Origin of the sequence: Anaerococcus sp. NML200537, from assembly GCF_026131715.1 — a bacterium.
Taxonomy (GTDB): Bacteria; Bacillota; Clostridia; order Tissierellales; family Peptoniphilaceae; genus Anaerococcus; species Anaerococcus kampingae.
Window position 1 is genome coordinate 57,672 of record NZ_JAMXSL010000001.1, and the last position, 57,671, is coordinate 115,342.

A 57,671-nucleotide genomic window follows, 5' to 3' on the forward strand; every position below is an offset into this window, starting at 1 on the left:
ATGCTTAACATATTGGGTTTCTCTTAGCCTTATTATTATGTTTTTGGCGCCAAGCTTTTTGGCAAGGGTTGAAGCAATTAAGTTTACATCATCAGATAGGGTTATGGCTATAAAGAGGTCACAATCCTTAACGCCTGCCTCAATTAAGATATCAACATCCCTACCATCTCCTAAAAGACCCATAACATCATTTGTTGCCAAAAGGTCATCCAGGACAGCCTTGTCATTATCTATTACTACTATATCATGGCCTTCGCTTGAAAGGTCACTGGTTACAAAAGAGCCGACTTTGCCGGCTCCTAATATTACAATCTTCATCATTTCTCCTTAGAAATCGCAAAATAAATCACATTCTTGTATTATACTTATTATTTTAACATTTCTAATATATAAAATCTATTATTTATTTAGATATTCATAGGCATATCTTGCTAGAAGCTCTGCCCCATATTTCATGGCCCTTTCATCCGGATTGAAATCTTGGGCGTGGTTTTGTGGGTGGGTTTTTGGATTTTCTGGGTCCCTTCCCCCTATAAACATATAAGTTCCAGCAACTCCTGGTACATCCTTATAGCCTGATAGGTAAAAACCAAAGTCTTCGCTACCTGATAATTTTAGGTCGGTTGAAACATTGTCTTCGCCAAAGATATCTTTTGCAATCTCTACAGAAAGGTCTGTGGATTTTTCTTCATTTATGACTGCTCCTGCACCCATATTGTAGTCAAAGACTGCACTTCCATCATAAAGCTCTGCTGAAAGCCTTGCTGCCTTTTCCAATTCTTTTACCATAAAGTCTACTGCCTTGTTAGAAAATGACCTAAAAGATCCCTCGACTCTTATGTCAGCAGGAACTGCATTTGCTGCAGATCCACCTTCAACTACTCCTAGGTTTAGGACGACTGGGTCAAAGACATTATCTATCTTTCTTGCAGAGATTCCATAGGCTGCATTTATGAAATTTGCAAGCATCATCATGGCGTCATTTCCTTGGTAAGGGGTTGATGAGTGGGCAGATTTGCCCTTAAATTCGACCTTAAAGAAGGTGTTATTGGCCATAACTTCTCCATAGCCTGTTGCTGCCTTGCCCAAATCCCATCCTGTATGGATGTGGATTGCAAAGGCAGAGTCTACATCTTTTGTAAAGCCCTGGCTTACCACAGCCCTACCGCCTTCTCCAGTTTCTTCTCCTGGTTGGAAAATTATCCTTACCCTGCCCTTAAGCTCATCTTTCATCTTAACCAGTACCTTTAGAGCATTTAAAAGCATGGCTGCGTGGATATCATGACCACAGGCATGGCTTACACCTGGGTTTTGACTCTTATATTCAAAGTCATTGGTTTCTGCAATAGGAAGAGCATCTATATCAGCCCTTAAGAGGACAGTTTTACCAGTGCTTTCTGGATTTATCTCTACCATAAGGCCTGTAGGCTCGATTGCCACTGGGTCAAAGCCAAGGGCCTCAAGTTCTTTTCTTATAAACTTAGTTGTTTCTGTTTCCTTCATTGATAATTCAGGATGGGCGTGCATATATCTTCTGTCTTCTATCATCTTTTCTTCATTAGTTAAGATTTCATCTCTAATTATATTTGTCATTTCAAATCCTTTCTTATTTCTCTAACATTATACCCAAAAGCCACTTATAAATAGCAAAACTCCCGCGAGGGGAGTTTCTAATCTGCTTGTGGAGCTATTTTTAAGTCTAAATATAGGTCATTATAAAGAATGGTCATCTCCTTACCTAGATCCTTAAAAATTTCAAGCTTTTCTATATCTTCATCGCTTGGATATAGAGTTGTATTTGCCCTTAATTCAGGATCAAGTAAGTCTAGGGCTTTTTTATTTGGTGTAGCATAAGAAACATATTCAGCATTTCTTGCCGCAACATCCGGCCTTAAAAGATAGGAAATCAAGGCATAGGCACCTTCAGTATTTTTGCTTGTCTTTGGTATAACAATAGTATCAAACCATATGTTAGAGCCTTCTTTTGGGATTATATAAGATAGGTTTGGGTTTGCCTCTTGGGCAATTTCAGCCTCTCCAGAGAAAGTAATGCCTATATCAGCCTCTTCTAGGGCCAAGTACATCCTTATCTCATCAGCAAGGATAGCCTTAACATTAGCCATAAAATCTACTAGTTCATTCTTGGTTTTTCTTAAGACTGTTTCATCAGTGGTATTGGCTGAAAGTCCATCTTTCCAAAGGCCAATTCCAAGAGTCTCCCTAGCTCCATCAAAGGATAGGATTTCTCCTTCAAACTTAGGGTCAAATAGCTTGGCCCAAGAGTCGACATCCTCTGCCTTATATTTTTTATTATTATAAACTATGCCAAAAGATCCCCAAAAATATGGAATTGAATACTCATTATTTGGGTCATAGTCTAAATTTAGAAATCTCTCATCGATATTATCAAGACCCTTAATTTTGCTATGGTCAAGTTTTTTTAAAAGACCCTTGGCCTTCATCATCTCAACTGTATATTCTGATGGAAAGGCCAGGTCGTAAGAAGTCTTGCCCTGTTCAATTTTCGCCATCATAGCCTCATTTGAGTCAAAAGTTTCATAGATTATGCGATAGCCTGTTTCTTCTTCAAAATCCCTTAGGACTTGTGGATCTACATAATCACCCCAGTTGTAAAAATATATATTTTTAGAATCTGAACCGTGGCTATTGGCATTTAGCCTTTTTTGTCCGATAAATAAGGCCAGGCACATGGCAAGGACTGCCAATATAAATCTATATACCTTATTCATAAGCACCCGCCTTTCTTTCTCTACTTTGTATTACATAGTAGCCGATGACCATTAAAAGTGATATGACAAAGATAAGGGCTGATAGAGCATTAATCTCAAGCGAAATACCAGTCCTTACCCTAGAATAAATCTCTACAGAAAGAGTCGTAAAGCCAGACCCAGTCACGAAAAATGTCACTGCAAAGTCATCCAGCGAATAGGTAAGGGCCATAAAAAACCCTGCAAATACACCACTTGCTATATTTGGTAGAATTATCTTATTTAAGATAATCATATCATTTGCCCCCAAGTCTTCTGCAGCCCTCATCATGTCGGAATTTAGGTTATATAGCCTTGGCAAAACCATAAGGACTACGATTGGTATAGAAAAGGCAATGTGGGATAGAAGCACCGAATAAAAACCCATAGGGATTTTTAAAAGAAAGCTAAATAGGATTAGGAAACTTGCCCCCATCATTACATCAGGAAAAACCATGAGTACTGAATTAAGGCCCAAAACCCTCTGCTTAAGCTTCTTGCTTCTCATATAATAAATAGAAATGGCTCCCAAGGTCCCAATAACAGTTGCAATAACAGATGATAAAAGGGCAAGGATTATGGTGTTTAGGACAATATTTATAAGTCTCTTATCCTCAAAAACCGCCAGGTAATGCTCCATTGTAAAACCCTCAAAGCTATTCATATTTCCCCCACTATTGAAGGAATAAAAAATCAAATAGGCTAGGGGCAGATACATTATTATGAAAATAAATATCAAATAAATATTTGCCAAAGAAAACTTCTTATTTTTCATAATCTCCCCCCTTCTTGTTTAGAAAGCTAATTACTAAAAACATCATTACAATCAAGACCAGGCCAATGGTAGAGCCCATCCCCCAGTTTTGTGTAACTAGGTAGTGTTGTTCGACAGCCGTACCTAGGGTTATAATCTTATTTCCTCCAATTATCCTTGTTATCAAAAATAGGGATAAAGATGGGATAAAAACTGCTTGGACACCTGATAAGACCCCATCCATTGATAGGGGTAAGATTATCCTCCTAAAAGTTTGAAGCTTGCTGGCCCCCAAATCTTCGCTTGCAATGACATATTCCTTTGGAATAGAGTCAATTGACCTAAAGATAGGAAGAATCATAAAAGGAAGCTCTACATAGGAAGCAACCAAGATAAAGGCAGGATTTGTAAATAAAATACCCTCGCTTGCAAGCCCCAAAAATCCTGCTATAGCCCCATTTTTATTAAAAAGACCTATAAAGGCATAGGCCTTTAAGACTAGGTTAATCCAGGTTGGTAGGATTACCAAAAGCAGGATCAAATCCTTATGCTTGGCCTTTGATAAAAAATATGAAAAAGGATAGGCCCACAAAAGTGTGAAGGCTGTTATCAAAAAGGCCGTCAAAAAGGAATTTAGGGTCATTATTATATAATTTTTATTAGAAAAATAAGCTATATAGTTATCAAAAGTGAAATTGCCATATATATCAAAAAATGATTGGTAAAAAAGCAATAGGATTGGCGCAATGATAAAAATCAAAATCCACAAATAGTAGATAAAGCTTAGCTTTTGGTATTTTTTAGCCATCTACATCTCCAATCGAAAATTCTTCCATCCTCTTGTCAAAGTCATCCTCGCTCTCGTTATAACGCATAACATGGATATTTTCCGGATCAATCGCTATTCCGATATCATCGCCCTCTTCAAAGACCTTGGTTGAGTGGATTTTCCACCTAAACTCATCCTTATCAAAGCAGATAAGCTCGTTGAAAACACCCCTAAAGAGGATATTGTCAATGTTTACCCTTATATCAGCTTCATTGATATCAACCACCCTAATATCTTCAGGTCTAATAACTACTTCAACAGCCTCTCCTTTAGGAATACCGGCATCAGAACAATCAAAAACCTTGCCAGCAAATTCTACCTTATAATCATCAATCATCTTAGCCTTAAGTATGTTTGATTCTCCGATAAATTGTGCAACATAGCGGTTGATTGGCTCATCATATATGTCTGTAGGAGGGCCTTGTTGGACAATTTTGCCCTTATCCATGACAAAAATCCAATCGCTCATAGCTAGGGCCTCTTCCTGGTCGTGGGTTACAAAAACAAAGGTAATACCCAGCTCCCACTGGATATCACGAAGAAGGACCTGCATAGATTTTCTAAGCTTCATATCAAGGGCCGATAAGGGCTCATCTAATAAAAGCACATCAGGCTTATTGACAAGGGCACGGGCAATAGCCACCCTCTGCTTTTGACCACCAGACATCTGGCTTACCTCACGCTTTTCAAAACCAGCAAGCTCAACCATCTCAAGTGCCTTTTTTACCTCTTCTCTTATAACATTCTTATCAGTCTTTTTAATCTCAAGGCCAAAGGCCACATTGTCAAAAACATTCATATGAGGAAAGAGTGAATAATTTTGAAAAACTGTATTAACAGTCCTCTTGCTTGCAGGCACATCGCCCACATCCTGTCCATTGATATAAACCTTGCCCGAATTAGGCTCAATAAAGCCAGCTATCAAATTTAAAATAGTAGTCTTGCCGCAACCAGATGGGCCAAGCAGGGTATAAAATTTACCCTTTTCAAGCTCAAGATCGACAGACTTTAAAATCTCTTCATCATTATAAAACTTACTGACCCCATCCAAAACGACAGAGTACTTATCAAAATTATTTTCCATCATTCACCTCACAATTTCCTTTATAAAAAGTATACCACAAATAGCCTTGAATTTGGAATATAAAAAAAGCTGCTACAAAAGTAACAGCCAAAATTTAATTAATTTCATCTTTATAATCCAAATAAGCATCTGAAAATCTCACATCGCATAAAATCATAGCTATTACCATCCAAATGATAAATATAACAAGACCGATGCCAAAAATTACGATTGAACCACTAAGACCCAGAGATGCAAAGGTAAATGCTGTAAATAAAACAGAAGGACCTATTATAAAAATTGCATAAATTACTAGGGACCTAGCCATGAGTTTCTTGCCAATGACAAAAATATTTTTAATCGATGTAAAGACTGACTCATCTAAATCATAATTATCAGCCAGATAAAGATTTGAATAGGCTGTCAAAAGTCCAAGAATTGCAATAATTACTATGACAACAAAGGGTAATAGGAAGGCCCCTATGGTAAATACAGCATTATTTGATGGATTCACCAAGGCTTGTCCTATAAGAGTTCCACCAGTGTATTGGATCAAAAAATTTAAAATACTGCTTGCCAGCGCAATAATAAAGGCAACAGTTATCACCCTGAAATTTATGTAATTTATCTGATTTAGATAATCACCCACCTTGCCCATCCTATTTCTAAGAAGGCCACCTGCTATGGCAAAGCTAAAGGCAAAGCCAAAAATAGACATGATTATATTCATAAATAAGGCCAAAACTGGTTTATCAGCAAGGATTGTGCCAAAAATAGCCGCAATTGGGCCCAAAGCAAGCACCGATATAAGTCTAACTAAAAATATAGACGAAAATTTATATTCTCTCTTCATAAAATCTCCAATCTGCAAAATAAATCTGCTTACTAATAATTTACCACTTTTAACAATAATTTACCATAATATAATGACAAATGGGTATAAGTAAAGCGAGGTGATAATATGGATAAGATAAAATACACATTAAATGAAAAAGAATCTAGGTCAGAAGTCTATGATGGAGATAAGCTAATTGGCAAATGCGATTACAGGATAGAAACAAATAAGCTTGATATCTACCACACCGAAGTGGATGCAGCCTATGGCGGTCGTGGTCTTGCCGGCAAATTAGTCGACATTGTAGTAGCTTATGCCAGAGATGAAAATTTAAAAATAATCCCAAGCTGTCCTTATGTGGCAAAGAAATTTGACAAAGATGAGTCCTATAAGGATGTGGATGCTAGATAAAAATTTGAGGGCCCTTGCCCTCTTTTTTTAGCTAATGTATTAGCCTTTACCTTTTTTAAAATACTTGGTATGATTAAGATGATTTCTTATCTTTGAGGTGAATGATGAATACAAATAGAAAAGATATTTTTAGGAAGGCTGGGATTTTATCATTAGCCCTTTTTATATCTGTAAATAGCGTAATAAGTGGGTCACTCATCAAATTATCTGATGAACTAGCCATCCCCCTTACATCTGCAGAGTTTCTAGTAACTCTAGCATCCTTTTCTACAATAATACTAATCTTATTAAATGAAAAAATAACAAGGAAAATAGGGATGAAAAGAGCAGTCCAAGTCGGCCTTTTCTTTGTGGGTATATCGGGCCTAATTCCCCTATTTTTCAAATCTTATGCTGGAGTCTTTGCCTCAAGGCTAATCCTAGGAATGGGAGTGGGCTTTTATAATGGCCACTCGCCCAACCTCATCAATGCCTTCTACGAAGGAGATGAAGCAGCAAACCTCCACGGCATCAGAAACTCCTTTGAATACATAGGGCAAATGATCCTAGTCTTTATAGCAGGAATCTGGGGAGCTAAGTCTTGGACCTATGCCTTTTTAACCTACAGCTTGGCCTTTCTTATTCTAGGATTTTTCTCCCAAACAGTAGAAGAAGTAGACCTAGAAGAATCAGATGAAAAACTCCATATCAATGCCCAGATGATTTTTTATATAATCTTTGCAGGCATCATGATAATGAATACAACAGCAGTATCAATCAGATTTGCCAAGGTAGCAAGCCTAAGCCTAAGTCCTGATGCAAACCTTAATATGTACATGCTAATCTTACCAATAGCAGGCATGATCTCAGGCTTTCTCTTTGGTTATATAAATAGAAAACTCAGGTCTAAAACCTTGCTTCTAGGCCTAGTAATCTATATCATAACTAACATAAGCCTAGGCTCTTTTGGAGAAAATCTCCTAGTCTACCTAGCAGGCATGGCCCTCTTAGCCTTCTGCCAAAGCCTCTGCACCCCATATATCCTAGCAGAAGTATCAAGATTTGTAAGAGGCTCATCAGCAAGACTTATAAATAATTTCATCTTTGTAGGGGTGAACCTAGGAGGATTTTTATCAAGCCTCTACCTAAACTTAATCACAAAGATATTTTCCCTAAAAAGTCCCACCAGCCCTTTCCTATCATTCATAGGATTTTATATAATCCTCTTTGCCATATTCTTCTACGAATACCTAAGTGTAAGGCAATTTAGAGCTAATAAATAATCTTAAAAAAATCGTCCAACTCATATTTTATTATGAGGGACGATTTTTACATTGTTTAAAATATTCTATTTTTCAAGTATTTTTCTAGCTTCTAGGAAGTTTACTATAGAATAGATACCTATACCGTTGAAGATTATCTTTATAAAGCTACTTATATCGGCGTTTGGATCTATTATATTTAGCTTTGTTCTAATGAAGTGTAAAATTAATATTGTTAGCCAATAGATTGCGGCCCCTATTAGGGTTAATTTTAAATATAGTGCCTTGGCTTTTGCCTTTCTTTCTGGATTAACTAGGGTTATTCCAAAGACTGCGATGGCAAGTATTATTAAGACATGATAAATACTATAAAAAATAAATTATTCACGTGATTAATCATTTAACAACAAGAATTTATTTTTTTATACACATCTATATAATTTTTAATATTACATTCCTTATATAAATGACACTTTTTATCACAAAAAGATGAACATACACATGGAATATAGGGTATATTTAAAAATAATTTATCCTTAATTAAATCCTTAATTACTTCTTTTATTTCTTCTATACTGTAAAAATTTTTCAAAATATTCGTAATTTCTATATCATTATAATCCTGGCTTTTAAGATTATAGATATTAATAGCTATGTCATAATAATTTAGTATATGCGGATCATAACAATATTTACTAATTTCTTCATAATAGGATTTTAAAACATCCCTAGCTTTTACATAATTTTCTTTATATGCATAACAAACTGATAGTAATAAATCAATATTTATCCCATCAAGGCTAGTCAATTTATCATTTTCTATAGGTAGTATAATAAATTCGCTTAACACATACTCTTTCTTAAATTTATATTTTGTAAAATAGGAAATTAATAATTCGACCTCGTTATCATCTATTGTATTTTTATTTTTACATAAAATTTTTTTTACTTTTATAGTATCATTAAAGTCTTTTATAAATTCGTAGTTAGAATAATTAGTAACTTCACTCATTTCCGGTACAATTATTTGATAAGTAAAAAATCCTGTTTTAGAATGATTAGCTACCATAATTTCATATCCTAGTTTATATAGGATATTACTAATAAATTCCCATATACATTTATTAGATTTTAAATTAGATAATTTATCCCATACATCCCCAGGATAAGTATGCATTGACTCAAAATTAAATAAAATATGTGGGTATGCTCCTTCACCATTTATAAATATAGAATTATAATTTTCTTCAAATTTATCATTTACACTAGCACTTAAACTTGTCATAGTTGATTTCAAATCATCTATCGTCCTACCTTGAAAAATTTCAGTAACTGATCTTTCTATTGCAATTTTTAAATTTGCGTGACATCCACAACTTGCAAAGTATCTTTTTTTATGCTTGTCTATTAATAGAACAATTATTGTTGGTAAACCATATTCAAAACTAGTATCTATGATTTTAATACTTAAACCATATTCTTCTAAGTCTGAGATTCTAAAACTTAAATCATTATAATTATCTCTTATAAATTCAGTAATATCTGAAAATTTTGTCATTTCACGATTCAATATTTTTTTGATAGTATATCTTTCGATGATTTCGAAAATAGCTTGATTTAGGGATTCATATTTTGTATTTCCTGCAGCTATACCATTAGATCCATAAAATGTATCAACAAATAGTCCTGGTAATTTTATATTCCTTCCTTCAAAAGTTTTGTAGCTAATAATTTCTTGTACAGGCATTTGATATATTAGATCCATAAAATGTTTTAAAAATACTTCTATTCCTGATTCAGATAAAATATCATAATTATATAAATAACTTAATATATATTCTTGAATTACTTTTTCATCATCTATTATCACTGAATTAACATTTACATTTTTAAATAAGTTAAAACTATCTAGGAGCCTAAAAGGTATACCCTCTTGAACTCTCTCAAGCATTTCAGCATAAGCACTAGCCAGTGCTAAATCTGGATTTATACCTTTACCATTAGAAACTAGATTTGTACCTATAATCCTAAGATTTAATGAATATACACCATCAATAGGATTCAACCAATTTTCTTCAAGTTCAACATTTAACTTTTTAAATATCATTTTAATATCTCTAATAGTATCAATCGGTTTCTTATCTTTTAAATTTTCATACATCACACATTCCTTTGTTCATGTCTATAACTAAATCAAATCTGTCAATATAATCATCTATATCGTGGCTTACATAGATAAAAGTCAAATTTTTATCATTTAGTAAAAACTCCAATATTTCATTCCTTAATTCTTTCTGCACTTGATTAAGCCCTTCATCAACAATCAAAATATCTTTATTTCTTATAATTGCTCTTAATAATGCAATTCTTTGTTTTTCTCCTCCTGAAAGAGATTGAGAAGTTGGATCTTTTTTTGATATTTTATCATATTGAAATAAATCAAATACATTTCTAAAATCATTAAAATCTATTGACGAATAAAGAGCTATGTTATTATCTACACTAGTATTAAATATATACTGAAATTGAGGTATAATTGAAAAATATCGATTGATATAAGCATTATCTAATTCTTTTAAATTATGTCCGTTTATATATATATCCCCATTATAATTTTTGATTTTCCCAGTAATAATTCTTAAAAGCGTTGATTTTCCAGAGCCACTATTTCCTTTAATCAATATTTTATTAGATTTATTAATTATAATATTACTTAAATCAACATTTAAACTATCATAATATGAAAACTGAAGATTATTTATTTCAATGTTATTAAAATCATGATCATGATATGATTTTTTTGAATTTGTTTCTTCTTTTGCTTTTTCATAATATCTTTTTACTAAAGTTTTATATGACGCTCTACCTGAACTGAGTATATTTATAGAGGTAATTAATCTAATTAAAGGGGAAATTATTATATCCGAAAATTGTATTGCTGCTATAAATGCACCTAAAGTCATACTCCTATAATATATAGATACGGAGCCATAACATATTAGTATAAATAGACCTATATAAGATATACACCCAATCAATATCTCCAAGCTACTTTCTAAATACCCAAATTTACTTTCGGTATATAAATTGTCGTTCATAGTCTTATTTACCACTTTTTTAAATTCAAAAGTAGCTAACATATTTCTAATAACATTTATCCCCAAAGTATAATCTAAAATAATACTATTAAAAAGTTTGTTTTTTTCTATATTTTCATTTTTGTATAGTTCAACTCTAGATTTAAAAATATAAGGTATACTCAAAGTTAATATATTTGGAATCAATATAAGCAATATAAGAACAAAGTCTAAATTTATTATCGCAAAGCTATAAATAAGCATATTAACTAAAAGAATTATTATATCTAACTTATTAATATAATAATCTTTAATAAAATCCTCAACATTATTATTAATATCCACATTTATATCGGCGACATAATCATTATTTTTAAATAGAGTTTCATCCTGTTCAACGAAACCTATAATTTGTGATATCATGATTCTTTTCATATTAACTGTTAATTTTATCAATAATATCTTTGTAATATATTCAAATATAATAATTCCTAATATAGACACGCCATATTTTATAATGTTATTTTTAGTTACAGATATATTTCTATAATTATCTATTATATTTTTAAGTATATATGGTTGTACAGAGACTAAAATAGCTAGCATTATGGATATGAATATATATATAAGTGAAATAATTTTAATATTTTTATTTTTATAATTCATAATTTCCCCAGTGAGTTAATTTAAAATTGCATAAGGATTATTTTCAAGACCCTTACAAAATATATTCTCAAAATAGACACCATCTAAATAATTAAAAATGTTATTTTCAAAAAAGTTATCATAATCTAAAATATTTAAGCTACTCTTTTGGTTACTTAGAATACAAGGATAAATAAACCCATTGGAATCTATATCTAACTTTGATATTCCAGCACCACAGGATACTGAAATAGAGTTCGTTAAGCACCCTTCATCATATATAATATCTATATAATTTCTATATTTAGACTTTAAATTAAATATAATTCTAGGCTCTATTTTTTTAAAGCATAATTTATTTTCATTGATTTTTGCTCTACCCATATTAACTAATTCACCAAATTGTATTTTTTTTACACCGCTATCAATAGCCAATTTTACTATATCTTCTAATTTATTAGGCTCGTTATTCATACTCGAAATCGTTATATTAGTATTTGTAGACGATAACTTTTTAATATTTTTCCAAACTCGATCAAAGGCCCCAACATTTTTAGTAAAATTATCATGAGAAAATCTGTCATGTCCATATATAGATATCTGTATTTCATTAAAATTTTCTAATGATTTTACAATATCTATATTTGATATATTAAGAGACGTAACTATTGATTTATAATCAAAACCATTTATACTATCTACAATATTTAAAAAATCTTTATGTACTAAAGGCTCACCACCGGTTAAAGTAATTTGTGGTGTTTTCTTATTTATCATATTGATTATTCTTATAATATCTTTAAATTCCATCTCATTAGCATTCATATCAGAATCATTAAAACAATGAATGCAATTTTGAGGGCATTTATTAGTAATAAATAGATTTATTAATTCAGGATAGTAAAATCCCTGTCTTCCACTTTCTTCAATACTCTCTGTATTCAATATTAACTTATCATTAGATTTTATATTTTCTCTATTCAATGATTTATATTTTTTTATTTTATTATTAATAGCGTTTAACTCATTTTTACCGACATATATCTTTTTATTATTGTCAAATAAAAGAGCGCCTTCTCCAAAATAGTGTATATGCATAATTTCTTACAGAGAATTGGCATTATTTATTAATTTCTTTTTATATATGAGTATATATTTCTATCTTAATATTATGCCAATTCTCTAATTTTTTACATTATACTTATTTTAGTTTGCTGCGTTCTTTTAGTACCGCAACTTTTAATAGTTATAGCACCTTGTCTTAGACCTTTAAATAAAATCTTCATGTAAAATTTTCCTTTCTTTAAATTAAAACTTCAATTTTATATATTATATTATCTATTTCAATATTCTATTACATCAATCCATTCCAAAATATTATGCAAAATTTACTAGTACAATATTTACTATTTCTTTCTAATATACAATTTAGCAGATGTATTTTAATATTTTGGTTATAAAATGACATTTTCTTTTTTACTCAATTATACGGACTCTATCTCCTTTCATAACAATGTAAATAATAAATCGATTTATATATAAATATAACTGTAATTTAAAAATTTGTACAGGACACATGTGTCCTGTACAAATTTTATGAATATTATATAATTAGTTTAGATTTTATGAAAGGATTTATTATGAACAAATTTTTCAAAACTTTTTATATTACACTATTATTAATTGTACTGATTTTACCAAGCAACCTATCTGGTGACAGAGAAGATGATATTATAGAAGTTTATTCAATTGATAAGCTAATCTAGCATTAAATTATAACTTTTAAATTCAATCATCTCATTTAACCTCTCAAAGCCGGATAATTTGGCACTCCATTTAGCCAAATTTATTGATTCTTCATAGGTGTTATATCCTAAATCATATTCACATATAAATTTATCATAATAAAATAATGATAAAGCTTCTACATCTTTTTTTAATGATGCTTCATTGATAGCTATATTAATTAAACTTAGAGCTTCTTTGCTTCTGAAATCAACATAAAGTCTATTTATAATAGAATTAAAAATCAACATTTTAACAGTATGATTATTGCAATCTTTAGATATTTTTTCTAAAATTTCATAATTGTTAAATGATTTATATTCTTTAAAATCATTACATATATTTACTAAAATCCTCATTTCTATGGTGGAATACTTCCTATCAATAATATTAGAATTATTGTATATTGTTGATGTAATCTCTTCATATCTTTCTTTAAAATCGAATTTATCAAATTCCTTATTCAGTACCCTATCCATAAATAGTCTTAAAAGTTTAATGTTTTTTTCTTTTCCCATCATTAACTTATTATCATTTTCAACTGTAGAAAGTTTCTTTGATAGGATTTCTGCTTCGTTTCTTTCGATAAAGATGCTTGCTACTCCCAATTTATTTAATATTTCTTCATAAAGGTAGTCTGTTTCAAAATGATTTTTATAATATATATCAAGTAAATCTTCTTCATAAGCCTGCGAAAGTAAGATAAGGGAATCTGCTCCTAGGCTCTTTATATTACCATTTTCAAGTCTAGATAGGCTTCTTACGCTTATGCCTGTAAGATATTCTACATCCTCTTGCCTTAATCTTTTTCCTATCCTGATATCTTTTAAAAGCTTTCCAAAGTCTTGGTTTTTAGTCATAACTTGCTCCTTGGATATAATTATACTTTAGATTTTAATTTTAAAGGAAAGAATCCCGGAATTAACCCGAGATTCTTAATTTTTATTATCTAAATTATTCTATTTTTCAAAAAGCTTCCTAGCTTCAAGGAAGTTTACTATAGAATAGATACCTATACCGTTAAAGATTATCTTTATTAGGCTACTTATGTCTGCGTTTGGGTCTACTATATTTAGCTTAGTTCTAACAAAATATAAGATTAATATTGTCACTCCATAGATTGCTGCTCCTATTAGGGTTAATTTTAAATCTAGGACCTTACCCTTGGCCTTTCTTTCTGGCTTAACTAGGGTTAGGGCGAAGACTGCTATGGCAAGTATTATTAATACATAGGCTGGCAATTTTACAAAATATAGGGCGATGAGTCCTATTAGATAAAGTGCTAGTGAAAGTGTTGGCATTTTTTCCTCCTATTTTACAAATATATTTAAATTTAGTTCGTAGGATAAGATTTTTAATAATTCCTTACCCCTTACTGAGTTGCCTGTCTTATCTAGTCTTGGTGAGTAGACTGCTATGCCGCAGACTCCTGGGACTATACCAAGAATTGCCCCGCTTACACCTGATTTTGATGGGATACCTACATTCATAAGGTAGGATCCAGAGTTTTCATACATACCGCATGATGCCATCTGACTTACTATTATGGATACAATTGATTCTGGGATTAGGTCTTGGATTTTATCTATTCCGTAGCCCCTATTGGCTAGAACTGCCCCAAAGTGGGATAGGCTTTCTATGTCTGTGCCTATGGAGCAAGACCTTATATATAAATCTAGGACCTCACTTGGGTCAGCATCAAAAATTCCCTTACTCTTTAGGTAGTAGCTTATGGCCTTGTTCCTGTCAGATGTTTCCATTTCTGATTCATAGACATCCTTTAAAAATACCGATGTATCTGAGCCTGCTATCATATTATAAAAGTCCATAAGTCTTTTAAATCTCTCATCTATATTATTTCCCATTATCATGGATGTAGTTGTGATGGCCCCTGCATTTATGAAGGGGTTGGCTGGTTTGTCTGTAATTGGCACTAGGGAATTAAATTCATACCTGGTTGGCTCACTGCCTACCTTATTATAAACATCTTCTAATTTATTGTCATGAAGGGCTACCAAAAGGTCCAGGATTTTGGATATAGATTGGAGGGAAAATATCTTATCAACCTCTCCATAAAGGAAGGTATCTCCTGTTATGGATGTGATGGCTAGGGCGAAGCTATCAGGGTCAACATTTGCTAGCTCTGGTATGTATGTTGCAACCTCTCCTTGGCCTATAAATCTCTCGCTTTTTATGATTGCTCTTCTGATTCTTACATCTATTTCATTTCTATCAAAAAACATAAGACCTCCTACAAATCTTATTGTAATTTTCCTTACTCTTATATTTATACCCCTTTCAAACTTTTTATAAAATCCACCCATATTTCGCCTTAAAAGACGTAAAATTGGGTATAAAGATATAACAGAATATAAAATAAAGGAGCCTCTTATGCGAATTATAGATATATTAGAAAATGAAGAATGGATTAGAGCCTATGATTTCTATGATGATTTCATAAATTCTTCTTATTTTGACATGCTTAAAGATAGCTATGACAGGTTAAATTACGATATACTTTTTAAATCCCACATCCACGGCAGAGACCACATCGAAAGGGTAATACTCTTTGTCCATATTTTGGGCTTCCACTATGGACTTGATTCTGCTGATATGGATGTTTTAAGAAATGCAGCCAGCCTTCACGATACAAGAAGGGTCAATGACGGTTGGGACACTGAACATGGGATGAGGGCAGCCAAAGAATCTATAGAATATTCCTACGCAGACCCAAAGGATAAAAGAATCCTCCAAGCAGTAATCGCAGCCCATGCCAAGGATGATAAGATAATGGATGAAGTCATAAAGGGCTTTATAAATGAGGATGATGACTTTGATAGGGCTATGAGACTTGCCAAGTTTTTTAAAGATTCTGATGGCCTAGACAGGGTTAGGATTAACCACCTAGACCCAGCCTATCTTAGAAATGATTATTCCAAAAACCTAGTAGACTTTGCCTACGAGCTTTTTAACTCCTATAAACTTGACTAATCCTTAAATATTATATAAAATTATAATAGATTAGACTGGAGTAAGAATGATTAAAAATAGAAAGTTTACTCTCCTAGGCCTAGGAATCCTAGCTTCAATCGCCTTTGTAAGGCCAGCCTATGCAGATAGTGTCATGCTTAACAAAGAAGTAGGCTCATCTGCATCCTTCTATGAAGAAATAGATGGCAATCTAAATGCGACAGATACAATCGAAGCTACTGATATCCACAACATGCTTAGCGAGGATGATAATTACTATAAAATAGAATATAAGGGCAAGACAGGTTTTGTAAATAAAAATAATTTTTATAAGCTAAACCACACTTCCCTAATAAATGATGCTGAGATTAAAAAAGACCCTAAGGATGATTCAGAAAACCTCACATCCTACACCCTAAAAGCAGGAAGCAAGGTTACAATCCTTGAATTTGTAAATATCGGAGACTATGTAAAAGTCTCTTATGAGCAAGGCCGCTTTGACAATGAATTCCTAAATGTAGAAAGGAAAAATGACAAGGACCTGCTTTATAGGATGCTTACAGGATCAGCCAATAATATCGATGTACCTGTCGAAACAATCGGCAAGAACGCAAGCCCAGAGCTTGTCACAGTCGGTGATGGCGAGGCAAATGCTGGCGAGAAAATCGGCTATATGCATTTTAAAGACCTAGCCCTATCCTTTAGGAGCCAGGATATAATTGATGAGCTTTATAATTATTATTACAAGCTCAACCACTCCAAAACCTACACCGAAGCCCCTATCTTTAGCCAGGGACCAGTTTATAGCCTGGCAAATAACGAAAGCTACCAAGCTACAGAAAACCTCCCACAAATCACAGTTCACATGCAAGGAAGCCAGACAGGAATCGATCTTTATTCATATGGGGTCAAATTCTTAGGAAACCCTTATGTATTTGGAGGAAGCGACCTTAACAATGGTATAGACTGCTCAGGTTTTACAAAGAGAATCTATGAAACCATAGGCATTGGCCTACCACACTTTGCTCAAAGCCAGCAAAGATACGGTGTGGAAATACCATTTGGAGAGGAAAAGGCAGGAGATTTGGTCTTCTTTGGAACAAGCCTAAATAATATCACCCACGTTGGCCTTGCAGATGGCTACGGCAACATGGTCCATGCCTCATCTCCAAAATACGGCATAATCATAAGCCCAATTAGAAACCCAATCTCTATCAGAAGAATAGTAGAATAAATACAAAAACAGACTTTTGAGTTAACAAAAGTCTGTTTTTATGTGCTTAATTATTTGATTGATCTTGTGAATCGTTACCCATGATTGAATTAATAATATCCCTAAAGAAGGCTATTATCTTATCAAGAAGGCCTGAATCCTTGGCATCTTTGGCGATTTTCTCGATATTTTCCTTATTGTCCTTAGCAAACTTATCTATGGTGTCTTTGTTGTCAGCGTAGAATTTGCTCGCCTTAGATCCTAGGTCCTTTCCTAATTTTAGGAGGTTGTCCCTTACTTCCTTACTATCTATAGCAGAAGTAGATTGGTAGTTATTAAAATAATTTACCAAAAGATTGATATTATTATTTGATAATATATCTCCCATATTTACATTATTTAGGGCATCCTTGATAAAGATTGCAATCTGATCATTTGAAGCTGTTTCGCCGTTTTTTTCCTTATAGTCGGCTAGTCTTTGCTTTACTTCAATTACCGCCTTATCCAAATCTTTTGAATCAAAGCCATCCTTGCCCTCATTTTCCTTGGCTACTTCTATTACAGTTGCTAGCTCTTCTTGGGCAGTCTTTGTTCTTTCGACATCTATGGTCTGGCCGTGATATTCTTCGGATTTGTAGACCCCGACTAGGGCAGATTCTCCTGTAACTGGTTTTGGGCTAGCTACATTTATTTCTGCATCTGTAATGCCTGCTGTGATGGCAGCATTGGTGTATTGGGCCTCTGTGATTTGAGAAATATTGCCTGGAGTCTTGATATTTACCTTAATACCAGATCCCTTAGGAAGCCTTTTTACTGTTACTGATGAAATCATGTTTGAATCAGCTGTACTATAGCCTAGGTATTTTTTAAGGTCGGCTCCATTTACAGTTCCGACATTGTAGTCATCTGTATTTATACCGATGGCATTGTCCACGATTTTTCTTTGTTGGTCATTTAAGGCCACACCGTAGATTATATCGTCGTTTGACTTGTTAAAACTTGTTGCAAAGGCGGTGCTTGTCAAAAATATTGAAAAAGCTGCCACAAGGCCTAAAATTTTCTTTTTCATAATTAAAGTGCCTCGATTTTTTCTATGATTGGGTTAAGAAGAGTATTTTCAATCTCTGTTGCCATACCTTGGTCAATTTTTTCTGCAATTGATGGGTCAATTGGAAGCTTTACTAGGGTGTCTATGTCATATTTTTTGGCTACTTCTTCTATATTGGACTTGCCAAAGATAGCGTGTTCGCTTCCGCAATCTGGGCATTTGAAATAAGACATATTTTCAACTATGCCTAGGATATTTTTACCCATCATCTTAGCCATCTTAATTGATTTTTCAACAACCATTTCCACAAGACCCTGAGGAGTGGCTACTGCTACTACCCCATCAATTGGCAAGGATTGGAAGACTGTAAGTGGTACATCGCCTGTTCCTGGTGGCATATCTACTATTAGATAGTCAATCTCTCCCCAATTTACATCAGTATAAAATTGTTTTAAAACATTTGTTAGAATTGAAGATCTCCACACAACTGGGTCTGTCTTATTTGGCAAAATCATATTTGTAGAAATAAGCCTAATCCCATTATCTGCCTTGGCAGGGCTCATAATTCCTTCCTTAGTTCCTCTAGCTGGCTCATTTATACCAAAAGCCTCTGCTATGGATGGACCTGTGATATCAGCATCAAGGATGCCTACCTTGTGGCCCTTGTTTTGTAAAAGTGTGGCTATTTGGCTAGAAATAGATGATTTACCTACTCCTCCCTTACCACTCATAACAGCAATAATCTTTTTGATCTCAGTACCTGGCTGAGTTTGTATTTTAAACTTATCAAAGTTCATTTTTCTATTTGTCATAAAATTTCCTTTCTTAAACGCAAAAAAGCTTAAAGCTTCATGATTAATTATATTATATCCTCCATTAATTTCCATTAAAATTTTTGTCAGGATTAAAAAAGGGAGCTTGACATTTATATGAATTTAATGTACTATAGTGTAAAGACTTTGAAAAGACGAGTAGTAAGAGAGGAAGATTTAAGAGAGCCCCGCTAGGTGTGAAGGGGTATCGTAGGCTTTTATGAATAAAAACTTGGAGTCTTCTTGGGGATTATGATCCAAGGACGGGTTTTGCACGTTATAGCAAAGGAGTATGTTTGTACTTTCAGAGGTGTGTTTTGTGAAAAATACATAAATTAAGGTGGTAACGCGATTTTCGCCCTTATTATCCAAGACGGATAATAAGGGCTTTTTTGATGGTACAAAAAATTATTATGAAAGGATTTATTATGAAGAGATTTTTCTTATCCTTGCTAGCAGCCATCCTACTTATACCTGTAGGAAATGCTGATGCAAGTGAAGATGTGCTAAGAGTTGGCATGGAGGTTAACTATGCCCCATACAACTTTTCAGAGGTTAATGACAAAAACGGTGGATATCCAGTAGCCAATTCACCTGGAGAATACGCCAACGGCTACGATGTAAAATTTGCAGAAAAAATTGCAGACCACTTGGGCAAAAAGCTTGAGATTTATAAAATCGAATGGGACGGCCTAATTCCAGCCCTAACAAGCGGTAAGATTGACGCAATCCTTGCCGGTATGAGCCCAACAGATGAAAGACGTAAGCAAATCGACTTCTCCCTACCTTATTATAGGGCAAAGATGGTAGTCGTAGTTCCAAAAGATTCAAAATACAAGGATGCTAAGTCTATAAATGACTTTAAGGGAGCTAAGATTACAGGCCAACTTGGTACCTTCCATGCCGACGTGGTCGACCAAATGGAGGGAGTTGACAAGCAAGAGCCAATGGATTCCTTCCCTACAATGATAGCTGCAACCAACGCCGGCACCCTTGATGGCTATGTATCAGAAGAAGCCGGTGCCCAATCAGCTATTTCATCCAATCCAAAGCTAACCTATATCAAATTTGATGATGATAAAAACTTCAAGACATCAGATGATGACACAACAGTAGCAGTAGGCCTTGCCAAGGGCTCTCCAATGACAGAAGAAGTCAATGCCTATCTCAAGGACCTAGACATAGACAAGGTCCAAGATGAAATCATGACCGAAATGGTAAAAATTACCACAGCAGAAGAAGTCCACAAGACCTTCCTTGAGGAAGTGAAGGATATTTGGGACCAATATAAGGACCTCTTCCTAAAGGGTGTTGTAAATACCCTCTTAATCGCTATAATTTCAACAATACTTGGCTTTATCATAGGCCTAGTAGTGGCTGTAATAAGAAGAATAGATGTAAATAAAAAGACCAATCCAATCGGCTTTTATTTTCACAAATTCATCAATGCCCTACTTTCAATCTATGTAGAAGTCTTTAGGGGCACACCAATGATGGTACAATCTGTAATCATCTTCTACGGTCTAAAACAATATTTTGATATAGACCTTTCAACAATGTTTGCAGCCATCCTCATAGTATCAATCAATACGGGTGCCTACCTATCTGAGGTAGTACGTGGTGGAATAAATGCGGTAAATGCCGGCCAATTTGAAGCCTGCAAGGCAATAGGCATGAGCAATTCTCAGGCCATGGTCCACATAATCTTGCCACAGACAATCAAGACAATCTTGCCATCTCTTGGTAATGAATTTGTAATTAACATCAAGGATACTTCAGTCCTAAACGTAATCTCTGTGACAGAATTATTCTTTATGTCAAAATCTGTAGCAGGATCAACCTACCAATACTTCCCAACCTACCTCATAACAGCGGTAATTTACCTTGTACTAACCTTTACAATCACAAGAATCCTACTTCTAATAGAAAGAAGATTTAACGATAGGGACTTTATCCTAGAATCATCAACAGGAGCAACAAATGTCAATAATTCAAGTAAATAATTTAGAGAAAAAATTTGGTGACAACCTAGTCCTAAAGGATATAAACCTAGAAGTCAACAAGGGCGAGGTTGTGACAATAATCGGCTCATCAGGATCTGGTAAGTCCACCCTCCTAAGATGCCTAAACCTCCTAGAAGAGCCTACAAGCGGAGAGATTATCTATGAAGGTTCTAACATCCTCGACCACTCCTTTGACAGGAGAAAGTATAGGAGCCAGGTGGGAATGGTATTTCAAAACTTCAACCTCTTTGCCAACAAAAATATCCTAGAAAATTGCATGATAGGCCAAGAAAAGGTCCTAAAAATAGACAAGGAAAAGGCAAAGGCAACAGCCATGAAATACCTAGCATCTGTAGGCATGGATAAGTATATAAATGCCAAGCCAAGCCAGATATCAGGTGGTCAGCAGCAAAGAGTGGCTATAGCCCGTGCCCTCTGTATGAACCCAGAAATCCTACTTTTCGATGAGCCTACCAGTGCTCTAGACCCAGAAACTGTAGGAGAAGTATTAGATGTAATGACAAGTCTTGCAAAAAGTGGTATGACTATGGTAGTAGTAACTCACGAGATGGATTTTGCAAGAGATGTATCAGATAGGGTTCTCTTTATGGATAAGGGAATCATCCTAGAAGAAGCAAGTGCAAAAGAAATCTTCGAAAATCCTAAAAACGAAAGGACAAAGGAATTCTTGAAGAGATTCTTAGATAATTAGATGAAAAAAATAAGACAAAGATTGATAGATAAGCAGGGATTTGCTTATCTATCTTTTACTAAAAAAAGAAGGGGGAAATATGAATAATACGCTGATTTTGATGGTCCTAAACCTAGTGGGCAAGCTATTTTCCTTCGTCAGGGAAATGATCTTCTCCTTCTTTTATGGGACAAGCGCCATAACAGATGCCTTCAATACATCAACAACGGCAGCAACCCTCATATTTTCAGTCATAACCTACGCCCTATCCAAAACCTATATCCCGACCTATTCCAGGGTCAGCAAGGAAAGAGGTCAGACGGCTGGGGATGAATTTACCAATGACCTATTAAATTTCTCCCTATTTTTGTGCACAGTCATCACCATCCTTGGCCTAGTCTTTGCACCATATGTGGTCAAAATCTTTGCCATAGGCTATGATGGGGACAAATTAAAGATAGCAAGCCTATTTATGAGGGCAGTAATACTTACCATGTACCCAAATATCTATGCAGCCATCTTCTCCTCATACTTGCAAGTCAAGGGAGACTTCATAACCCCAGCCCTTCCCCTCCTCATCCTCAATGTGATCCTAGCTATCACAGTAGCTCTGTCAAAGGGAAATATTTATATAATGGCAGTGGGCATATTTTTAGCCTACTTCCTCCAATTTATAATCTTTCCTACAAGGATAAGGGCGGTAGGCTTTAAGAGAACCAGGGTCAAATTTGAAATATCAGAAGATGTAAGAAGGCTCATAGTCCTATCCATACCTACGATTTTTTCCATGGCAGCAGTCTACATTTCAACCATAGTAGACCAGTCCTTTGCATCCATCGTAGCAAACGATGGCGGGGTGTCAGTTATAAACTACGCCTTAAAAATCCTAAGGATAGTCTCATCGACCTTCATCGTACCCTTCCAAATCACAGCCTATCCTATAGTAGGAAGACTAGCTGCAAATAAGGACCTGGATGGCATGAAAGATATAACATCAAAGACCATGGTCAAAATCATGATCCTTTTCATCCCATCCTTGGTAGGCCTTATGGTCTTATCTAGGCCAATAATATCCTTCGTCTACATGAGAGGGGCCTTCTCCTATGAAGACATGATGAGAACAGCAGACGTCCTCTTTGCCTACACGATTTATCTAATAGGACCAGCCATAGCAGACCTCTTGTACCTATCATTTTTCTCCATGCAAAACACCAAAGTCCCAACCATAATCTCCTTCTGCCAGCTAATCTGCAATGTAATCCTAGATTATATCCTAGGAATGAGATACGGGCTCTTTGGTCTGGCACTAGCCACAACCTTCAGCCAATTTGTCCTAGTAGGCCTTGCAAGTATTATGTATGTCAAATACTTTGGTGGCCTTGATATGAAATATATAATGAAAAATATAGGCAAGATATCTATTGCAGGAGTAGTGCTTGGAATATTTGCTAATTACTTCTACAAAATAAGACCAGGCAATCTCTGGCTCATGGTCACCATAGCCCTAGCAGGAGCTATTTACCTAGCCATAATACTCGCCCTAAGAGTCGATGGAGTAGATGAGATAAAGGAAAAATTTTTGAATAAAGTAAAGAAAAATAAATAAGAAATTTAAAAGCCGCCAGGAAGCGTAATTGATCCTGGCGGCTTTTTTTGTGTTCAAATAAATCTCTTAACCATGTGATTCCTCGTCAAAGCCTAGGGCTTTTCTATCGGAATAACAATATTCTCATCTTCTTAACGTCATTCCGACGAACGCAGTGAGGAGGAATCCCATAAATTCAAATCCCCCTATTTTAAATCTCCCATTCATCAAAGCCCCCAACAAAAAACTGACCCCATCTGGCAGGCACCAGACTGGAGTCAGTAAAAATATTTTTTTATTTCAGACTATTAATTGTTTCCAATTTCTAATCCTTTGTTTTTCTTCCTAGAGTAGTAATATCCGGCTAGTACCATGAAGAACAATCCGATAGCTGTAAATATCGCTGTTCCCACACTCTTTGTGAATGGGTATTCTGCTTTTTTGTTTTCTACTTGGATTGGATTTTTTGAATCATGGTCTGCATAGATTGGTTTATTCTCTGCTAGAGCTTTGACATCTAGCTTATCTCTGACACTATCATCATTTGATTGGTCAAGGACTAATTCAAACAGCTGATCTGCTATGCCTGTATTATTATTATCATCAAGCTTACCAGTAAATTCCATTACTATAGCATCTGTTGTTGTTATTGAACTATTATTTTCATCTTCTTGTCCAAGCATTTCCTTTAGTCCATATCTTGAAGCAGTAAGATTTCCAGCTGTGCCAAAGCTATTTGCGTCAAATTTCTTGTAGTCTGTATCCTTTAAGTTAGCAATAGTTTTGCCGCCATCTTTCTTAAGGATTGCTACATTGACCAATCCACCTATACCAGATTGCTTATTTAGAGCATCTTTGTACTTAGGTGTTATCTTCCAGTCGGTTTCCTTGATACGGATATATGATTGGTTAGATGGAATTTTCATTTCATCGTGTTTAGGATTTATAACAATTCTTTGTTTGAATGTTCCTTTTTCCTTGTCATAAGATATGATCTCACTTGAGATTTGTCCCTTTTCACTTGACTTATGGCTTGCCTTTATTGGGTCTTTTTCAAGAGTTTGAACCTTACCATTTTCTAGTTTGAATTCCCTAATGTTACCAGGAATCTTAGAATAACCATCTGGTGCCTTGGTTTCTACAAGGGCATAGTAGCCATCTTTAGATATTGGAAGTTTGAACTTACCTTTTTCACCTGATGTGACTGTCATGGTTACTTCTTGTTCCATACCATCTACAGTCTTCTTAACTTTTAGAGGTTCATATTTTGTATCAGTTTCTTTTTCCTTGTAATGAACTTCAAATACTGCACCCTTAAGTTTTGTATTATGGTTATTTGCATCAACTTTTTCAAACTCAATTTCCTTATAGTTTACTACATCAATTGGTTCTGCGCTTACAGGTTCTGTTACTGTTTCAGTATTGGCATTTCCTGTTAGAGCGTTTGCTGCCGAGCTTAGTAAAGCTCCCATTGTAGCAACAAGATTCTTAGCTTCTTCAGTTGGTTTTTCACGAACAAGCTTTCTTGTGATTACACCATCTTCCCCTACGGTAAATTCTTGTATATGGCCTTCTATCTTAGCGTAGCCTTCAGGGGCTTGGGTTTCTATTAGGGCATATTTACCAGCTTCTAGTTTTTCATACTTGACTAAGCCGTCTTGTTCAGACGTTCTTTCTGATCCAGTGACTTCAACCCATTTTTTGCCTTCTTCTTGGTCTTTGTAATATTTTACAAGTTTAAACTTAGCTCCCGGAAGAATCTTTCCTTCTTGGTCAATCTTCTTGAAGATTATTTCATTCTTAGGGTTGATTGCATCTATTTCAAGCTTAGCACTTGCTGTGGTCTTGTTTTCAAAGATACGAACTCCATTTGTTCTTTCTACATATGGTTGTTCATATACATTTGTAACATTACCATAGCCATCTTTGATATAAACTTTATTAAATAGTTTTGCATAGGTATCGTAGGATGCAACATCCTTCTTATCTACCTGGCCTGTTACCTTGAGTATCAAGGAGTCATATTGCTTATATGGTCCTAGAGTTATATCGACATTTTCATCAGCTTTTGGTTGGTAATAACCGTACCAGCTGTGCCAGTTGAAGTTGTTGTTTGATTCATCTACTCCAAATGATTCTGGCATATCTCGATTTACAAAATACTGAGTAGTTCCTCTCTGACGAGTATTGTAATCGTAGTAGTTATAACCATTTTGTTTTAAGTTTATAACGTCTACTCTTAGGTTTTTGACATCTTCGCTTGGCTTGTACCTAAATGTTACAGGGTCAGATGAATTATTCATATTCCTATTGATATAGTAGTATTGAACAAATTCTCCACTTTCTCTATCAAAGCTTACTATCTTTGATGTCATATTTAGGTCATAAATCTCTGCCATATTTAGCTCATAGTCTACAGCAATTTTATTTTTATTAGCTTGGCCAATATATTTATTATTTGCTTTATCATATATTCCCATTCCAACTTCTTCATTTTTACTTGAGTTTTGTACCTTATATAGGTTTATATGGGCTGTTATGGTATTTGCAAAATCAGTCTTATTATACTGGTCGGCATAAGATGTGAAGACATAGGTTAGTGTGCCCGCTTCTTTATCATACTTAGCCTTGGCTATTGTACCTACTCCATCTGCGAATAAATCAAGGTTTTGAGATTTTTCTCTCATTATTCCTTCAAGGTCGATGTTGTCGGTCAACTTAATTGTAAAGTAGTCGCCAGCTTTTATTGCTGTGTCATCTGTTATCTTGAAGGTATTTTTAAATTCAAGAGCATGACCCTTGTGTGGGTGAATCTTTGAATTTCCTTCATTTTCTGTTCCATCATTTCCATCTGGTCTTAGAACTGACATAGTTGATGTCATTTCAATACTCTTAGAAATATCTCTATCTCCAACGTCGCTGTCATTGATGTATGGGTCTAGTCCCACACCACCGACTGTGAATCTCCATTTTTTACCCTTGTTTTGATATCCTTTTGGAGCTTTGGTCTCTTCTAGTTCGTATTGACCGATTGGAAGTTGGTCAAAGACTATTTTTCCATCATTACCGGTAGTTTTTGTATAAGTTCCGTCATTTTGCTTTGGATCTTCGTCTTTTTTAATATCTCTACTAATTCTAGTTAGCTTAAACTCTGCTCCTTCAAGTGAGTTATTTGCATCATCTTTCTTAGTAAGGGTTACCTCACCTTTTCCTGGGACTTCGTTGATAATCTTACCCATGTTCTTGGCAGTAGCGCTTGTTACATAGTCGACTAGTCTACCAGATTCTGGGGTGATTGGTTTACCATGTTCATCTTTGAGATCTGGAGCATATTCGAAGATACCATTACCTTCATTATACTCAAGGGTTACAACACCCCTACCTGGTGTGATTTCTCCAGTTTCTTTATTAATATCACCTTTTTCATAGGCAATTGTAAAGTGAAGTACAGGGTCTTTGATTGGTTTGTAGCCTTCTGGAGCCTTTACTTCCATCAGTCTATAACGACCTGGCTTTAGTCCCCTAAATCCGAAGTAACCGTTGAAGGCTGATGCTACAGTTGTACCTGGTATATCTTCATAGGTACCACCTGGTCCACGAACTTGGAGCTTAAAGACTGCACCTTCTAGCCTGTTGTTTGTTACCTCTTGGCTGTTGATGTCTTTTTTTGGATCCTTACGACCGTGCTTAGAGAAGGTAATGTTGAAGGTTTCTTCTTCGTTTATAAACTCAAGACCTTCCCTTGGGATTTCTTGGTGGCCCTTGGAGTTATAAAGAGGGTTTAGGTTTACAGATGTGTCGCCATGGAAGGCTGGGTTATTTGGTAAGGCTGGGTCAATTATACCTGTCTTGTAATCAGTACCTCTTAAATTAACCTCTTTGCCAACAAAGTTAGCATATTTTTTGCCTTCTGGATGCTCTCCAGCCCAAGCATCTGCTATTTTCTTAGCTTCTTCTTTTGATTTGCCAGATGCTACAAGTTTATCTTCATATCTTTGTCTAAGGGCTGCAGCACCACCTTGGTAGGAAGCACCCTTAAAGGCTTTGTAGACAAACTTATTTTGTTCTTTATCAAATACTAATTGCTTAAAGTGTCTTTCTCCCTCATAGAAATCTACGTGAAGGTCAAGCTTTCCTAAGTCTTCTTGTGGGATATTATACTTATCAGTCTTGTCAGACTTGCCTGTGATTATAACATCATCATAGAAGCCTTCTACGTCTACTATATAGACACCCTTGTCTAGGTTTAGTTGGTCTTCGTCAAAGCCCCAGTCAAATTGTCTCCATCTAGCTGTCTTTATCATAGACATGTTATCATTTGAAAGGTCGTAAGTTCTTAAAATCTTATCAAGTGCAGGGTCGTTCATATTAGAGAAATCATCTGGATTTGATAATTTATAAGCTGTGAAATAAGCAGTCTTTACACCATCTTTTATAGTTTCTGGTGGAGCTCCTGGTGTATCTATTTCTTCTCTCTTATACTTCGGTGTAATTTGAAGGTTTAGAGGAGCCTTTCCAGAGTAGGCTCTTGTATCTATATAGATTCTTTGGATATAGGTCTTAGCTTCTGTATCTATAAAGGTTAGCCTTGACTTATACTTGATACCAGCATTATCAGCAGAATATCCTGCATTTGACTTCTTATTATCATTTATAAAGCTTGATGGACTTGCTTCTGGTCCTTGGTATTCGGCATACATTCTTCCGCCATCATCCTTGACCTCAATCTTCCAATCAGCTGTACTTTTCTTATAGCCTGTTGGGGCCTTGTTTTCTTTAAGAACGTAGTAGCCTTTTTGAAGCTTAACTTCATTACCACCAGCATCTTTAAATATTACATCACCCTTTTCATTAGATGTTGCTGTTAGGGTTCCAAAACTTGTGTCGATTTCTGAGTAAGTCGCATCCTTCATCTTATTAAGGGTGAATTTAGCACCTGGAAGTATTTCACCACCTGGAGATCTCTTTAGAATCTTAGGGTTAATACCAGCTTTCTTGTTGGTAATCTTAACAAGCTCTTGAGGTTTATCGCCGTCTTTGATTAGCTTATCCTCTTCTGTTGGGACAAACTTATCAATTGGGTCATCTGACTTACCAACACGAACTTCTTCTGCAACCGGCTCAGTTCTTGATAATTCAACCTTGCTATAGTCAGTAATTATTTCGTTAGCTCCTTTTTTATTTTGAAGAGCTTGTACTACTTCTGCTGGCCAGTCTGCTGGAGCTGTTGCTTCTTGTAACCCTGCTTTTTGAACATTGTAAGTTGCAGTGTATCTAGTCTTAACTTCTCCATCAGAACCTGGCTTGTCTACTTTTCTTTCGCCTGGGAGAAGTGTTTCATCAACTGTAACCTTAGTTTCTTTTTTAAGAATTTCAGTTCTGTCTTCAGACGCTGTTCTTTCTCCTTGAGGTATTGTTACAATTGTACCAGCTATAGTAACTGAATAATCTGGCATTATGAATGAACCCTTACCAGTTACAGGGTCATACTCAACCCCAGATAGAACGTCTCCACCTTGAGATTTTTTCACAGTTACTTCCGTTATTTTGTTTCCTGGTGTAGGTGTAGCAGTAAATGTAACTATGTCTCCTTTGCTAGCTTGTTTACTAGCTTGATATGGAGGGTCTAATGTGACATCCCATCTTGTGTCTCCATTGATACCAATCCAGTATTTTTGTTTTGCCTTAAATGTAGCTTTTACCATTACATTTGATGATGGCATATTAAATGTCATTGAGTTTTTATCAATATCTACATCGCTATTTCCATCATTATAGTAAAGCCTGTCTAGTTCTTCATTAGAATCTAGTGTGACGTTTACTTTTACTTGTGTGCCCGCTGCTACATTTTGGCTTGGACTTGCACTAATCTTTGTATTTTCAGTCCAAACTGTGTAAGTTGATTGTGTGTCATCCTTTGTACCATATTCTATGATTCTTGGTTTTGGATCAACTTTTTCTTTGGTTCTTACAAAGACTGGGTTAGGCTGTTTTACTCCGTCTATATAAGTTACCTTGTAGATATCAATTTGATAACCTTCCTCGCCAGCGAAGACTTGTTTTTCTTCGCCTTTTTTCATGTTGGCGTTTGGTCTACGCTCTGTAGGAATTGGAAGGGTTATTCTTACTTCTTCTTCCTTAACTTCTGTCTTTGGACCTGAAGTTTTGTAGTTAATATCATTTACACTACCATACTTTTGAGCTGCCCAGACTTTTGTACTATCAAATCTAGCATTAGAATAGTAATCCATACCTAGACCAATTTCGCCAGACTTAGGATAGTCATATTCTACTTCTATTACAAAAGGTCTTCTTTCATTCTTGGCTAGTTTAAATTCATATCTTTTAAATTGACCAGATTCGGTCATGTCCTCTGATTTATATCCTAGAGTTTCTGTACCAATATATTTAATGTCATCTATTGTAGATGAACTTGATACTGGTCTTATGCTTAATACTTTAATGTTAGCTTTGTTGCCATAATAGTCTTTAGCGTAAATACTTCTATTTAGTGGTTCTGCGTGGAAATTAAACTTCGCATTACTTAATGCTTGTCCTGACAAATTGACTAAGAAAATTTGTCTATACTTACCTTCAGACTTATTAATCTCAGTTATTTTAGTTTGGTTATCTCTACCATCTGATCTAGTAGTTTTATTTCTAGAGTTATTAGGATCAACAGTTTCCCAACCATTACCAGCTCTTAGAGCATTACCTGCTAGATTATCCCCTATTTCTAAGCCATCTGCGAAGGTGTTTATACTTCTTGCCCTAAAGCTCATTGTAGAGTTTAGGTCTGTTGGTGGGGTTGGTGAGTTTAGTAGGCTATATCCAAGAGACCTTTCCATTAGTCCAGAGTTTGAATATAGGACTGGTTTAGATGTAGGATTTGCATACATTACTGTATCTCTTCCTGAGGCATCTGTATTTCCTACATAGGTTCTAGCGTTTTTGCCTGTAGACCCAGATGTGGCTTCTTCTAATTGAATCTTACTAAAGTCATCATAGGATTCTGCCATCCAGTATGTGTTATAACCATCAAAGTTTACAAAGTCTATTCCAGTTCCGATACTTCCAGAATTACCAAGTGTTGATTCTATGGTAAGGGCGAGTGCTTGTTCTGCTCTATTTGGGATACCTATTGGTGTAATCTTGATTCTTTGTTGGCCATCATTTTTAACATAGACTTCTTTTTCGAAATCAACTTTTTCACCTGGGTCTATTAAATTATCAGGTGTTGAACCTCTGCCTACTTTCACTAATGAAACTATTTGAGTATTAGTTAGGTTTAGTGATCTATCTTCTGGCTGAGAGTGGATTTCGAAGTAGGAGTTTAGAAGTGCTTCGGGCTGTTTATTTATTATGAAAACTTGCTTAAACTTGTTTTCTTTTTTATTTACTTCGGTAATCCTTGTATCAAGTCTATTTGCAACTGGTGTTCCTTGGACTTGAGAATTTGCTTCTTTCTTTCCACTTGTACCAGCTTTTACCTTTTGCCAAGTTGCCCCTTGGTCTGGGACTGTTGATCCTGGGTTATTATCCTTTATATAGATTTTTCCATCTTTGGTTACTGTTACTGTCCAATCGGTGTTGGATTTCTCATAACCTTGTGGGGCTCCTGATTCTGTTAGCTTGTAGATACCTGGTACTAGGTTGTCAAATTTGACAATTCCGCCTGTGCCAGATTTCTTCCAAACTTCCTTGCCTAGGTCCTCATCAGTTATCTTTGGTCCTTGGAGTTTGAATGTTGCCCCTGTTATACCATCTGTTTCTTTGTCTGCGTCTACCTTTGTGAAGGAGAATTCTTGGACAATCTTTTCGTTACTAACATCTAGTGATCCTTCCGATATATAGGCTCCCTTGATGTTTCCAGCTTCACCTTTTGTTACTACAGGTTCTCCTTCTACAATTTGACTTGCACTTTCGTAGTAATCAGATTTCCAGAATAGTCCCTTATTTGTTTGAAGGTCCATTCCTGTACCTACTCCAGCGTTTTCTGATGTGTATGGTACTTTGACATCTATTACAATAGGTTTTGTAATTTGTCTATCTTTGAAATCTAAATATAGTCTGTTATCACCTGATATGACTCTTTTCTCTGTCCTAACTTCATCTGTAATATCTGTCAAACTGTAGTTTTCAAGTCTGATATCTTGTACCTTTCCATCAACAGCATTATTAAGTTCAAATATCTTGTAGACTCCATTGCCTGCATACCAATCCATGTTATTATACCAAGGTTTTTCCCTGTGAATTGATGCATGGTTAAGTGTTATTGTATCTGCTTCTGGGTTTATTACATATCTTTGGATAACATATTTGTTGTTAGGGTCTTTGGTATTTTTACCAACAATTCTTGTACCGAGTTTAAATGGTACTGGCCAGTTGTTGTAGTAACCTGTTTGTCTATTATCTCCTAGATTACAACTATCAATTGGTCTTTTGTCAACATTTACCCATTTTGTTCCATCTTCTCCTAGGATTGACTTATTTACATCTGGGTCAGTTCCTGTTTCAGGTCCCTTTACATAGTTGTAGACTCTGGCTTTATTGTCAGAACCTATTTCTATTACCCATTTTTTGTCAAGTTTTTTGAAACCAGCTGGGGCAGATTCTTCTTCTAATAAATAAGTTCCTTTTTCAAGTTTTTTATCAAATGAAACTACACCGTTTTTATCAGATGTACCTGTGGTAACTTCTGTGTCATCAGTTGTTGTTATCTTAAATTTCGCTCCTTGGAGTGGAACATTTTCATTGTCTTTCTTATAGACTGTAAATTTTGTAGCAACTGGCTTATTTGTAACTGGTAATTCAATAGTGTCTTTTCCAACTAGGGTATCTCCTGTTGAGCCTAGACCTATTTCTATTATTGTTACATAACCGTCTATACCGACGTTTACTCTCCAAGTCTTGTCAGATTTGATATGTTCTGCCGGAGCATTTTCTTCCTTAAGAGTATAGATACCTGGCTTTAGATTAGAAAAATCAACTATACCATCTTGACCAGAAGATCTATAAATCACATTGTTGTTTTTATCTGTCAAGCTAAAGGTTGCGCCTTGTAGGGTCTTGGTCCTATCAGATTCATCAAGTTTTTTGATCTTAAATGATCCTGGCACATACTTTTTATTTATAAGTGCTACCTTTTGACTGTAGAATTTTGGTATCTCGCCGCCTGCCTGGTCACCTGTTGCCTTATTGTAGTTGGCTCTGGTGATAAAGGATGACTTAAAGTCATTGTTTGTCATACAGAAGACTCTCCAGAGGTTGTTGAAGTTATACAAGTTATCAATCTTGAAGGTCTGCTCTATGATATAACCATCCTTGCTCTTATCATCAATTGCTGGCATCTTGATTTTTAGTGGAGCATTTTTTGTGATTACTCCCCATTCTTGGATTTGGCCTGGGTCGTAGTTTAGGGTGATTGATCCTTGTCTATCATTATTTACAGCATATCTTGGGTCAATTGCCTTTGAATATACCAAGTTGTACTTGGCAGGGTCTTGACTTGGCCTTACACCGTAGGATAGAGGCATATTTAGGTTGACTTTTTTATCAAAATTACCTGCCTTTATGGTCGTCATATATGGTGATGTACGATAAATCTTAACATCTCTTAGGGAGAAGGCTGGTTTGTTACCATTACCTTCCCATGTAAAGAAGTTCTTAGTTGCTCCCTGGTAGTTAGTTGATAGCCAGTTAAATTTAAGCTCTTTTTGGCCTGTTGTTCTAACATGAACTGGGTTGTAGTAGGCGAGTACTGCTACATACCAGTCTCCCTTATCATCTTGGTATACATCCCTAAAGTAGTAGGATTGTGGTACTTGGGCATTTTTACCATCGTAGTCGTATTGCTCGTAGTCTGCTGGTATATCCACTTTTATTTTTTGTTGACCAGTAATTCCTGTTTGACCTGGTGCTACAGTTACTGTAAATGGATAGGTTCCATCATTTTGAGCATAGTATTTAGATGGGATAATACCCTTAAGTTCAATTTTTGCCTGTGTCTTTCCTCCTATTGACTTATCGTTAAATACATAGGTCAATTTGTTGGTTGTGTAGTCAAAGTATGGATCTGCTACATCGACTCCACCTATATTTAGTTTTGGAAATTCTCCAAAGTATTGGGTAAAGTCTAAGTTTTTATCAAATTGGATAGAAAATCTTTGGCCTGGTGATGACTGTTCAAGGTCTATTGTAGCATTATACTTAAGAGACTCTAGCCTATAGGCTTCCCATACTTGTGGCCTAACACCTATATCTCCTGAGTCACCTTCGTTTATAACTAAAGATTGTTTTACAACATTTATCTTGGCAGTAGCTTCTTCTTGTGCTTGCTCTTCATCTGTTATCAAGTAGTCTTCACCATTTACTGGTGAGCCTTGCCCATCTTTAAATTTAGGCTTGTAGGTTACTTGCTTAGAATCATCTACTGTCACTTCAAATATAACGTCAGATTTGACATAGCCATCTGGTGCAGAAATTTCTTCTATGGTGTATTTTCCTTCTGGAAGTTTTCCAAAGGATGCGAGACCTGCGTTTTGGCCTTTCTCATCAGCAGCTTGTGATGTTACTGTAGAAATCACTTCGCCGTTTTCATCTTTTATTTCAAAGGTTGCTCCGACAATTGGATTATCTTTTTTGTCAATTTTTCTGATTTCTACTGGACGAGTTTCAAAGGCTTCATTTTTTACTGTAATAGTTGTACCCTTTGATGCTTGTGCTGTTGATGTTGGCATAACAGTTTGGTTTTGTAGCTTAGCGTTGTTTCCAGTCTCTTTACTAGTTAGCCAGTCATAGGTTAGGGTATTTGCACCGCCACCTAAAGGTTTTGATTTTGCTACAACTAAGAATCCCCAATCATTTGCAAATCTTTCTTTAGGCAAGGTGATCTCGTATCCAACTTGACCTGTAAATGGATCTTTAATATTTTGGGTACCCCTGATTACTCTATTATTATTAGGTGCGTTTAAGACACTTGCTCCAAGCTGATTTATTAGGTTTTGATCAACTGTCTGTTGGATCATGGCTGTTCTTACAGGACCCCTATAATAGTCAGGGATTACGTCATAGACCTTTACGTCATCTAGGTTTTGTATTTCACCACCATTTACCCTTAGGCTAAGTCTGGTGTCCCTATTTGTAGACCCACCAGATCTTGCTTCATTAGCTTTTAGGAAGATATAGGTTGTAACATTGCCATTTTTATCTTTTGTTGCATATTGCATGGCATTCATGTAGTCAGGCCAATTCGGATCTGCTACTGTTACTGTTGGATTATTTCCTACTGACAATTCGGCATTGGAACCGCTTGTAGATATTCTTCCCGCATCATCTACGCTTACAGTAGTTTTTTCTTGATTAAGCTTGTAGCCTTTTGGAGCCTTAGTTTCAAAAAGAGTGTAGGTTCCAGGGGAAATGTTCGAAAATTGTGCCTGACCGTCCTTATCTGTCACAACTTCTGCCTCACCTTGACCTAGGAGCTTAAAGTATGCTCCTGGTAGAGGATTTCCTTTTTCATCCTTTTTTATAAGGGTAAAGTTTGCAAATTTCGGTATTTTTTGTACTGTTGCCTTGTTGTGGATGTAATATCCTTTTTTGTTAAAGTCATAAAAATTATTATTTTCATAATAATTTATTGTGTTTCCACTAGAATCAGTGTTGGTTGTTGGAAAGTCTTGTTTGATTTTTATATCATTTTTAGAAAACTCACCACCATCAGAAATATTCCACACTTTTACATCTGGTATGGTTACATTTCTAGTAGCTGGGTCTGGGTTAGCTTCTTTTGATTCTTCAAATTTAGCTTCTCCGATTTCATTCCCTGATCCGTCCACTGCCTTTAATGTCATTTCAGGCATTTTTAGACCCTTATCAAGGTTCCAATTTTGTTCTACACTTACATCTTGGTATTTGGAAATAGCTACTCCTGCTAAGCTAAGGGGTTCTTTTGAATTTTGATCTTTAATTTTAGTATCGTATTGATATGCAACTATAGTACCCACAGCTTGTTTCTTTGATGGAGAGTGCTTTGCCTCTGGAAATCCATTTGAATAACCTTTAGGGGATACATCTTTCATAATACCAGTCTCAGCATCTATTTCATAAATACCAATTTTTCCATTTGCAGGGTCATTATATTTTTGATTTCCACCGAGAGTTCTTGTTTCAAGAGGTAGGCCTTCATTTACATCACCAGTTGATACTGCATCTGTTACTGTCCATCTAGCAGCATCTTCTGCTGTAAATTCACCTAGGATTGTTGTCCTGTTGTTCATACCTGCTCTTGTAGGTGTGGCATCTTTGACCTTATCTAATGGCCAGCCGTCTACTACAAATCTTTTTGCACCTACTTTAGGCTTACCTTCCTTGTCCTTCTTATTGGTAAGGATGACAGAAATATCCATCATGTACTTTTCTTGCATACCTTCGACTGGTGTGTAGAGATTGTAGGTGATTTCTCTTGTACCTGTTGGAGCATGGTGTTTGGAATCGTGGATACCAAAAGCTCCCTTAATTGGGTTGTCTTTTAAATCTACTTTTGTGTCATTGCTTTTGATATCTCCAAGCCCTGATCCTTTGACTGTAGTAAAGTTTGTCTTCAAACCCAAAGTTGCTAGGTCTGTGTCTGATGATATTCTTATAGTCCAGTTGTAACCTTGAAGTTCTCCATCTTTTACTACTGGGTTTGCATATGCATCCATGTCTACCTTGTAGTTTGAATCAGCTGCTTCGATGATTTGTGTTACATCTTTCCTGCCTGGTTCTATGATTGAACCAGCTGGATTACCATTTACATCTACCTTTTGTGGCAAAAGGTCTTTTGGTGGATTGATTAGTCCTAGGCCTGATACCTTGTTTATAACTGTAAAGTTCCCATCTTTATCAAGTTCTACATTTTCTGCGTTGTAATCTACAGGGATGTTTAATGAAACTTGGATATTGTTAGGAATATTTTTTGTTAGTGTGTAGGTTATAATGTTATCTTTTCCATCATATTCTGGCGTCGCTATAACTTCTCCCTTATATTTTATAGGTTCAAGTTTTGTACCTTGTTTTACTGTTAATTCTTTATCCAAATGTATTTTAAAGAATTGTCCTTTTTGAATAGGTCCATTAGCAATTGAGGTATCGAACCTTGTCAAAATATGGAATTTCTTGCCTTCTAGGTTAAGTTTAGGTGAGTCTGTGTCTGCAAAGATATGTGGTCTGAAGTTATTGTTTCTATCTTTTTCTACTAGGGCTTCTATGGCAGCGTTGTTGTTTTCCATTAGTCTCGCTTGGTCAGCTCTTGAGAGTTTGTATTTTTTCTCAAAGCTATTTAGGAGATTTTAGATTTCTTCGATGCCATTTTTATCATCGGCGAGTGCCGCCTTTAGTTCCTTATCTGCCTTGGCTAGGTCACTTTGGCCAAATAGGCCCTTGATGCCTTCGATTAGGCTGGCTTTTGTCTCTTCATTCTTGGCAGCTTCTTTTAGCTTGGCTAGGTCTTTTTTGTAGGCCTTTAGTGCTTGGTCTTTATCTGTTCTTTCTTTTGATGGTTTGGAAGATGTATTGTCTGTAGGTGCTTGTTTTGGTGTTTCTTTTGTTTGATCCTTAGCATCTTCTTTAGGCTCTACTTTTTTGTTTTCTAGCTTATTTTCTACTTGGGCCTTTTGTTTGCTTTCCTTATCTACTGGCTCTTTTTTACTTGCTTCTTTATTTTCTGGATAGGCATAGGTGATTATTTCATCGTAGTTTAGGTTGGCTGCCTTATTTTTTTCTTTGTTTACTCCAGATAGGATTGATTCAAGGTAAATTTTTAGGTCAGTTTTTTCGATATTGTATTTTTCTGCTAGGGCCTTGGTGTAGTCTTTTAGCTCTCTGTCTGTAATCTTTCCATCATTGTATAAGTCAAGATTACTAGCAAGTTTTTCTATTGCAGTTTCTAATTCTTGTGTAAGTTTGCCTTGGCCAGATAGTCTAGTGATTAGGCTGTCTTTGTTTAGGGCTAGGGCTGAAATTTTCTTCTCGTCTTTTTTGTCTTTTTCTATAACTTGGATATCATTACCAGATGAATCCTTGGCTGTGATTTGTGTTTGAGTTTTATTTTCTTCTTTTTTCTCTACTTGTTTTTTATTGTCGTCTTCATTTTTTGTTGTGACCTTTGCATCTTTGTGGGTGTGGTCATCTAACTTATCTTCCCCGCCTTCTTCATCGTCGTCGTTAGAAGTTTCTTTATTTCCTTCTATATATATAGGGTTTTTGACTTGTCTATTATTTAGATGATAAGATTTGACATTTGTGTTTTTCTTATCTACCCTTGTTGATAGGCTTAGCTTGGCTATGTAGCCAGCTGGGATTTCAAATTCTACCTTGTTTGCAAATGGGATTGCTTGTGAGAATTCCTTTTTTAAGACGAATCCTTCTTTGGTGTTTTCAAAGTAGTCTAGGTTTATTTTGGTATTTTTAGTATCTTGCTTATCATCTAGCTTTAGATCATAGCTAATCTTTTCAGATTCATTTTTGCTATTTACTAGATAATCTGTCCAGACTATGGTGTCTGCACTTTGCAAGAAGCTTAAGAATTCGCCAGATTTGATTTCTCCTCTTAGGTTCCCGCTAGGGTCTTTGTTTAAATCTAGGCTTATGATTTCTTTGTCTTGATTTTCTTCTCTTACAGTCTCTTTATTTGTGATGAGTCTGTAGTTAAGGTCTGCCTTATTTTCTCCATCATCAAGACCGATTAAGGTCTCATAGGTCCTGGCATCTTTTGCCTTTCTAACATTTGCTTCCACTTCCATGATTATTTCGTCATAGGCTTTGGTGTCCACTATTAGGCTTGATATCTCGCCTTTGTTAGACCTTTCTTTGATGTCTATATCAGCTAGCTTGTTTTCAATCTTAGCCTTGGCCGATTTAACCTTGATGTCTGTGATATTTGAGTTTGGATTTGGGGTAAATTTTAGGCTTAGGTCCTTATCACTTGTATCTTTGTGCTTGTTTGAGATTGTAACCTGATAGGATATCTTTTCTAAGTCATCAGCTAAGCTTGCTCTAGCTTGCAATATGTAAGCATCAGTTTCTAGCTTGTCCGTGTTGTCTGACTGTCCTGTCTGGTGTATTTCTTCATTAGGTTTTTCATTTAGGCCCATTATTGACGTGGCCTTGTCGTAGGTCTTCGTTTCTTCGCCTGCTGCTATAACCCCTGTCGGAAATGACATGGATATGGCTATGACTAGGGCGAAGGTTTTTCTAGCAAATGTGCTAAGCTTTCCTTTCATAAAACCCTCCCTTCCTTGATAAGACTTCTTGTCTATAAAAATAATTTCTAATAAATTGTTCTTTGAGTTTTATCACAAAACACTCCTTTTACATCTATATATATTCCTTATATTTAAAATCATATTATCTTACACTTATTATATAATTTTTAGGCTCTTTAATCAAGGGAAAAGCGTTTATTTCAACATCTTTCACATGCCTTATTAGTTTGGTATCAGCCTAAATTTTATTGACTTTTATCTAAGTGTTTTTTACAAGACAAAGCTAGGGATCCTCGTAAGCTACTTACTTACGAACATCCCTAGGCATAAATCTAGCTAAATTTATTTAAAAACCTGCTTGATAGAATCCATGTCTTCTTCATTTTTAAATATTTCTTAACTTATATTTTATCACATCTTAGGTGTAAAACAAAACGTATTTTATTATTATTTATTAAATAACCAATAAACATAAATTTATTTTATCATTTTTTTACAATTGACAAAGAAAAAACGGCCTTCATTTTTGAAAACCGTTTTTAAATCTTATTTATCTTTTAGGGAGTGTATGCAGTCGACAAATTTTTTGGCTATATTTTGTGGCCTGGTTATGGCTCCACCTACCACTACTGTGAGGGCTCCTAATTCTAAAACTCTCTTGGCCTTTTCCGGTGTGTCGATGTTACCTTCTGCTATTACCGGATGGTCGCAAGCCTTGATGATTTCCCTTAGGATCTTAAAGTCATCTACTTCTATCTTGTGGCCCTTTGATTGTGGGGTGTAGCCTACCATGGTGGTGCCTATATAGTCAAAACCAAGTGAATCTGCGTGGATTGCTTCTTCGATGGTTGAGCAGTCTGCCATTAGCCTTATGTTTGGGTATTTGGCTCTTATTTCCTTATAGAAAACATCTAGACCATCGTGGTTTGGTCTTTTGGCATTGCTGGCATCTGTAGCTATAATTTCTACACCAGAAGCCACAAGCTTGTCTATTTCATCCATGGTTGGTGTTATATAAATCTCGCTATTGTCATAGTCTTTTTTGATTATACCAATTATTGGTAGGTCGACATTTTTCCTGATTTCTGCTATGTCTTCTACAGTATTGGCCCTTATACCACAGGCTCCTGCCATTTTTGCTGCTAGGGCCATCCTGCCCATTATAAATGAAGAGTGGAGGGGTTCATCTTCTAGGGCCTGGCAGGATACTATTAGACCATTTTTTAATCTATCATTAATTTCCATCGTCCTTCTCCTTTATTAATTTTAACATTTCATTAACTGATTGCATGTAGACCTCTCCTGAGGTAAGACGTCTGTCGTAGAGTTTTTTAAAGAGTATATCTAGCATTATCATGGTAGGAAATTGGGGTGAGATGATGTTTGAATATTCTAGGTTTTGCTTGTGGGCTACTAGGATTACAAAATCAAAATACTGGTCCCATTTTTCACTATCATTTGCTACAAAAAGTACTGTTTTGCAACCCTTCTCTCCCGCCTTCTTTAGGCCATCTATTACCTCTATGGACTTGCCTGAATAGGAGATGCCCATGACTAGAGAGTCTCTTTTTAGCCTTACTGAATTTAATAAGAGCATATGGGTATCTGTGATAGCTTCTGCATCTAGACCCAGCCTTATGAGTCTTTGGGCAAATTCTGTGGCCAAATAGCCTGATGAGCCTACACCGTAGATGTAGATTCTGTCGACATTTAGCATGGCTTCGGCTAGCTTTTCATAGTCCTTGTAATTGTAGAGGTTATAGGATTTAAGCAAGATTTCCCTGTAGGAATCAAATACAGGAAGGCCTATGTCCTTTTTCCTCTTAAAATTGCTCTGTCTAGATGACTGGTACTTATAGACAAACTCCCTATAGCCAGAAAGGTTGAGCTTTTTGGCAAAACGGGTGAGGGCTGCCTCAGAGATAAAAAGCTTGTTTGAGACTGTCTTGCTTGTTAAGTCTGTGTCTTCTGTTTCTAGGAAATATTCTGCTATTATCTTTTCTACTTCAGTTAATTCTTCATACTTCGATTCAATTAGAGGGAGTATTGATTCATAATTTTCATTCATTTGATTTTTCAAATAAGCTGTAGGCCCCGTAAAGCCCTGACTTATTGCCTAGGGCTGTAGCCTTTATTTCTGTGGAAGCGGAGATATTTTCTGGCACAAGGGCCCTTATCTTTTCAATAATTGGGTCGAGGAATTTCTCTTTTTGCTCGCTTATTCCTCCACCAATTATGATCACTTCTGGGTTTACTATGAGCATGATATTTGCAATACCCCTTGCGAGTATTTTTGTCATGTCATCGACTAATTTTATTGCATCAGGGTCAGACTTATCTAAGGCATGAAATATTTCCTTGCCATTGTTTAGGTTTTTGTCTGGGTAGAGGGTCTGGGCCTTTTTAACTAGGGCGCTGGTTGAGGCTAGGGCTTCAAACTTATCAGTTTCAAATGGCATGTAGCCAATTTCTCCTGCATGACCACTTGCACCCCTGTGGATTTTTCCATCTAGGATTAGGGCGCCTCCTATGCCTGTTCCTACTGTAAGGACGAAAGCTGAATTATAGCCCTTGCCAGCTCCATAGGATAGCTCGCCCATAGCTGCTGCCTTTACATCATTTTCTACTACAGCCGGGATGTTTAGAGCATCTCTTAACTCCTTTTTCCAATCAAAACCTTTGTAGTTTTTGAAGGTTGGCCCGTGGCCTGCTATGATTCCTGTCTTGTAGTCAACCATGCCTGCTGTAGAAATGGCAACCCCTTCTACCTTGTATTCTGGATTTAGGTCTTTAATGAGTTTTAGGACATCTTCTTTGATATCAGGGGCATTTGTGCCTGCCTTTGATGGGAAATTTGGAAGGTCTTTTTCAAAATCTTCCCCCTTAAGCATGGCCTTGATCTCTGTGCCCCCTATGTCTAGGCAAAGTACTGGCATCTTAATATTTCTCTCTTAGCTTATCTATTACATAGATATCTTTCATCTCGTATTTGTTAGCCAATTCTACTAGACCCTTGGCAAGTTTTACCTGGTCATCCCCGTAGAAGTTAATGAATGGTCTTCTAGCATATCCTGCATTTATACCTGCTTCTCTTAGGACAGCCTTGATACCTGCTACCATGTTACCACCTGCTACTAGGTAGTTTATTATCCTTACTGCGTTTTTTTGAAGGTCGTAAGCCTTTTTGACTTCGTTATTAGCTATAGCCTCATTTATTTGGATGAATAAATCTGGGATTAGGTTATAAAATGATCCTACTATACCATCTACACCTATTAGTAGGTTTGAGCTTGCCAGCTCATCTGCTCCACCATAGACCATGAAGTCTTCCCCACAAGCTTCCTTGATAGCTGGGATTTGGTAAATGTCTGAATTTGTGTATTTTACACCCTTGATATTTTCTATTTGGGATAGGTCTTTGATCATGTCTGCACTCATCATGCCTGCTAATGGGACATTGTAGATTACCATTGGAATATCAACAGCTTCTGCTATATCCTTGTAGTAGTCATAGATTTGCTCGCTATTAAATCTCCAATAAAAAGGTGGGACTGATGAAATAGCTGTGGCTCCAGCTTCTTCAGCTGCTTTTGCTAGGTCGATTGATTTTTTAGTTCCTATATCGCCTATATGAACTACAACTGGCACCTTTCCCTTTGCTACTTCTATTACAGCCTGAGATGATTTTTCCCTTTCTTCAGCACTCATCAAGAAGCCTTCTCCGGTTGATCCTGTTAAATATAGGCCGCCTATGTCAAATTTTAAAAGAAATTCTGTAAATTCTTTTGTAGCTTCTAGGTCTAGGTTTTCATTTTCATCAAATATTGATAGGGAAGCTGGTATTACTCCCCTAAAGTCTTTTAGTGTAAATTCGCTCATAATTTTCTCCTCTAATTTTTCTTGCTATAAAGGTGGCAAGCTACCTCGTGGTCTTCGTCTATTAGGACTCTTTCTGGGATTTCACTCTTACAAATATCCATGCACTTGCTGCATCTATTGTGGAATGGGCAGCCAGCTGGCTTATGGATTGGACTTGGCACATCCCCTTCTAGGACAATCCTTTTTGAATCAGCTCCCACTACTGGTATTGGGACAGCTGATAGGAGGGCCTGGGTATAAGGATGGGCTGGGTTTTTGTTAATCTTCTCGCTGGTAGATATTTCCATGATATTGCCTAGGTACATTACTATTATTCTATCAGAAATATATTCTACTACCGAAAGGTCATGGGCTATGAAAATATAGGTTAGGTCAAGCTCTTTTTGGATGCCTTGGAGTAGGTTTATTACCTGGGCCTGGATTGATACGTCTAGGGCTGATACCGGCTCATCCAGGATTACTACTTCTGGGGACACGCAGAGGGCCCTGGCTATACATAGCCTTTGCCTTTGACCACCTGAAAACTCGTGTGGGTAGCGGTACATATAATCAGGTCTTAGGTTTACTCTCTTTAGCCTATCTTCTATGACCATGTCTATATCCTTTTTCTGGTTGACCCCGTGGGCAACTAGGGGCGCCTTGAAGGAATCATAGATTTTTTTCATTGGGTTAAGGGCTGAATATGGGTCTTGGAAGACCATTTGCACTTCTTTTCTAAAATCAAAGAGCTCTTCTTTATTAAATTTGGTTACATCTGTCATCTTGCCGTGAAGATTGTATAAAACTTCGCCACCGGTTGGGTTTTCTAGTCTCATTATAGACTTGCCAAGGGTTGTCTTTCCACAACCAGATTCACCTACAACACCGACTGTCTCTCCACGTCTGACTTTAAATGATACCCCATCAACCGCCTTGACAGCTCCTGTTTGCTTTTTGAAAAAAGTGCCTTCATAGATTGGAAAATGGGTCTCTAGGTTTTTGACATCAAAGACAATTGTATCTTTTATTTCGTTTCTTACTAATAGGTCGTCATTTTTTTCTATTATTTTCTCATCTACTTTCATCTACGACCTCCTTTTCTCCTTCTAATAGGAGACATCTGGCTGTGTGGTTACCTTCTACTCTAAATAGTGGAATATCCTTATTTAGGCATTCTTCTGTGGCATAAGCACATCTATTTGCAAACTCGCAGCCCTTTACATAATTGGCTGGGTCTGGGGTTTCGCCTGGTATGGTTGATAGCTTCTTATTCCTATCCATGCCTGGTACTGGAACAGATTTTAATAAAAGCTTGGTGTAAGGATGGGTAGGAGAATTAAAAACATCTGCCACTTCCCCATATTCTATAACTCTTCCCATATACATGACTGCAACCTGGTTGGCAACTTCTGCTACAAGGCCCATGTTATGGGTTATAAGGATTACTGACTTGCCTTCCTTATCTCTTAAGTCCTTCATAAGATCCATGATTTGGGCTTGGATTGTAACATCAAGGGCTGTGGTTGGCTCATCGGCTATTAAAAGGTTTGGGTTATTTACCATGGCTATGGCAATCATTACCCTTTGTTTCATACCACCAGAAAATTGGTGAGGGTAATTATCAAATCTTGATTCTGCTTCAGGTATGCCAAGCTTTTTAAGCATTTCTATGCCGATTTGTCTGGCTTCTTTTTTGGAAATCTTCCTATGCTCTAGGATATTTTCTAGGATTTGGTCGCCTACCGTGTAAACTGGGTTTAGGGATTGCATCGGGTCTTGGAAAATCATTCCGATTTCCTTACCCCTAAGCTCTCTCATCTTTTTTCCGTAGGCTTTTTCCTTTAATATATCGACAATCTTACCATCTTCCTTAAAAAATTCTGAGCTTCCTGAGCTTATCCTTGCTGTCTTTGGCAAGAGTTTGACCATGGAATTGACTGTGACTGATTTGCCGCAGCCAGATTCGCCTACTATTGATAAAATCTGACCCTTTTTAACATCTAGGCTTACGTTTTTTACTATTCTGTTGTATCTCTTTCCTACCTTAAATTCTGTGGATAGGTTTCTTAATTTGATTATATTGTCCATATTTCACCTAATTTCTTGGGTCTAGAGCATCTCTTAGGCCATCGCCCAAAAAGTTGATACTCATTACAAATAGGGATATAAATAGGCCTGGTATTATCCATTGCCACTTATACATTTGGATGACTGTTATTGACTTGGCCGCATTTATTATTGTTCCCCAAGTTGGTACATTAGTTGGAACACCTAGTCCTAGGAAGGATAGGCCTGTTTCTTGGAGTATAAAATAGGCTATGTTTATGGTTGTTGCTACTATTATTGGGCTTAGGGTGTTTGGCAAGATGTCCCTAAACATAATAGCAAAGTCTGATATACCAAAGGCCTTGTTGACATCTACATAGGTTTCTTCTCTTAATCTTAAAACTTCATTTCTTACTATCCTAAAGACTGTCATCCAGCCTATGAGGGTGAAAACTAGGATCATATTTGATACTGAAGGGCCAAGGATGGTTACAAGGACCATGACAAGGATTATCATAGGAAATGATTGTAAGACTTCTGATATTCTTATGAGGATGACATCAATTAGACCGCCAAAATATCCAGCTATTAGGCCAAAGATTGTGCCTATGATGGATGTGGTAAGGGCTGATGATATACCGATTAGGATTGAAATCCTTCCACCATAAAGGAGCCTTGAGTATAGGTCACGTCCTGTGGAATCTGTCCCAAATAGGTGGCCATTGCCTGGGGCTTGGTTAAGTTTTCCCATATCTATTTGGTTTGGATCATGGCTGGCAAGTAGGGGTGCAAAGATTGCTGATAAGATCATTAGCAAGACTATCACAAGCCCTACTATTGCCAATTTATTTGATAAAAATTTTTGCAAAGACCTCTTTGCCAAGGATGACTTTTTTTCTTTTTTCTCTACTAGATTTATTTCTGTCATAATTTCACCTACAATCTTATTCTTGGGTCAAGAATCGCACTTAGGACATCTACCATGAAGGAGATTACAAGCATAACTGTGGCTATGAGTAGGGTTGTGACCATAATTATAGGATAGTCACCGCTTGTAACAGCTCCCATGAGGGTTGAGCCTATGCCTGGCCAGTTAAATACTGATTCTATTACTACAGAACCTCCTATAAGGCCCGGAATCCTAAGCATGATTGTGACTAGGATTGGTCCCATAGAGTTTCTGAAGGCGTGTTTCAAATAAACCTTCCATTCAGGTATGCCCTTGCTTCTAGCTGTTTTGATATATTCTTGGTTCATTACTCCAAGCATGGAGTTTCTTGTGTACCTTAATACTGTTGCAATCATAGCTATGGATAGGGCTAAAGCTGGTAGGACTAAGTTTTTGCTCTTATCCCAAAAGCTTGTCATACCAAATATATTTCTTCCCCCAACTGGGAACCATCCGAGTGATAGGGCAAAGACAGATATGAGAACTATACCAAATAAAAATTCTGGTATGGATTGGCCGATTACACCTATAACCCTTGCTATATAGTCAATTGGACCATTTTGGTTGACTGCTGATAGGATTCCTAAAACTATACCTAGGATTGATGATATTATTAGGGCTGCTAGGGCAAGCTCTACAGTTGCTGGTAGCTTTTGAGCGAGGATGTCTTTTATTGGTTGTCCATTTATTATAGAATAGCCAAAGTCCCCCTTAACTACCTGGCCGATCCACCTGCCATATTGGATTAGGATTGGATCATCTAGGCCATATCTTGCTCTTAGCTCTGCTATCATCTGTGGATCTCTAGCTGAGCCTGGTGGCAAGAGGTAGTTGATAGGGTCTATTGGCATAGCCTGGAGGGCAACAAATATTAGAAAAGAAATTACTACAAGCATTGGTATCATTTGTATTAATTTCTTTAGTATGTATTTAAAAATATTGCCATTTTTCATTTATTTTCTCCTTAAAGCGCAATTTTTCAAAATTTAAGGGGCAACAGTTGTCGCCCCTAATTGAATAACTATTTAAGCTCCCAATTTTCAAATCCGATGTCTGCTGCAAACCATGGATTTGTAAACTTAGCTCCGTTAGTATTTACATTGTCTGTATTTACTAATATTTCATTTTTAAGCATGAAGACTACTTCTTTTGATAGGTCTTCTGATTCGATTTTTTGAAGTTCTTTTAGGATTTCTGCTCTCTTTGTCTTGTCAGTTTCTTGAAGGAGGTCAGAATATAGACCTTCGTATTTTTTACCAACTTCTTCACCAAATACTCTTACTAGGTTGTTATTGGCTGGAACATATTCTCCGTACCATTCTTCATAACCAAATGCTGATAGGCCTTTTAGGGCTATGTCGTAGTTTCTTAGTTCCATAAGTTCTTGAGTAGCATCTCCTGCAAATTTTTGTACGTTTACTGGGATTCCAACATCTTGTAGGTTTTGAGCTATAGAGTTATAGAGGTCTACTGATGATTGGTCAGCCATATAGTATCTAAATTCTAGTGGTTGATCTGCTTTGTAGCCGATTTCTTTTAGAAGCTCTTTAGCTTTTTCTGGATTGTAAGCGTATTTTTCAGCTTCTTCGTTTTTGTTATCAGCATCTTTTGCTGGTACACCGAAGGTTGATACTTCTGCAAGACCTGGGAAGAGGCTCTTGGTTAGGTTTTCTCTATCTATAGCGTAATAGATTGCTTGTCTAAACTTAGGATTTTTGATCCATTCGCTAGCTGGTCTTTGGTCATTACCTGTTTGGTTAAATACTAGGTAGTAGTAGAAAAGTGTGTCTACTGTTTGGCCTTCCCAGTTTTCTTTCTCAGAAACTGCTTGAATTTCTGTAGGAACTTTTGAGTTAAATACGTCTGCTTGATCACCTAATACTGCATTTAATTTAGCATCAGATGGTACTATATTTACTACTACTGATTTGATTTTTGGTGCTTGGCCTTCGTAATTTTCGTTTGGCTCAAGGGCTAGGTAAGAATCTGTTGCAACTTCTTTAACCTTGTACATACCATTTGTGATTGGGTTTTTCCAGAAGTCTGCTGTGTGATATTCTGTCATATCTACGCCTTCAAAGCCTGCCTTTGGAAGGATTGCAAATTGTGATAGGATTGGAATCATGTTACCAACAGATTTGTCCATTTCCATTGTTAGCTTGTTGCCTTCTACCTTTAGGCCAGCAACTTCTTCTGCCTTGCCTTCTTTGTAGTCTTCTGCTCCCTTGATTGATGAGAAGGCTGATTTGTAAATTGAGTTAACCTTAGCTGCCTTTAGGGCACCTTCGATTGAGAATTTTACATCTTCTGCTGTAAGGTCAGATCCATCTGACCATTTTAGGCCATCTTTGATGTTAAATTCATAGCTCATGCCATCTTCTGCCATTGTGTAAGAATCTAGAAGATCTTCTTTAAATTCTGTTAGTTCTGGATTTGCCTTAAATAGAGATCTGAAGGTTATAACCTTATAGATATCTCCACGGTTCCACCAAGGTGTATCGAAGTTTGTACCTTCACCTTGTTTGTCAAATAGCATCCTTAGAGATTTTTCGCTAGACTCGTCTGTCTTTGCTGTCTCTTCCACCTTTGTTTCTTGCTTAGCATCTCCTGCTTCCTTGTTTTCCGGTGCCTTTGCGCCACCACAAGATGTAAGTAGCATGATAGCTGATAGGGCTAGGCCTAAAACGTAATTCTTTTTCATGTTCCCTCCTTGAAATTCGATTTCGTGATAAGGTTTTTTAAGTATATATGTAAGATTGAAGTTATAAGCTTATATACTTAAAAAACATTTTCCTAACTATCTATATTATAGGGCATATTAAAAATAATTTCAAATTTTTAATTGATTTTGAAAGTACTTTTAAATATACCCTTATTTTTTATCTTTTTTGCTAAAGATTCTTCTAATTCATCAAATATTCAAAGTCAAATTCTAGGTATTTTAAAAACTCTTTCTCTTCATCTCCATCCTTCTCTCTTTGCTCAAAAAGCAGGGCAAAGATGTCCTCTCTTCCTGTATATTCTAGGCAGGAATAGGTGAAGTTTGTGTCTGTGATTTGCTTTTCTCTGATAGTTTTGAGTTCATTTCCTTCTCCTACTTCCATAACTCTTATATAGCCATTGTTTCTGCCTGGCCCCTTAGGATTTGCAACTAGGATATATTCCTTTCCATCCTTGTCATATTTTAGGACTGATACCATACAGAAAGCTTCTGAATCAAAATCTATCTGGCAAAGGGCTTTTTCAAAACTTTCTCCATCATCATATGAATAGGAATATAGAATCTTATCTGATGTTGTCCTAGAAAATAAGATTAGGGTCCCGTCATTTAGGCTTACTAGCTGGCTTTCGCTTGTGTTTGTAAGAGTCTTACCATCTAGAGAAGAATATCCATCTCCATCATTTACAGACTTTGACCTTGTCCAAGTCTTGCCATAATCATCTGAATATATCAAGCAGGCATGCTCTCTAAGGTCATAGATGTCATCCTTATTTTCTGTTGTGTAATAAAGAGGAATTAAGATCCTGCCGCTTGGTAATTGGAGTCCCCTTCCTGGGCAAACTCCCATAAACATCATCCTATCATCTGCCACAAAATGGGATATGTCAACTGGGCTATTCCAAGTCTTGCCCCCATCTTCTGAATGGGTAAACCATAGGTAGGAAGTCTGATGGACCCTAAGGAAGGATTTTTCTGAATAAATATTTCCTACTAGCTTTTCACCCTGGTAAATATTTCCCAACTTGTCATATGGATAGGAATCTTCCATGCAAACCCTGTATGGGCTTGGGCTGTGGTCCATTTCGTATACTTTGCCATCCTTTATGTAGTACCTGTCATGGGCCTTTTCAAAAAGTAGGACATTGCCGCTATTGTAAAATAAAATCGGATATTTTTCCCCATCAAATTCTACATAGCCTGTGCCCTTTTTGGATGTAAGGTAGTTACCGCTTGACCTAAACTTATCAATTACCATGTAGACCTTATTGCCTTCTTCGTAGTAGGCTGGAGTGAGGTTGGTGTCTATGGTGTAGGTGGGATTGGCATCCTTAAATCTAGGCTCCTTAAAGGCCTTAAAGATATCTGAAAAATCATCTTCTCCCTTCTTTTTAATCCTTAGGGCAGGCTCAATTAGACCTCCCCAATCGCTTTCACTTTCTAATCTTTGGTCAGCTCCTGCCAAGAGGTCGCCATTTTTAAGTAGGGCAAGGCTTGGTATCCTATAATATGGCGAATTCTCAAGGCCTGGATAAAACAAATCTATTGTCTGGCTTATGTACATAATACCTCCTTAGTAAAACATTTTCCTAATTAAATTATAGGGCCTAGTAAATTATTTTCAATTTTTTAATGTCTTTTGAAAATACTTTTGATAAGCTTAGTAAATTTGCTAAAATTGCCAAAAAAAAGCCCGCATTGGGCTTTTAAAAATTATCTTGCATTAAGTTTAAAGTAACTAGGAAGGACTTGTAGAAGCTATGGATTGGCAAGAATTCCTTGTTTGAGTGGAAGTTGTGGGCTCCTGTGAAATAATTCGGGGTGAAGATTTCTCTTGTGGATAGGAAAGATCCGTCTGTACCGCCGCGCATTGGGATTATTTTCTCTTTTATATCTAGGCTTTTAAAGATTGCTCTTAGCCTTTCTACAGCGACCTTGTTTTCATCATTCATGGAGTCAGCTATATTGTCATAGACATCTGTAATCTCTATTTCTACATGTGCTTTTTTGTATCTTTCTTTTAATAGGTCTGTGATTTTATAAAGATATTCCTTGCTAGCCTCAAATTTTTCCCTATCGTGGTTTCTTATATTAAAGTCAAGCCTTAAGTTTAGGACATCTGACTTTATATCTGTCACCCAAATGTAACCTTCTCTATTTTCTGTATTTTCAGGCATCTTGGCCCTATCTAGCATTGCTATAAAGTCGTGGGCTATCATGATTGGATTTACTAGATTGCCCTTGGCTGACATAGGATGGGCTGAAACTCCCTTTATTTTAAGGCTGCCGCTTGCTGCATTAAAGGTCTCATAGACAAGCTCTCCCAGAGCGCAGCAATCTATGGTGTAGGCATAGTCGACATCAAAGCTATCAAAGTCAATCTTTCTTGCTCCTCTTAGGCCAATTTCTTCATCAGGGACAAAGGCTATGAAAATTTCGCAGTGATCAATTTCTGGATTTTCTTTTAAAAACCAAAGGGCTGTCATTATATTTGCTATAGCTGCCTTATTATCTGCCCCTAGGACTGATGTACCATCGGTAAAAATTATGTCATCGCCTATATAAGCTAGGACTTCTGGGTTATCTTTTGTCGAAAAAGTGATTTCTTCATTTTGATTGATATCTTTTCCATCATAGGATTTTATAATTTGAGGATGAATCTCATCTGAAAGACCCACATCGACCGTATCCAGATGGGCGACCCAGCCTATAGATCTAGAGCTTTTTCCTCTTCTTGGAAGCCTTGCCTGCACTACTCCAAAGTCATTTATATTTATATCAGAAAGTCCCAAGTCCTCTAGGTCAGATGCTAAGACCTTGGCCAAATCCCACTGGCCAGGGCTTGATGGGACTTCCTTGTTTTTATCGTCAGATTGACTTGGAATTGCGACATATTTTAGGAAATTTTCTACTAATTTATCTTTTATTATCTTTTCATTCATATTTTCTCTTTTCTTTTTTTATAGAAAAAACCACAGGCTAGCTGTGATCTTTCCTTAAGCCTATAATCTTACTTGTTAAGGTCTAGGCTCTTTATATTTTTGTCATGGTCAATATAGTAAAGCTTGCCATCGTGGGCCCTGTAGCCGTAGGATTCTAGATCTTTTTCTATGGTCTCTCCTGTGAGGTAATCTATTATATCCATCTTAAATAGATAAGCAGACTCTCCTGGATTTTGGATAATCATGTATTTGCCTATGAAATTAATGGTGGCTGTGTCTGTCAATGTATATTTTTCATCTTTTATGTTAATGTCATTTCCTTCTGATTTGAATATCTCATAGACAGGCTTATCCTTATCAAGATATTTAGCCCCCATTACATATTGGACCTGGGTATCTTTTTCTATTAAGTCTGGTTCTTGGTCAAAGGCCTTTTCTAGGTCAATCTTATAAAGATTTACGCTTGTATCTTTTTCAAGTTTTGAAAAAACCGCTTCCTTATCAGTAACTCCAAGTCCTATTATACTTTCCCCACCAGCTGACCTTGTTCCTGTGTAGAGGTTTATCTTTCCACTGGCAAGGTCTACTTGGGCTAGGCCTGACTTTTCGCTATTAAGCTTGTTATAATCATCACCGTCATAGTAGGAATACATGCCATAGATCTTATCACCTACCATTGCCTTTGGCAAAAAGGCCTCATTTTCCTTAAATTGATAAAGGGTGGTAAGGTCCTTGCCCGCTATCTTTCTTATAGAAAAATCATGCTTAGGGTAGGAGCCTAGGACAAAGAGGTCGTTTGAATAAGGAATGTAGCTTGCAGAATATTCCTTTTCATAAGAAAGATCTTTTGTATTTAGGCCCAAATCCTTGAGGGCATCTATCACCTGACCGTCCTTGATGCTTACTAGGTCGTAGTAGGAGAAGAAATAATCATCCTCTCCAAGAGCCTTAGAATCTTGATTTTCCTTCGCATTTTCTAAAGATTCTTCGTGCTTATTATCTTCCTTTTCTTCTATTTTCTCTTCAGGCTTGTTAGCTTGCTTGTCATCTTGGTTTTCTATTTTCTCTCCAGGCTTACTTGCTTGGTTGACATCTCTATCTTTTGGCCCACAAGCCACAAGGATAAGGCCAAGAATTGTAATAAGAATTTTCTTTTTCATCAGTTACTCCTTAAGGCTTCTATAGCTGAAAGCTTGGTAGCACGTCTAGCTGGAATATAGCCTGCCATAACTCCTACTAGGGCAGAAAATCCTACTCCCACTAGGGCAAGGCCTGGGCTTATGGAGATGATATCTCCCCCATCACCACCGAAGAATCCTCCGCCTTGGGTGAGATTATTTATGACCGATCCTACTCCAAAGGATATTAAAAGGCCAATCACTCCCCCAAAAAATCCTATAAAGCCTGATTCTATCAGAAACATAGACCTTATATCAGCTATTGATGCTCCGATTACCTTCATGACTCCGATTTCTTTTTGTCTTTCATAGATTGACATTAGCATGGTATTGATTATGCCTATGGCCGATACTATAAAGGCGACAGATCCGATTCCACCAAGGATTAGGGTTACTTGCATGGTTTGCTTTTTGATTTCTTCTGCAGAGCCTGCCTCTGATTGGGTCTTAAAGCCTGCTTTTTTTATGTCATTTTCGATTGCTTCCAGATTATCTACATCATCTACAATTACCCTTAGCTTGTTATAGGTAACTTTATCTGACTTATCAATTATGGTTTGGCCAGTTTTTTCATCGTAAGATGCCCCCATTTGTGGGGATTCTAGCTTTGCATCTTCTTTTTTAAGCTTTTTATAAAGGCTTTCGTTGATATAGGATGACCAGCCCTTGAGCATGGAGGCATTGTTTAGCTTGCCAGCAATTTTTACCGGCACATCTACGTAGGTTGGCTTTGAGCTTTGCTGGTTTTCCTCATCATTGCCAAAGTGGACCCCGTCATCTTCTTCATTCATATAGCCAAGCCTAATGGTAAACTTATGATCATTGAAATTAAAATCATCTGCACTTCCTGTAGATGACCAGCCCCCACCAGGCATAACTTCGATCTTATCAACCCTGGCCTGCTGGCTTAGTATTAGCTTGTCAGAATCAGATGGACTTAGGGTTTTACCCCATTCAAACATGTCAGAGCTTAGCATGGCAAAAATCTCGTCTGGGATGACTTCAAAACCGCTTGATAGGGCGTAGGACTTGCCATCATCTATGACTAAATCTGACCAAAAATCACTGGATGGGACAACAGCCCTTACTCCCTTGATTTTCTTAAGCTTATTAATATCTGCTTCTTTTACCTCGACCCTGTCATCTTGCTGGTCGTTTACTATATTTATGCTAGTTAGGCCGCCAAAGGATTCTATCATTTGCTTTTGAGAATTTGAGATACCGCTGGCGAAGGCTAGCATTAGTATGATTGATGTTGCCCCTATGACTACCGAAAGGACTGTAAGGATGGTCCTGGACTTTCTCCTTGAGAGGTTTCTTAGAGCCATTAGGAGCCTGTCACTAATCTTCATCGTCTATTAGAAGCTCCTCATCTTCTTTTTTATGTTTTCTCTTTTTATAAAGAACTACCGATAATACTATTATGGCTATTAGGCCAATCCATATAAATGGCGATGTGAGTAAGGAACCGCCACCTTGGCCAGAATTTGGATCCATGGCTGGGTCATAGGCTCCCATTTCTCCATTTTCTCCTGGCATAGCTTCTTCTCCCATGCCAGCTGCCACTTCCTTGTTGAAGTCTAGAACTTGGGTGTGGAGCTTGCCTGTGGAGTCCTCGTAGGAGAGCATGATTTGTCCTTCTATTTCTCCTTCCCTAAGAGGGGTGGCTGTGAAAGAAAAGGTCTCTTGGGTGCCTGTCTTAAAATTACCTATAAATTTCCTGTCATTGTCAATTTTTATGCCCTTGCCTATGACATCACACATGAAGGTAGATAGGTTATCCTTGCCAGTATTATAAATATTTACAGACATTTCTGTAGGCTGGCCTACGGCAAGATTTTCTGCCTTGACTTCTCCCATACTTACTCCGGCCCTTTGGACAACTGGGATGCCTATTGCTTCTGTGGTTTTGTATTGGTTGCCGTCAGCATCTTCATATTCTATGGTCATATTTATGACGTAGTTGCCTGCAACAGCATTTGGAAGGACATTCATCTTTATCTGTCTGTGGGCTGTATTCCAAGGATATAGAGCTGCTACATAAAATGAATTTGACTGATTTACTGGCGAAAATACAGACCCATCTGATACCATAGAAGAATTTTCGCCTGTATTTTGAGGTTGGGCACCTAGGTTTTGCTCAATGGTGGCCTTTAGGTTGTAGATGGAATTTCTAGAGTTTGTGTTGTATAGGTCAAAATATAGATCAAAAGATTTGCCAGCCTCGGCTATTTTTGGCTCTAGCCTGTAGGATGATATCATTATCTTTGGTTGGTTTTTGACATTTACAGTCATTTGTTCGTTTGTATTTTCACTCATTTGTAAGTACCTCATCAATTGTTAGTTTTTCGTGAATCTTATCTAGCTTGCCATCTCTCATGAAGAGGGTCTTATCGGCAAATTCTGTCATCTCATCATCATGGGTTACCATGATAAAGGTCTGTTTGTTTTTCCTTGTGATGTCTTTTATAAGCTGCATTATCTCAAAGCTGGTCTTGGTGTCAAGGTTGCCTGTAGGCTCATCTGCAAAGATTATTGGTGGAGCTCCGACAAAGGCACGGGCAATGGATACCCTCTGCTGTTGGCCTCCTGAAAGCTCATTTGGCTTGTTATATATCCTATGCTCAAGACCTACAGCCTTTAGGATTTTAATGGCTTCTATCTTTCGCTCCTTAGCAGAAAGTCCCTTAAAGGTAAGGGGGAGGGCCACATTTTCCCAGGCTGACAAATAAGGAAGGAGATTGTAGGATTGGAAGACAAAGCCTATGTTTAGGTTTCTAAATTTGGTTATCTGGTCTTCTGTAAGCTTTGTTAGGTCAATCTTGCCATATTCGATTGATCCTTTTGTCGGTCTTTCAAGACCTGCCAGCATATTTAAAAGGGTCGACTTACCTGATCCTGATGTACCAAGTAGGGCTACAAATTCTCCCTTTTCTATGTCTAGGTTTATCCCGTCCAGGGCCTTTATTATTGACCCTCCGACCTTATAATATTTTTTAAGATTCCTTATCTTTATTAAGCTCATCATCTTTCCTTTGGTAGTGGGGATTTAGGTCTGTCATGTAAAGGTCGTAGGCCGCATCATCGATTACAATATCAATCTCCCCGATAGATTTTCTTACATTATCTTCGGTAAATTTTTTCTTAAAATCATAGAGGCCATCGGTCCCATCAGTCTCAAAAATACCACCCATATCGTAGTATTTTATGCCATTTTCTATGCAATATTTAATCTCTTCAAAATTTATCTGATAATTTTGGCTCATGTCCTTATGCTTATCAGACGATCCTCCATAAAGGGATGTGGCCCAGTTGCCGTACTTTATTAGAAGAGATGAACAAACCGGTTCTCCTTCATAAAAGCATACAGAAAGCCTTGACTCATCCTCATAAAGGTCATATAGGTCTTTCATATAATCAAGAGGCCTGTGACCGATGCCAGCTCTTTCTGATGTTTCTACAATTTGATTATAGAGAATATTTATATCTTCTTTTGGTAAGATTTTCGTAACAATCCCATCCCTATATGATTTCCTTATATGTTTTCTGGTATTTTTGCTAAAGGTCGCCATGATTTCATCTTCATTTCTCCCCTTTAGGTCTAGGACCATATTAAGGAGGGGTTGGCTGGATTTTTCCTTATCAAAACGAACCTTTAAGCCATTTTCCTCATAGAGCTTTACTAAATTTTCATCATAGGCATAGTAGGGGTCTAGCCTTAGCAAAAACCCGTCATTATCCCTAGCAAAATCGCTCGCCTCTCCTATTAGGCTTTTAATAGAATCAATATCATAAGGGTCGCAAACAGGACCCCTTGGGCCGTAGAAGAAATTCTTGCCTGTTTTTTTATCCCTTATATATATGACAGATAGGGCTGCCTTTATCTTACAGTCTTCTTCTAAATAAAAATATACACTCTCCCAAGTCTTCTTAAGCCTTGCCCAACGCATATCTTGTTGGAAATGGCCATAGGGGGATGTTTTTATAAAGTTATTGTATTTTTCAACTTTGTTTTTATCTTTTAAATCAAGTATCATTGCTTACCTCAATTCTTAATGTTTGGTCTATAGTAATACACTTATGATAATTGTATCACACTAAAGGTACATAGGCAAGAACTTAATTTAAATAATATTGATAATTATATGCAATTAGCCTTAAAATTTTTGTAAGAAAAAAGTCCTATCTCTAGGACTAAAAATAATTTATCTCTTCTTTGCCGCCTCTAAAGTCCCAAAAGACTTCCCTGCATTCTCCCTCATAGATTTTTAGGATGTGGTTCATGGACATGGATTTGGGATTGGTCTTTTTGAAGTCTTCATAGTCTTGCCAAAAGAGCTTGCCTTCCCTATTATCTGTGATAAGGTCACCAGTAAAGTCGCTTGTTTCATAAAGAAGGCCCACATCCTTTCTTTCATCTGTGATCCAGGTGATGATGCCTACTAGCTTTGGATTTTTGATATCTAGATTGGTTTCTTCCTTGGCCTCCCTTATTGCGGCATCTTCAAAGGATTCCCCCTCTTCGACCTTGCCTCCAGGAAAGGTAAGGCCTTCCCAGCCATATTTTTTGACCTTGTCCAGTACTAGGACCTCGCCTGTGTCTTTATTATAAATTTTTATCATGTTCATTAGTAATACTTGCATTTTTATACCTCTCTTAGAGATTATACAGACTTAAAAAGAGGCTAGCAAATGCCAGCCCCTCATTAGTCTATAATCTTTCTAGACTTATTTTTACTTTCTTATCGTTTAATTCTAAATCTTCACCATCAAGTTCTGCTTTTGTTAGATTTTCTGCTAGGGTTTCTTTTTTGATTACTTCCCCAAACTTTTCAAGAGAGCCTGTAAGGTCAGGATCAGCATCAAAAGCAATATTTATCCTATCTGTAACCTCAAAACCAGAGTCTTTTCTTAGGTTTTGGATTTTTGAAATAAATTCTCTAGCGTAGCCTTCATCTCTTAGGTCTTCTGTAATTTCTGTATCTAGGATTACAAAGACATTGC

The 57,671-nt window shown here is 36.5% G+C and carries 43 protein-coding genes and 1 other annotated feature (2 of these 44 cut by a window edge); of the genes, 8 read left to right on the plus strand and 35 right to left on the minus strand.

Annotated elements, in window-relative coordinates; translation table 11 throughout:
- The 7 genes from trkA to NH288_RS00310 form a co-directional block, all read right to left on the minus strand.
- Positions 1-318, minus strand: partial view of a Trk system potassium transporter TrkA gene (gene trkA, locus NH288_RS00280; protein WP_106460838.1) — the start only. The gene continues 1,056 nt to the left of window position 1, outside the view; the window shows 318 of its 1,374 coding nt (coding positions 1-318); its start codon is at positions 316-318; its stop codon lies off the left edge, out of view.
- Positions 319-399: 81 nt separating this feature from the next.
- Positions 400-1,593, minus strand: coding sequence for a M20 metallopeptidase family protein (locus NH288_RS00285; RefSeq protein ID WP_265212192.1), 1,194 nt, complete (start codon positions 1,591-1,593; stop codon positions 400-402).
- Between the two features lie 77 nt (positions 1,594-1,670).
- Positions 1,671-2,750 (minus strand): ABC transporter substrate-binding protein, encoded by a 1,080-nt coding sequence (locus tag NH288_RS00290; protein WP_265212194.1) that lies wholly within the window; start codon positions 2,748-2,750, stop codon positions 1,671-1,673.
- Complete coding sequence (locus tag NH288_RS00295) at positions 2,743-3,543, minus strand: ABC transporter permease (RefSeq protein ID WP_265212195.1); 801 nt, start codon at positions 3,541-3,543, stop codon at positions 2,743-2,745. The genes NH288_RS00290 and NH288_RS00295 overlap by 8 nt, the downstream gene beginning before the upstream one ends.
- Entirely contained in the window at positions 3,533-4,330 is a 798-nt protein-coding gene (locus tag NH288_RS00300; protein ID WP_265212196.1) for an ABC transporter permease, read from the minus strand. Before NH288_RS00300 ends, NH288_RS00295 begins: the two co-directional genes overlap by 11 nt.
- A complete protein-coding gene (locus NH288_RS00305) occupies positions 4,323-5,435 on the minus strand; it encodes an ABC transporter ATP-binding protein (RefSeq protein ID WP_265212198.1) in 1,113 nt (370 codons plus the stop codon). The genes NH288_RS00300 and NH288_RS00305 overlap by 8 nt, the downstream gene beginning before the upstream one ends.
- A 94-nt stretch (positions 5,436-5,529) precedes the next feature.
- Complete coding sequence (locus NH288_RS00310; RefSeq protein WP_265212199.1) at positions 5,530-6,267, minus strand: hypothetical protein; 738 nt, start codon at positions 6,265-6,267, stop codon at positions 5,530-5,532.
- A gap of 108 nt (positions 6,268-6,375) precedes the next feature.
- On the opposite strand from NH288_RS00310, the gene NH288_RS00315 reads away from it, so the two are divergent.
- Positions 6,376-6,660 (plus strand): GNAT family N-acetyltransferase, encoded by a 285-nt coding sequence (locus NH288_RS00315; RefSeq protein ID WP_265212201.1) that lies wholly within the window; start codon positions 6,376-6,378, stop codon positions 6,658-6,660.
- Between the two features lie 104 nt (positions 6,661-6,764).
- A complete protein-coding gene (locus NH288_RS00320) occupies positions 6,765-7,922 on the plus strand; it encodes an MFS transporter (protein ID WP_265212202.1) in 1,158 nt (385 codons plus the stop codon).
- Positions 7,923-8,301: 379 nt separating this feature from the next.
- Here the strand turns inward: NH288_RS00320 and NH288_RS00325 are convergent, their stop codons facing one another.
- Genes NH288_RS00325 through NH288_RS00335 form a run of 3 tightly spaced genes read right to left on the minus strand, consistent with a single transcriptional unit; the run spans position 8,302 to position 12,721 of the window.
- On the minus strand, positions 8,302-10,062 hold the full coding sequence (locus NH288_RS00325) for a YcaO-like family protein (RefSeq protein WP_265212203.1): 1,761 nt from the start codon (positions 10,060-10,062) through the stop codon (positions 8,302-8,304).
- Positions 10,055-11,644, minus strand: coding sequence for an ABC transporter ATP-binding protein (locus tag NH288_RS00330; protein ID WP_265212204.1), 1,590 nt, complete (start codon positions 11,642-11,644; stop codon positions 10,055-10,057). The genes NH288_RS00325 and NH288_RS00330 overlap by 8 nt, the downstream gene beginning before the upstream one ends.
- A gap of 15 nt (positions 11,645-11,659) precedes the next feature.
- A complete protein-coding gene (locus NH288_RS00335) occupies positions 11,660-12,721 on the minus strand; it encodes a radical SAM protein (RefSeq protein ID WP_265212205.1) in 1,062 nt (353 codons plus the stop codon).
- A gap of 542 nt (positions 12,722-13,263) precedes the next feature.
- Here NH288_RS00335 and NH288_RS00340 point away from each other — a divergent pair.
- A complete protein-coding gene (locus NH288_RS00340) occupies positions 13,264-13,389 on the plus strand; it encodes a hypothetical protein (RefSeq protein WP_265212206.1) in 126 nt (41 codons plus the stop codon).
- Here NH288_RS00340 and NH288_RS00345 read toward each other — a convergent pair.
- The 3 genes from NH288_RS00345 to glsA all read right to left on the minus strand — a co-directional run bounded on the left by NH288_RS00345 (position 13,381) and on the right by glsA (position 15,651).
- Positions 13,381-14,268, minus strand: a complete 888-nt coding sequence (locus NH288_RS00345) for a helix-turn-helix domain-containing protein (RefSeq protein ID WP_265212207.1) — start codon at positions 14,266-14,268, stop codon at positions 13,381-13,383. The genes NH288_RS00340 and NH288_RS00345 overlap by 9 nt on opposite strands.
- Before the next feature lie 99 nt (positions 14,269-14,367).
- Positions 14,368-14,709 carry a hypothetical protein gene (locus NH288_RS00350; protein WP_106460857.1) on the minus strand — a complete coding sequence of 114 codons (342 nt, stop codon included), beginning with the start codon at positions 14,707-14,709 and terminating at the stop codon, positions 14,368-14,370.
- A gap of 9 nt (positions 14,710-14,718) precedes the next feature.
- Entirely contained in the window at positions 14,719-15,651 is a 933-nt protein-coding gene (gene glsA / locus NH288_RS00355; protein ID WP_106461141.1) for a glutaminase A, read from the minus strand.
- A 148-nt stretch (positions 15,652-15,799) separates the two neighbouring features.
- On the opposite strand from glsA, the gene NH288_RS00360 reads away from it, so the two are divergent.
- Positions 15,800-16,399, plus strand: a complete 600-nt coding sequence (locus NH288_RS00360; RefSeq protein ID WP_265212208.1) for a hypothetical protein — start codon at positions 15,800-15,802, stop codon at positions 16,397-16,399.
- A gap of 46 nt (positions 16,400-16,445) precedes the next feature.
- Positions 16,446-17,612, plus strand: coding sequence for a C40 family peptidase (locus tag NH288_RS00365; protein WP_265212209.1), 1,167 nt, complete (start codon positions 16,446-16,448; stop codon positions 17,610-17,612).
- Between the two features lie 46 nt (positions 17,613-17,658).
- On the opposite strand, the gene NH288_RS00370 is transcribed toward NH288_RS00365, so the two are convergent.
- Together NH288_RS00370 and NH288_RS00375 are read right to left on the minus strand one after the other, a co-directional pair.
- Entirely contained in the window at positions 17,659-18,660 is a 1,002-nt protein-coding gene (locus NH288_RS00370) for a DUF1002 domain-containing protein (protein WP_265212210.1), read from the minus strand.
- A 2-nt stretch (positions 18,661-18,662) separates the two neighbouring features.
- On the minus strand, positions 18,663-19,451 hold the full coding sequence (locus NH288_RS00375) for an Mrp/NBP35 family ATP-binding protein (RefSeq protein ID WP_265212211.1): 789 nt from the start codon (positions 19,449-19,451) through the stop codon (positions 18,663-18,665).
- Positions 19,452-19,589: 138 nt separating this feature from the next.
- Positions 19,590-19,817 (plus strand) — a binding site (T-box leader).
- 62 nt (positions 19,818-19,879) lie between these two features.
- Here NH288_RS00375 and NH288_RS00380 point away from each other — a divergent pair.
- From NH288_RS00380 to murJ, 3 genes are all read left to right on the plus strand, one after another.
- Positions 19,880-21,454, plus strand: a complete 1,575-nt coding sequence (locus NH288_RS00380; protein ID WP_265212213.1) for an ABC transporter substrate-binding protein/permease — start codon at positions 19,880-19,882, stop codon at positions 21,452-21,454.
- Complete coding sequence (locus NH288_RS00385; protein ID WP_321161871.1) at positions 21,432-22,166, plus strand: amino acid ABC transporter ATP-binding protein; 735 nt, start codon at positions 21,432-21,434, stop codon at positions 22,164-22,166. Before NH288_RS00380 ends, NH288_RS00385 begins: the two co-directional genes overlap by 23 nt.
- A 79-nt stretch (positions 22,167-22,245) precedes the next feature.
- On the plus strand, positions 22,246-23,751 hold the full coding sequence (murJ, locus tag NH288_RS00390) for a murein biosynthesis integral membrane protein MurJ (protein ID WP_265212215.1): 1,506 nt from the start codon (positions 22,246-22,248) through the stop codon (positions 23,749-23,751).
- A 287-nt stretch (positions 23,752-24,038) separates the two neighbouring features.
- Here murJ and NH288_RS00395 read toward each other — a convergent pair whose 3' ends face one another.
- The 20 genes from NH288_RS00395 to ileS all read right to left on the minus strand — a co-directional run.
- Complete coding sequence (locus NH288_RS00395) at positions 24,039-37,001, minus strand: SpaA isopeptide-forming pilin-related protein (RefSeq protein ID WP_265212217.1); 12,963 nt, start codon at positions 36,999-37,001, stop codon at positions 24,039-24,041.
- Positions 37,002-37,061: 60 nt separating this feature from the next.
- Positions 37,062-38,993, minus strand: coding sequence for a hypothetical protein (locus NH288_RS00400; RefSeq protein WP_265212218.1), 1,932 nt, complete (start codon positions 38,991-38,993; stop codon positions 37,062-37,064).
- A gap of 528 nt (positions 38,994-39,521) precedes the next feature.
- Positions 39,522-40,220, minus strand: a complete 699-nt coding sequence (locus NH288_RS00405; RefSeq protein ID WP_265212220.1) for an N-acetylmannosamine-6-phosphate 2-epimerase — start codon at positions 40,218-40,220, stop codon at positions 39,522-39,524.
- On the minus strand, positions 40,210-41,043 hold the full coding sequence (locus NH288_RS00410; RefSeq protein ID WP_106460865.1) for a MurR/RpiR family transcriptional regulator: 834 nt from the start codon (positions 41,041-41,043) through the stop codon (positions 40,210-40,212). Before NH288_RS00410 ends, NH288_RS00405 begins: the two co-directional genes overlap by 11 nt.
- On the minus strand, positions 41,036-41,911 hold the full coding sequence (locus NH288_RS00415; RefSeq protein WP_265212222.1) for an ROK family protein: 876 nt from the start codon (positions 41,909-41,911) through the stop codon (positions 41,036-41,038). Before NH288_RS00415 ends, NH288_RS00410 begins: the two co-directional genes overlap by 8 nt.
- Before the next feature lies 1 nt (position 41,912).
- Positions 41,913-42,854 (minus strand): dihydrodipicolinate synthase family protein, encoded by a 942-nt coding sequence (locus tag NH288_RS00420; protein ID WP_265212223.1) that lies wholly within the window; start codon positions 42,852-42,854, stop codon positions 41,913-41,915.
- 11 nt (positions 42,855-42,865) lie between these two features.
- The gene (locus tag NH288_RS00425; RefSeq protein WP_414731742.1) at positions 42,866-43,861 is read right to left on the minus strand and encodes an ABC transporter ATP-binding protein; all 996 of its coding nucleotides are present in this window, start codon (positions 43,859-43,861) and stop codon (positions 42,866-42,868) included.
- A 43-nt stretch (positions 43,862-43,904) separates the two neighbouring features.
- Positions 43,905-44,921 carry an ABC transporter ATP-binding protein gene (locus NH288_RS00430; RefSeq protein ID WP_265212227.1) on the minus strand — a complete coding sequence of 339 codons (1,017 nt, stop codon included), beginning with the start codon at positions 44,919-44,921 and terminating at the stop codon, positions 43,905-43,907.
- Positions 44,922-44,928: 7 nt separating this feature from the next.
- The gene (locus NH288_RS00435; RefSeq protein ID WP_265212228.1) at positions 44,929-45,807 is read right to left on the minus strand and encodes an ABC transporter permease; all 879 of its coding nucleotides are present in this window, start codon (positions 45,805-45,807) and stop codon (positions 44,929-44,931) included.
- Positions 45,808-45,815: 8 nt separating this feature from the next.
- Positions 45,816-46,781 (minus strand): ABC transporter permease, encoded by a 966-nt coding sequence (locus tag NH288_RS00440; protein WP_199792162.1) that lies wholly within the window; start codon positions 46,779-46,781, stop codon positions 45,816-45,818.
- Between the two features lie 68 nt (positions 46,782-46,849).
- Positions 46,850-48,529 (minus strand): ABC transporter substrate-binding protein, encoded by a 1,680-nt coding sequence (locus NH288_RS00445; protein ID WP_106460871.1) that lies wholly within the window; start codon positions 48,527-48,529, stop codon positions 46,850-46,852.
- A gap of 202 nt (positions 48,530-48,731) precedes the next feature.
- Complete coding sequence (locus tag NH288_RS00450) at positions 48,732-50,111, minus strand: sialidase family protein (RefSeq protein ID WP_265212230.1); 1,380 nt, start codon at positions 50,109-50,111, stop codon at positions 48,732-48,734.
- A gap of 142 nt (positions 50,112-50,253) precedes the next feature.
- Positions 50,254-51,489: a peptidase T gene (gene pepT, locus NH288_RS00455; protein ID WP_265212231.1), complete on the minus strand. Its 1,236-nt coding sequence runs from the start codon at positions 51,487-51,489 to the stop codon at positions 50,254-50,256.
- A 68-nt stretch (positions 51,490-51,557) separates the two neighbouring features.
- Positions 51,558-52,649: a hypothetical protein gene (locus NH288_RS00460; protein WP_265212233.1), complete on the minus strand. Its 1,092-nt coding sequence runs from the start codon at positions 52,647-52,649 to the stop codon at positions 51,558-51,560.
- Positions 52,649-54,019, minus strand: a complete 1,371-nt coding sequence (locus NH288_RS00465; protein ID WP_265212234.1) for an ABC transporter permease — start codon at positions 54,017-54,019, stop codon at positions 52,649-52,651. The genes NH288_RS00460 and NH288_RS00465 overlap by 1 nt, the downstream gene beginning before the upstream one ends.
- A complete protein-coding gene (locus NH288_RS00470; RefSeq protein ID WP_265212237.1) occupies positions 54,009-54,986 on the minus strand; it encodes a COG1361 S-layer family protein in 978 nt (325 codons plus the stop codon). The genes NH288_RS00465 and NH288_RS00470 overlap by 11 nt, the downstream gene beginning before the upstream one ends.
- The gene (locus NH288_RS00475; RefSeq protein WP_265212241.1) at positions 54,979-55,692 is read right to left on the minus strand and encodes an ABC transporter ATP-binding protein; all 714 of its coding nucleotides are present in this window, start codon (positions 55,690-55,692) and stop codon (positions 54,979-54,981) included. Before NH288_RS00475 ends, NH288_RS00470 begins: the two co-directional genes overlap by 8 nt.
- On the minus strand, positions 55,664-56,704 hold the full coding sequence (locus NH288_RS00480; protein WP_265212243.1) for a lipid II:glycine glycyltransferase FemX: 1,041 nt from the start codon (positions 56,702-56,704) through the stop codon (positions 55,664-55,666). Before NH288_RS00480 ends, NH288_RS00475 begins: the two co-directional genes overlap by 29 nt.
- A gap of 157 nt (positions 56,705-56,861) precedes the next feature.
- Positions 56,862-57,311 carry an 8-oxo-dGTP diphosphatase gene (locus tag NH288_RS00485; protein WP_265212245.1) on the minus strand — a complete coding sequence of 150 codons (450 nt, stop codon included), beginning with the start codon at positions 57,309-57,311 and terminating at the stop codon, positions 56,862-56,864.
- A gap of 67 nt (positions 57,312-57,378) precedes the next feature.
- Positions 57,379-57,671, minus strand: the end of a protein-coding gene (gene ileS / locus NH288_RS00490) for an isoleucine--tRNA ligase (RefSeq protein ID WP_265212247.1). Its footprint extends 2,830 nt past the window's final position; the window shows 293 of its 3,123 coding nt (coding positions 2,831-3,123); the start codon falls outside the window, past its right edge — the gene reads right to left on this strand; it ends in the stop codon at positions 57,379-57,381.

Excerpts from the sequence above, each read along its gene's own strand:
- NH288_RS00375 (WP_265212211.1), bottom strand. The coding sequence starts at position 19,451 with ATGACAAATAGAAAAATGAACTTTGATAAGTTTAAAATACAAACTCAG.
- NH288_RS00450 (WP_265212230.1), bottom strand. The coding sequence starts at position 50,111 with ATGTACATAAGCCAGACAATAGATTTGTTTTATCCAGGCCTTGAGAAT.
- NH288_RS00310 (WP_265212199.1), bottom strand. The coding sequence starts at position 6,267 with ATGAAGAGAGAATATAAATTTTCGTCTATATTTTTAGTTAGACTTATA.
- NH288_RS00460 (WP_265212233.1), bottom strand. The coding sequence starts at position 52,649 with ATGAAAAAGAAAATTCTTATTACAATTCTTGGCCTTATCCTTGTGGCT.
- NH288_RS00290 (WP_265212194.1), bottom strand. The coding sequence starts at position 2,750 with ATGAATAAGGTATATAGATTTATATTGGCAGTCCTTGCCATGTGCCTG.
- NH288_RS00320 (WP_265212202.1), top strand. The coding sequence starts at position 6,765 with ATGAATACAAATAGAAAAGATATTTTTAGGAAGGCTGGGATTTTATCA.
- NH288_RS00395 (WP_265212217.1), bottom strand. The coding sequence starts at position 37,001 with ATGGAAAACAACAACGCTGCCATAGAAGCCCTAGTAGAAAAAGATAGA.
- NH288_RS00420 (WP_265212223.1), bottom strand. The coding sequence starts at position 42,854 with ATGAGCGAATTTACACTAAAAGACTTTAGGGGAGTAATACCAGCTTCC.
- NH288_RS00300 (WP_265212196.1), bottom strand. The coding sequence starts at position 4,330 with ATGGCTAAAAAATACCAAAAGCTAAGCTTTATCTACTATTTGTGGATT.
- NH288_RS00485 (WP_265212245.1), bottom strand. The coding sequence starts at position 57,311 with ATGCAAGTATTACTAATGAACATGATAAAAATTTATAATAAAGACACA.
- NH288_RS00350 (WP_106460857.1), bottom strand. The coding sequence starts at position 14,709 with ATGCCAACACTTTCACTAGCACTTTATCTAATAGGACTCATCGCCCTA.
- NH288_RS00435 (WP_265212228.1), bottom strand. The coding sequence starts at position 45,807 with ATGACAGAAATAAATCTAGTAGAGAAAAAAGAAAAAAAGTCATCCTTG.
- NH288_RS00345 (WP_265212207.1), bottom strand. The coding sequence starts at position 14,268 with ATGACTAAAAACCAAGACTTTGGAAAGCTTTTAAAAGATATCAGGATA.
- NH288_RS00465 (WP_265212234.1), bottom strand. The coding sequence starts at position 54,019 with ATGAAGATTAGTGACAGGCTCCTAATGGCTCTAAGAAACCTCTCAAGG.
- pepT (WP_265212231.1), bottom strand. The coding sequence starts at position 51,489 with ATGAATGAAAAGATAATAAAAGATAAATTAGTAGAAAATTTCCTAAAA.
- NH288_RS00305 (WP_265212198.1), bottom strand. The coding sequence starts at position 5,435 with ATGGAAAATAATTTTGATAAGTACTCTGTCGTTTTGGATGGGGTCAGT.
- NH288_RS00430 (WP_265212227.1), bottom strand. The coding sequence starts at position 44,921 with ATGGACAATATAATCAAATTAAGAAACCTATCCACAGAATTTAAGGTA.
- murJ (WP_265212215.1), top strand. The coding sequence starts at position 22,246 with ATGAATAATACGCTGATTTTGATGGTCCTAAACCTAGTGGGCAAGCTA.
- NH288_RS00405 (WP_265212220.1), bottom strand. The coding sequence starts at position 40,220 with ATGGAAATTAATGATAGATTAAAAAATGGTCTAATAGTATCCTGCCAG.
- NH288_RS00370 (WP_265212210.1), bottom strand. The coding sequence starts at position 18,660 with ATGAAAAAGAAAATTTTAGGCCTTGTGGCAGCTTTTTCAATATTTTTG.
- NH288_RS00365 (WP_265212209.1), top strand. The coding sequence starts at position 16,446 with ATGATTAAAAATAGAAAGTTTACTCTCCTAGGCCTAGGAATCCTAGCT.
- NH288_RS00415 (WP_265212222.1), bottom strand. The coding sequence starts at position 41,911 with ATGCCAGTACTTTGCCTAGACATAGGGGGCACAGAGATCAAGGCCATG.
- NH288_RS00410 (WP_106460865.1), bottom strand. The coding sequence starts at position 41,043 with ATGAATGAAAATTATGAATCAATACTCCCTCTAATTGAATCGAAGTAT.
- NH288_RS00335 (WP_265212205.1), bottom strand. The coding sequence starts at position 12,721 with ATGCATATACACTATTTTGGAGAAGGCGCTCTTTTATTTGACAATAAT.
- NH288_RS00325 (WP_265212203.1), bottom strand. The coding sequence starts at position 10,062 with ATGTATGAAAATTTAAAAGATAAGAAACCGATTGATACTATTAGAGAT.
- NH288_RS00385 (WP_321161871.1), top strand. The coding sequence starts at position 21,432 with ATGTCAATAATTCAAGTAAATAATTTAGAGAAAAAATTTGGTGACAAC.
- glsA (WP_106461141.1), bottom strand. The coding sequence starts at position 15,651 with ATGTTTTTTGATAGAAATGAAATAGATGTAAGAATCAGAAGAGCAATC.
- NH288_RS00380 (WP_265212213.1), top strand. The coding sequence starts at position 19,880 with ATGAAGAGATTTTTCTTATCCTTGCTAGCAGCCATCCTACTTATACCT.
- NH288_RS00470 (WP_265212237.1), bottom strand. The coding sequence starts at position 54,986 with ATGAGTGAAAATACAAACGAACAAATGACTGTAAATGTCAAAAACCAA.
- NH288_RS00400 (WP_265212218.1), bottom strand. The coding sequence starts at position 38,993 with ATGAAAGGAAAGCTTAGCACATTTGCTAGAAAAACCTTCGCCCTAGTC.
- NH288_RS00340 (WP_265212206.1), top strand. The coding sequence starts at position 13,264 with ATGAACAAATTTTTCAAAACTTTTTATATTACACTATTATTAATTGTA.
- NH288_RS00330 (WP_265212204.1), bottom strand. The coding sequence starts at position 11,644 with ATGAATTATAAAAATAAAAATATTAAAATTATTTCACTTATATATATA.
- NH288_RS00295 (WP_265212195.1), bottom strand. The coding sequence starts at position 3,543 with ATGAAAAATAAGAAGTTTTCTTTGGCAAATATTTATTTGATATTTATT.
- NH288_RS00475 (WP_265212241.1), bottom strand. The coding sequence starts at position 55,692 with ATGAGCTTAATAAAGATAAGGAATCTTAAAAAATATTATAAGGTCGGA.
- NH288_RS00445 (WP_106460871.1), bottom strand. The coding sequence starts at position 48,529 with ATGAAAAAGAATTACGTTTTAGGCCTAGCCCTATCAGCTATCATGCTA.
- NH288_RS00480 (WP_265212243.1), bottom strand. The coding sequence starts at position 56,704 with ATGATACTTGATTTAAAAGATAAAAACAAAGTTGAAAAATACAATAAC.
- NH288_RS00285 (WP_265212192.1), bottom strand. The coding sequence starts at position 1,593 with ATGACAAATATAATTAGAGATGAAATCTTAACTAATGAAGAAAAGATG.
- NH288_RS00360 (WP_265212208.1), top strand. The coding sequence starts at position 15,800 with ATGCGAATTATAGATATATTAGAAAATGAAGAATGGATTAGAGCCTAT.
- NH288_RS00315 (WP_265212201.1), top strand. The coding sequence starts at position 6,376 with ATGGATAAGATAAAATACACATTAAATGAAAAAGAATCTAGGTCAGAA.
- NH288_RS00440 (WP_199792162.1), bottom strand. The coding sequence starts at position 46,781 with ATGAAAAATGGCAATATTTTTAAATACATACTAAAGAAATTAATACAA.